Below are 44270 nucleotides of genomic sequence, written 5' to 3' on the forward strand. Positions count from 1 at the left end.
GATGCAACCCCAAGTCAAGGAAGGAGGACGAAGTCCGTTTGCACTTCTGGGGAGTTGCAAGCCCCCACTTCAAGCGTTAGCTAAGTGGGGGTAGTTGACTCTCTCTCTCCTCCGTTCCATTCGTGTTGCAGGCGGGCATACGCCCCGAGCGGATCGGCGGCGCGGGTGAGGCTGCGGCCGATGACGATGTAGTCGGCGCCGAGCTCACGCGCTTTCCTTGGCGTGACGACGCGCACTTGGTCGTGCGCCGCATCATCGGCAAAGCGGATACCCGGGGTGACGGCAAGGAACGAGGCGCCGCACCGTTCTTTGATGAGCGGCGCTTCGTTCGCTGAACAGACGACGCCGTCAAGGCCGCTTTCTTTCGCCAAGGCGGCGTAATGGGCGACTGTTTCCACAAGCGGGCGGGAAATCCACAGCTCCTCATGAAGCATTCGCTCGTCCGTGCTTGTCAGCTGGGTGACAGCGATGCAGCGCGGCCGCATTCTTCCGCTTGGCGTGCCGGCGTCAAGCCCTTCGATCGCCGCTTCCATCATGCGCCGGCCGCCGGCGGCGTGGACGTTCACCAAATCGGCGCCGACACGGGCGAGCCCTTTCATCGCCTGTTTCACCGTATTCGGAATGTCGTGCAGTTTTAAGTCTAAAAAGACGGCATGTCCTTGTTCTTTGAGAAACGCGACGATGGCTGGACCTTCCTGATAGTACAGCTCCATGCCGACTTTGACGAACAGCGGCGTTCCGGCAAACGGCCGCAAAAACCGCTCCACCTCTTGTTTTGATGGGAAATCAAGCGCGACAATGAACGGCGTGTGCACCGGTCTTCCAGCTCCTTCCTATGCATTCGGAAATGTGGCCGATCCCGAGGTCATCCAACAGCGCCGGCAGGTCGTTGATGATCGTCGGGCAGACGAACGGATCGACGAAGTTGGCTGTGCCGACCGCAACCGCGCTCGCGCCGGCGTAGAAAAACTCGAGCACGTCTTCCGCCGTTTGCACGCCGCCCATGCCGATGATCGGAATCGACACCGCCTGGCTCACTTCATAAATCATGCGGATGGCGATCGGTTTGACCGCCGGGCCGGATAAGCCCCCGGTGCCGTTGGCCAAAATCGGCCGGCCTGTTTTCACGTCGATGCGCATGCCAACGAGCGTGTTGATCATCGTCAAGCCATCGGCGCCCGCTTGTTCAATGGCCTTCGCCATCGCGACGATGTCGGTGACGTTCGGAGACAGCTTCACGTAAACCGGCACGGCGGACACTTCTTTGACAAGCCGCGTCAGCTCGGCGGCCACGTCCGGCACGGTGCCGAACGCAATCCCGCCTTTTTTCACGTTTGGGCAGGAAATGTTGAGCTCTAGCGCATGGACGTTCGGCGCCTTCGAAATCGCTTCGGCTACCTCGACGTATTCTTCCATCGTCGAACCGGCGATGTTGGCGATGATCGGTACGTCAAACTGTTCAAGCCACGGCAGTTCTTCTGCGAGCACTTTGTCAAGGCCGGGGTTTTGCAGGCCGATGGCGTTTAACATCCCAGCCGGCGTTTCTGCCACCCTTGGTGTCGGGTTGCCAAAGCGCGGCTCTTTTGTCGTCGCCTTGATCATCATGGCGCCTAACACGCTTAAATCGTAAAACCGGGCGTACTCGCGGCCAAATCCAAAACAGCCGGACGCCGGCATGATCGGGTTTTTGAGCGAAAGACCCGGCAGTTCGACCGCAAGCCGGTTCATAGCACCACCTCCCCGGCCCGAAACACCGGGCCGTCGCTGCATACTTTTTTATACGCCGTCTCGCTCCCTGGCACATGGCAGACGCAGGCGAAACACGCCCCGACGCCGCAGCCCATCCGCTCCTCGAGCGACAAGTACACCGGCCGGTTCGGAAACCGTTCCGCAAGCGCCCGAAGCATCGGCTTCGGACCGCAGGCGTACAAGACGTCAAACTCGAGCGAGCGCGCTTCGATCACATCGGTGACGCGCCCGGCCGTTCCGTGCGAGCCGTCATCGGTTGCGACATACGTCTCCCCAAACGCGGCAAATTCCTCTTCGTAAAAGACCGCCGCTTTCGTTTGAAACCCGAGCACGCTCACTACTTTGACACCGCGCTTTGTGAGCTGTTTCGCCAGTTCATAGAGCGGCGGGACGCCGATGCCGCCGCCGACTAGCAGCGCCCGGCTGCCCGCCGGCGCGGCCTCGAGCGGAAAGCCGTTGCCGAGCGGGCCGAGCACATCGACCGTGTCGCCCGGCTGTTTTTGCGCCAACAGCGCCGTGCCTTTCCCTTCCTGGCGGTAAATGATCGTGCATTGGCCCTGCTTGCGGTCGATGCGGCAAAGGCTGAGCGGGCGGCGCAGGAGCGGATCGGCGGATGCGGCCACTTTCACATGAACGAACTGGCCCGGCTGCTTCATCTCTTGCACAAGGCGGCCGGAAAGCGTCAATTCATACGTCCGCTCGGCGATCAACCGCTGGCTTGCGACCGTCATTCGTTCGCGGCCGATCATGACTGCACCAGTCCTTCCGTCATCGCTGTTGTCGAGAACGTCATCGATTCGAGCACTTGCAGCATCGCCCTTGCCGTATCAAGCGACGTCAAGCATGGGATGCCGTTTTCGACCGCTTCGCGGCGGATGCGAAAGCCGTCGCTTTCCGGCTGCTTCCCTTTCGTCAGCGTATTGATGACGACTTGCGCCTTCCCTTGGCGGATGACATCTAAAATGTTCGGCGACGCCGAGTGGATTTTATTGACGACCGTCACCGGAATGCCGGCCGCGTTCAACGTTTCCGCCGTGCCGTTCGTCGCCAGCAGCTGATAGCCGATGTCGGCAAAGCGGCGCGCCAGCTCGACCGCTTCTTCTTTGTCTTTGTCGGCCACCGTCAACAGCACCGCCCCGTGCGGCTGGATCTGGATGCCCGAGGCGACGAGCCCCTTATAGAGCGCTTTTTCAAACGTCATGTCTTTGCCGATCACTTCGCCGGTCGATTTCATTTCCGGGCCGAGCGAAATGTCGACGTTACGCAATTTCGCAAACGAGAACACCGGCACTTTCACGTACACACCGGGGCGCACCGGACAGACGCCCGTCTCATAGCCCATGTCGGCGAGCTTCGCCCCTAAAATGGCTTTCGTGGCGAGATTCGCCATCGGCACGCCGGTGATTTTGCTTAAAAACGGCACCGTGCGGCTTGAGCGCGGGTTCACTTCCAAGACGTAGACGTCGCTTCCCGAGACGACAAACTGAATGTTCAACAGCCCGACAATATGCAGCCCGCGCGCCAGTCGGATCGTGTAATCCGCGATCTTGTCGATCACTTCCGCGCTTAATGTCTGGGGCGGGTAGACGGCAATCGAATCGCCGGAATGGACGCCGGCCCGCTCGATATGTTCCATGATCCCGGGGATGACGACCGTCTCGCCGTCGGCGATGGCATCGACTTCGACTTCCTTGCCGGTGATGTACCGGTCAACGAGCACCGGGTGCTGCGGATTGACGCGCACGGCGTGTTCCATGTAATGAAGCAGCTCCTCGCGGTTATAGACAATTTCCATCGCCCGGCCGCCGAGCACGTACGAAGGACGGACGAGCACCGGGTAGCCGATTTCTTCGGCGATGGCGACCGCTTCTTCGACCGAAACGGCCGTTTTGCCGGCCGGTTTGGGAATGCCGAGTTCCGAGAGCGCCTGTTCAAATTTGTCGCGATCTTCGGCGCGGTCCAAATCCTCAAGCGTTGTCCCAAGCAAGCGGACGCCGCGCGCCTCGAGTTCCGCCGCCAAGTTGATGGCCGTCTGACCGCCGAATTGGACGATGACGCCGATCGGCTGCTCGAGGTCGATGACATGCATCACGTCTTCGGCCGTCAGCGGCTCGAAATACAGTTTGTCCGACGTGCTGAAGTCGGTCGAGACCGTTTCCGGGTTGTTATTGATGATGATCGCCTCATAGCCGGCCTGCTTAATGGCCCAGACGCAATGGACGGTCGCATAGTCAAATTCGATCCCTTGGCCGATGCGGATCGGGCCGGAGCCAAGCACGATGACGCTCGGTTTTTCCGTCACGATCGATTCGTTTTCTTCCTCGTACGTGCTGTAGTAGTACGGCGTTTCCGACGTGAATTCGGCTGCGCACGTATCGACCATTTTGTAAACTGGCACGATGCCTCGTTGGCGGCGCAGCGCGTAAATGTCGCGCTCCGTTTTGTTCCATAACGCCGCTATCGCCGCATCGGAGAAGCCGAGCCCCTTCGCTTTTTTTAACACGTCAAGGTCGCCCGGGTGGTTTTTCAAGACCGTTTCCATCTCAATAATGTTTTGAATCTTATGCAGGAAAAAGCGGTCGATTTGGCTCCATTCATGCAGCGTCTCCACCGTCACCCCGCGGCGGAGCGCCTCGGCGATGTAAAAGAGCCGTTCATCGCCCGCCTTGCGGATCCGTTTTTCGATCACGTCATCCGCCGCGTTTTTTACTTCGTTCAATTCGAGATGGTGCACGCCGATCTCGAGCGAACGAACCGCTTTTAACAGCGATTCTTCAAACGTCCGGCCGATCGCCATCACTTCGCCGGTCGCTTTCATTTGCGTGCCAAGGCGGCGGTTCGCCGATTCAAATTTGTCAAACGGAAAGCGCGGAATTTTCGTCACCACATAGTCGAGCGCCGGCTCGAAGCAGGCGTACGTTTTCCCGGTGACCGGGTTGATCATTTCGTCAAGCGTCAACCCGACGGCGATTTTCGCCGCCAGTTTCGCGATCGGATACCCCGTCGCTTTTGACGCCAGCGCCGACGAGCGGCTGACGCGCGGGTTCACTTCAATGACGTAATAGCGGAAGCTGTCCGGGTCGAGCGCGAGCTGGACGTTGCAGCCGCCTTCGATGCCAAGGGCGCGGATGATGTTCAAGGACGCGTTCCGCAAAAGCTGATATTCGCGGTCGCTTAACGTCTGGCTCGGGGCGACGACGATTGAGTCACCCGTATGAATGCCGACCGGGTCGATGTTTTCCATGTTGCAGACGACGATCGCGTTGTCGTTGGCGTCGCGCATCACTTCGTATTCAATCTCCTTGTAGCCGGCGATGCTCCGCTCGAGCAAGCATTGGTGCACCGGGCTCATCTTCAAGCCAGTTGACACAATCTCGACAAGCTCTTCTTCGTTCGTGCAAATGCCCCCGCCCGTGCCGCCGAGCGTGAACGCGGGGCGGACGATGACCGGATAGCCGATTTGTTCGACAAAGGCGTACGCTTCTTCCAAGCTGTGAATAATCGCGCTTTCCGGCACCGGCTCGCCAAGCTCGTTCATGAGGGCGCGGAACTGTTCGCGGTCTTCCGCCTTTTCGATCGCCTCGAGCTTCGTGCCGAGAATTTCGACGCCGCACTCTTCAAGCACGCCGGCCTTGGCGAGCTCAACCGCCAAGTTAAGGCCCGTTTGGCCGCCAAGCGTCGGCAAAATCGCGTCCGGCCGCTCCTTGCGGATGATGCGGGCGACAAACTCAAGCGTCAGCGGCTCCATGTACACTTTATCGGCGATTTCCGTATCGGTCATGATCGTCGCCGGATTCGAGTTGACGAGAATGACTTTGTATCCTTCTTCTTTCAACGCGAGGCACGCTTGCGTTCCCGCATAGTCGAACTCAGCCGCCTGGCCGATGACGATCGGCCCCGAGCCGATGACTAAAATCGTTTCAATGTCGCGGCGTTTAGGCATGGATGACTTCCCCTTTCTTGTTGAACTCACGGATGAGCGCCAAAAACTCGTCAAACAGCGGATTGGCATCTTCTGGCCCCGGCGACGCTTCCGGATGATACTGCACCGTAAACGCCGGGAAATCGAGATGGCGGAGCCCTTCGACCGTGCCGTCGTTTAAGGCGACATGCGTCACTTCAAGACGCGTGCCAGAAAGCGACTCGTGCGTGACCGTATACCCATGGTTTTGCGCCGTGATGGCGACTTTGCCGGTGCGCAAGTCTTTGACCGGATGGTTCGAGCCGCGATGGCCGAATTTCATCTTCTCCGTATTCGCCCCGCACGCCAACGCGAACAGCTGATGGCCGAGGCAGATGCCAAAGAGCGGCGCTTTGCCGAGAATCCCGCGGATCATCTCGATCGCTTCCGGCACGTCTTTCGGGTCGCCCGGTCCATTGGAAAGCATGACCCCATCCGGATGCCAGCTCAATACGTCTTCCGCCGTCGCATTGTACGGCAACACGATGACATCGCAGTTTCGCTTGTTCAGTTCGCGCAAAATGCCGTGCTTCATCCCAAAGTCGATCAAGACGACGCGCTCGCCGCGCCCCGGGCTTGGGTAGGCGCTTTTTGTTGAGACGCGCCGCACTTGGTCGCGCGGCCACTCCATCGCCCGCAGCTTGGCTGCTGCTTCCACCGGATCGACATCTAGCCCACAGATCATCCCTTTTAACGTTCCGTATTGGCGGATAAGGCGCGTCAGTTTGCGCGTGTCAATGCCCGCGAGTCCCGGAATGTCTTTTTCTTTTAAATACTCATCCAGCGTCAGTTCTCCGCGCCAGTTGGACGGCATGAGGCACGCTTCTTTGACGATGAATCCGTGCACGTACGGGCGGATCGCTTCAAAGTCATCGCGGTTGATGCCGTAGTTGCCGATCAATGGATACGTCATCGTCACAATTTGCCCGCAATACGACGGGTCGGTCAAAATTTCTTGATACCCGGTCATGCCGGTGTTAAAGACGACTTCGCCGGTCGTCTCTTTCAAGCTGCCAAACGCTTCGCCGACAAAAAACGAACCATCTTCTAAAATCAGCTGCCGTTTCATCTTTACGCCCTTCCTTTCTCCCATACGAGTGTACCGCCGACAAACGTCATCACCGGCCAGCCTTGGCACACCCAGCCGGCAAACGGCGTATTTTTCCCTTTTGAGGCAAACGTCTCGGGATCAATCGCTTCTTCCGTTTCCAAATCGATGACCGCAATGTCCGCCGGCGCCCCGACGGCAAGCCGCCCGGCCTTGAGGCCGAAACATTGCGCCGGCTTGATCGTCAGCCAATCGACAAGCTGCTTTAATGTAAACACGCCTGTTTTGACAAAATGCGTATATAGGAGCGGAAACGCCGTCTCGAGCCCGACGATGCCAAACGGCGCCGCCTCGATGCCTTTCGCTTTTTCCGCTGCTGTATGCGGCGCATGATCCGTAGCGATAAAATCGATCGTGCCATCGAGCAGGCCCTCAATGAGCGCCTCGCGGTCCGCGCGGCTGCGCAGCGGCGGGTTCATTTTGTAGTTTGCATCCAACCCTGGAATGTCTTCGTCGCACAAGAGCAAATGGTGCGGCGTCACTTCGGCCGTGACGCGGATGCCGGCCCGCTTCGCGTCGCGGACGGCGCGCACCGACTCTTTCGTGCTGATATGGCAGACGTGATAATGGCATCCCGCTGCTTCCGCGAGCAGGACGTCGCGGGCGATGTGCACCGCTTCGCAGACGGATGGAATGCCGGCGAGCCCATGCCGGCGGGCGAACTCGCCGTCATGCACCGCGCCGCCGTTTTTTAATGTATCGTCCTCGCAATGGGCGACGATCGGCATATCGAGCGCCGCCGCCTGTTTCATCGCTTCAAACATCATCCCGGCCGACTGGACGCCGACGCCGTCATCGGTGAACGCGAACGCTCCCGCTTCTTTGAGCGCCGCAAAGTCAGCCAGCTCTTCCCCTTTTTGCCCGATCGTGATCGCCGCGTACGGAAGCACGTTGACGTGCGCCGTTTCGCGGATGCGGGCTTGCAGCCGTTCCATCTGTTCTTTCCGGTCCGGCACCGGATTTGTGTTCGGCATGGCGGCAACCGTCGTAAAACCGCCTTTCGCCGCGGCGAGCGTGCCCGTTTCAATCGTTTCTTTCGCCTCGCCGCCTGGTTCGCGCAAATGAACGTGCAAGTCGATCAAGCCGGGGACAATAAGTTTGCCGCTGACATCGATCACTTCTTCCCCATCGGCTGCAAGCGGCTGTTCATGACGGATCGCCGCAATGTTCCCTTGTTCCATTTTGATATGTGTCCGTACCAATTGTCCGTGTTCATTGAACGACATGCCATTTTTCAACCATACGGCCATATTGCATTCTCCCTTCCATTGCCCGTTTTAAGACCGCCATCCGCACGTAGACGCCGTTTTCCATTTGTTTAAAAATGCGCGATGCCTTCGCTTCGACGAGTTCGCTGGCGATTTCGACCCCGCGGTTGACCGGCGCTGGATGCAAAATGACAGCCCCTGGTTTCATCCGCCGCGCCCGCTCAAGCGTCAGCCCGTACCGCGCATGGTACTCTTCTTTCGTCAGCCCCATCGTTTCCGCATGGCGTTCATGTTGGATGCGCAACAGCATCACGACATCGGCGCAGGCGATGGCCTCATCGAGTTCGACGTACGTCCCGTGCGGATTCGTTTCGTCTTTCCACTCTTCCGGTCCGGAAAACAGGACGTTCGCGCCCAATCGTGTCAACACTTCCGCATTGGAGCGAGCGACGCGGCTGTGGCGGATGTCGCCGATAATCGCCACCGTCAAGCCAGTGAAAGCGCCAAACTCTTGGCGAATCGTCAATAAGTCCAAGAGCGACTGGGTCGGATGATGCCCGCAGCCGTCGCCGGCGTTGATGACCGGGATGCCGACCGCATGACGGAGCGCTTCGAAATACGCATCTTCGTGGTGGCGGATGACAACCGCGTCAACGCCGATCGCTTCAAGCGTCTTGACCGTATCGTACAGCGTCTCCCCTTTTTGCACGCTCGAGTGTTCAGGGTCAAACGGAATGACGTGAAGCCCTAACTTTCGTTCCGACATCTCGAAGCTGCATTTCGTGCGCGTGCTCGGTTCGAAAAACAAGTTGGCCACATACATCGGCGCGGCCGGGCGCCAAGCGCGGCCGCGGCGGAACGCTTCCGCTTCATCAAGCAGCCGGGTGATGTCGGAAAGCGGCAGTTCGCTCAATGTAAAAAGATGGGTCATTGGCCTCTCTCCCTTTCTTTTTTTGCAAAAAAACACCTTGCCGGCTGGGCAAGGTGTGACGATCAGCGCATGGCAGAACCGGAGAAGGTGCACTCCGGCCCTGGATGCGCCTGTTTTCACACCTTTTTAAGCCTCACGGGACTTAATTAAAAGGTGTTTTGTATTCGATTTAGGCAACATGGCCGCTGTCGTTTTCAGCTTCAAATAAGTTTTCCGCTTCTTGCGGACGCCCCGGCAGCACTAAGTTGAGCAGGACGCCGACAATCGCCGAGAGCGCCATCCCGGTAATTTGGAAGCTGTCGCTGATTTTCAGCACCGCTCCGCCGATGCCGATCACCAAGATAACCGAGGCGATGACCAAGTTGCGCGTCGCGCCGAAGTCGATGCGGCTGTCAACGAGCATCCGCAATCCGGACGAGGCGATGATGCCAAACAGCAAGATCGACACACCGCCCATGACTGGCGTCGGAATCGAGCTGATCAGCGCCGTGATTTTGCCGACGAAGCCAAAGGCGATCGCGATGACCGCCGCGCCGGCGAGCACATAGACGCTGTAAACCCGGGTGATCGCGAGCACGCCGATGTTTTCCCCGTACGTCGTTTTCGGCGGGCCGCCGAGCAAGGCGGAAATCATCGTCGCTGTTCCGTCCCCTAAAATCGAGCGGTGCAGCCCCGGTTTTTGAATGAGGTCGCGGCCGACGACTTTGCTTAACACAAGCTGGTGGCCGATATGTTCGGACAAGGTGACGATCGCCACCGGCACCATGAGCATGACGATCTCGGCAGTGATGCGCACCGGATAATCGGCAAACGGAATCAAGAAATCCGGCCATTCGAACCATTTGGCCGCCGCCACTTTCGACAAGTCAACCAGTCCGACAGCGAGGGCGTAAACGTAGCCGACAACGATGCCGACAAGCACTGGAATCAAGCTCAACATGCCGCGCGCAAGCACCGAGCAGACGATCGTGGCCGCGAGCGTCACAAGCGCCACCGAGAAATGAAGCAGGCTGTATTTGCCGTCCGGGCCGTTCATCGCCATCCCGACCGCCGTGCCGGCTAAGCCGAGACCGATGACGATGATGACCGGACCGACGACAACCGGCGGCAGCAGCTTCATCACCCATCGGTAGCCGGCTTTTTTAATGATGAGGGCGACAACCCCGTACACCGATCCGGCGAGGAAGCTGCCAATCATCGCCGCTCCCGGGCCGCCAGCCGTTTTCGCTGCGATGATCGGCGCAATGTAGGCGAACGAGGAGCCAAGATACGCCGGCACCTGCCATTTCGTAATGAGCAAAAACGCCAATGTCCCGAGCCCGCTTGTGAGCAAGGCAATCGACGGATCCAACCCGACTAAGTACGGCACTAAAATCGTCGCCCCGAACATGGCGAATAAATGCTGCAAGCTTAACGTCACCCATTGCCCCACAGTCGGGCGGTCTTGAATGTCCAACACCGGTTTGTTCATCTTTCGCCTCTCCTTTCGCCAAATGAGCGAAGTTCGTTTTTTAGTGTGCACAAAAACACCCTCTTTGCCCATGAAGGCGCAAAGAGGGTGCAGAAACGCCCGAAACGATTCCGCCCCTTTTGCAGCCTCACGGGACTGCGCTTAAAAGGGAGCTATTTTATTTCTCATGAATCGACACTTGGTCAACGCCGTCCACTTCGGAAAGCTCGACGACAATCAGCTCCGAACGGGAGGTCGGCACGTTTTTGCCGACGAAATCAGCGCGGATCGGGAGTTCCCGATGGCCGCGGTCGACAAGCACGGCGAGCTGGATGCGCGACGGGCGGCCCAAATCCATGACCGCATCCATCGCCGCCCGCACCGTCCGGCCGGTAAACAGCACATCATCGACTAAAATGACATTCCGCTCGCTCACCGGAAACGGCACGTTCGTTCCTTTCACAAGCGGTTCATGGTCGTCCGTCTTCACGGTCAAATCGTCGCGGTACAAGGTGATGTCAAGCTCACCGACGGGAACGGACGCCCCTTCAATTTGCTCGATCCGCTCCGCCAAGCGGCGCGCCAAGTAAATGCCGCGCGTTTTAATTCCAACAAGCACGCAGCCGTCAATGCCTTTGTTTCGTTCGATGATTTCGTGGGCGATGCGCGTCAAGGCGCGGCGAATCGCCTGTTCATCCATCACGACCGCCTTTTGCATTCCGTCCACCTCCTAAAAGCGCATGCACGCCGCGGCCAGCGTGTTTCCGCAGGCGGCGCGCCAACCAGGCCGTTCCCGCCTGTTTTCATAAAAAAACCCCCCGCCTGTGAAGCGGGGGATGGCGCGCTTATCGCCAAACAAGATGGGCATACATCGCCCTTCTTTGTCATTCCGACCCCTTTTCAGCCTCACAGGACTGAACTTAAAGGTTCCTGTTCACCTGTTTTCATTGTAAAGGGGGCGTGTTCGTTTGTCAATCGTTTTTTCGCAGCCAGTCAAGCAGCTCGGCAAACTCCGGCGGCAACGGCGCTTCGAATTCCAAATGCTCGCCGCTTCTTGGATGACGGAAGCCGAGCACCCCGGCATGCAGCGCCTGGCCGTCGATGGCGAGCGTTTTTTTCGGCCCGTATTGCGGGTCGCCAGCGAGCGGATAGCCGATGTATTTCATATGGACGCGAATTTGGTGCGTCCGCCCCGTTTCCAGCTGGCACTCCACATACGTATAATGGCGAAACCGCTCGAGCACGCGGAAATGAGTGACCGCTTCCTTCCCGTTTTCTTCGGTGACGGCCATTTTCTTTCGATCGCGCTTGTCGCGGCCGATCGGGGCATCGATCGTGCCATAATCGTGCGGAATGACGCCGTGGACGATCGCCTTGTAGCGGCGCGTCACCGTTTTGTTCACCAGCTGCTCGACGAGCGAGCGGTGGGCGGCGTCGTTTTTCGCCACCATCAATAGTCCTGATGTGTCTTTGTCAATGCGATGGACGATGCCGGGGCGAAGCACGCCGTTGATCCCGGACAAGTCGCGGCAATGGGCGAGAAGCGCATTCACAAGCGTGCCGCGCATATGCCCGGGCGCCGGATGGACGACCATGCCACGCGGCTTGTTGACGACAAGGACATCCTCATCCTCATAATAAATGTCAAGCGGAATCGGCTCCGGCTCGACATGAAGCGGCTCCGGCTCAGGAGGCGAAACGGCGACCGAGTCGCCCGCCTCGCATTTGTAGTTCGCTTTCACCGTCTGGCCGTTCACGGTCACAAGCCCGTTTTTGATCCATTGCTGCACTTGCGAACGCGACCATTCCTCATTTAACGCCGCGATCACTTTATCAATTCGTTCGCCGTCATATTCGTCTTCGATGTGAAACGTGATCGTGTCCATCTACTCATTCCCTTTCTCTGGTGTCGCGAAAAAAAACATATGGACAAACAGCAAGATGACGCCGACCGTCAGCGCCGAGTCAGCCACGTTGAACACCGGAAAACTGTACGTGCCGATGTACGCGTGGATGAAATCGACCACTTCCTTGCGAAAGACGCGGTCGAGAAAATTGCCAATCGCCCCGCCGAGCATCAGCCCAAGCCCTACGCCCGCCAGGCGCTCGGAAGGCTTCAGGCGGCGGATGTAAATCACGATCGCCGCCACGACGATCACCGTAATTAAATAAAAGAGCCAAAACTGCCCTTCCAGCATGCCCCACGCCGCCCCGCGATTGCGGTGCGACGTAATGTAGAGCACGTTGTCGATGATCGGGATGCTTTCCCCAAGTCGCATATAGCGGACGACAAGCCATTTCGTCCATTGATCGAGGATGATGACCGCCGCCGCGAGCCAATAGTATGCCACCGTGCCAAGTCCCCCTGTCCTTCTCATTCATCCTTTTTGCATTGTAGCATAATTCGCCATGGCAAACAAATGAAGCGGCAAGGCCGCCCCTTGAGGCAGCCTGCCGCTTTTCGTTACGCGGAATAATGTTCATTCACGATATGTGCGCAGCGCGGACAAAGCGTTGGATGCGATGGATCGGCGCCGACTTCTTTCGTCACCGTCCAGCACCGCTCGCACGTCTCGCCTTCCGCCGGGCGGACGATCACCGCTACATGGTTAAGCCGTTCGGCTTCGGCTGGCGCGGCGTCATACGGCTCATCGGCAACAGAAAACGCGGAAACGATGAGAAGCTGGCGCAAGTCGGCATTAAGCGACGCCAACAGCTTCCGCGCCTCGTCTTTCGGGTAGACGGTGACGCTCGCGGTCAGCGATTTGCCGATCACTTTTTCATTGCGCGCGTTCTCGAGCGCTTTGAAAATATCATCGCGCACGTCCATAAACGCATCCCATTTCGCCAGCAGCGCTTCTTCGCTGTCGATCGCGATCGGCTCCGGCATATCGGTGAGCTGGACGCTTTCGACGTTTTCTCTTCGATTCGGGATATGCTCCCACACTTCATCGGCTGTGTGCGGCAAAATCGGCGCGATGAGCTTCGCCAATGCGACGACCGTTTCATACAATACCGTCTGCACGGCGCGGCGGGCGCGCGAGTCGGCCGCTTCGATGTACAAAATGTCTTTCGCCATATCCAAGTAAAACGCGCTCAGCTCGACGGTGCAGAAATGGTTCATCTCATGGTAAACCGCGGCGAAATCGTAGCTGTCATAGGCCTTTTTCACTTTAGCGATCAGCTTGTTCAACTTCGCCAGCATGTAGCGGTCGACTTCGCCCAGCTCCCCGACCGGCACGGCGTTTTCGCTCGGGTCAAAATCGAATAAGTTGCCGAGCATAAACCGGAACGTGTTGCGGATTTTTCGGTACACTTCCGACACTTGTTTTAAAATATGGTCGGAGATGCGCACGTCCGCTTGGTAGTCGACCGACGCGACCCAAAGGCGCAAAATGTCGGCGCCAAACTGTTCCATCACTTTCGCCGGCACGACGACGTTGCCGAGCGACTTGCTCATTTTCCGCCCTTCGCCGTCCAAGACAAAGCCGTGGCTCAACACGCCTTTATACGGCGCTTTGCCGGTGACGGCAACGGCGGTAGACAGCGATGAGTTGAACCAGCCGCGATATTGGTCGGACCCTTCCAAGTACAAATCAGCCGGACGCACGAGATCGTCGCGTTCGACCAACACGGCTTGGTGCGACGAACCGGAGTCAAACCAGACGTCCATAATGTCCGTTTCTTTCGTAAAGATGCCGTTCGGGCTTGACGGATGGGTGAATCCTTCCGGCAGCAAGTCTTTCGCCTCGCGCTCAAACCAGACGTTCGACCCGTATTGGCGGAACAAGTTCGACACATGCTCAATCGTCTCATCGGTGATGATCGGTTCACCGTTTTCGCCGTAAAAGACCGGAATCGGCACGCCCCAGGCGCGCTGGCGGGAAATGCACCAGTCGCCGCGGTCGCGCACCATGTTGTGGATGCGGATTTCCCCCCACTCCGGAATCCATTTCGTTTCCTTAATCGCTTGAAGCAGCTCGTTGCGGATTTTATCGATCGATGCAAACCATTGCGTTGTCGCCCGGAAAATCGTCGGCTGCTTTGTCCGCCAGTCGTGCGGATACGAGTGGGTGATAAACCCAAGCTTCAACAAAGCGCCGACTTCCTCAAGCTTCTGTGTAATCGCCTTGTTGGCGTCTTCGTAAAACATCCCGGCAAATCCCGGCGCTTCCTCGGTCATGTAGCCGCGTTCATCAACCGGGCAAAGGACCGGAAGCCCATATTTTTGCCCGACGAGAAAGTCGTCTTCCCCGTGGCCCGGCGCCGTATGGACGCAGCCCGTGCCGGCGTCGGTCGTGACGTGTTCGCCGCAGACGACAAGCGAGTCGCGCTCATAAAACGGATGTTTCGCGACGACGTATTCAAGCTCGTTTCCTTTGACCGTTTTGACGACCGACCATGCGTCCCAACCGACTTCGTTCGCCACCGACTCGACCAGGGCAGCAGCGACCACGTATTTTTGTCCGTTTGTTTCCACGACATGGTAGTCCAGCTCCGGATGGACGGCGATCGCCAAGTTCGCCGGAATCGTCCACGGCGTCGTCGTCCAAATGACGATTCGCTCATCGCCCTCAAGCACGCCTTTGCCGTCTTTCACCGGGAAGGCGACATAAATCGACGGCGAACGCTTGTCTTTATATTCGATTTCCGCTTCAGCGAGCGCCGATTCGCTTGACGGGGACCAATAGACCGGCTTCAACCCTTTGTAAATGAGCCCTTTTTTCGCCATTTCGCCGAACACTTTAATTTGCTGGGCTTCGTACTCCGGCTTGAGCGTAATGTACGGGTTGTCCCAGTCGCCGCGCACGCCGAGCCGCTTAAACTGCCGGCGCTGGTTGTCGATTTGCTCGTACGCGTATTGCTCGCACAACTTGCGAAACTCGGCGACGCTCATCGATTTGCGGTCGACACCTTGCTTCGCGAGCGCCGTTTCGATCGGCAAGCCGTGCGTATCCCAGCCCGGCACGTACGGCGCGCAATAGCCGCTCATCGATTTGTAGCGGACGATGATGTCTTTTAAAATTTTGTTCAGCGCATGGCCCATATGAATATCCCCGTTGGCATACGGCGGGCCGTCATGCAGCACGAACAACGGACGCCCTTTCGTCCGCTCTTGCACTTTCCGGTAAATGTCCATCTCTTCCCATTTTTTTTGCATTTCCGGCTCCCGCTTCGGCAAGTTACCGCGCATCGGGAACTCGGTTTGCGGCATAAGCAGCGTCTCTTTGTAGTCCATCTTCGCTCCTCCTTCAAGCATCAAATCAAAATAAAAAACCGTTCTCCCCCGGCAAGGGACGAGAACGGTCTCGCGGTACCACCCTTCTTGGCCATGCAAACGACGCACAGCCCACTTTTCATTCGTAACGGGAATGACGCGCCATGGCCTACTGGATGTTCGGCATGGAACTCCAGGGTGATGTTCACTCTTGCGCCGATGCCGGGCTTCCACCATCCCCGGCTCGCTGCGACCGGCCGTTCAAGAGCTACTGTCCCTTTCATCGTCGATGACTATTTCACTATTCATCCGGAAAAAAGCCAACCGCCTCCCACGGCGGCTGGTGCGGTGATTTTTGCCAATGATTATACCCGACATGGCCTCGGTTCGTCAAGGCTGAGACAACGGCTCTTTCGCCTCTTCTTCGAGATCAGGCGTCTCGTATTCCATCAACTCGTCCCAGTCACGGCTGTTGATCATATCGAGCTGCGCCTCAACGAGCATGCGGAAGCGAGCGCGGAACACTTTCGACTGCCGCTTGAGTTCTTCGATTTCCAGCGCGATTTTCCGCGATTTGGCCAGCGCGTCGCCGATGATGCGCTCCGCGTTTTTCTCCGCTTCTTTAATGATCAGCTTCGCCTCTTTTTGTGCGTTGCGCTTCACTTCTTCCGCTGCTTCCTGAGCCACAAGAATCGACTTATTTAACGTTTCTTCAATGTTGGAAAAGTAATTCAATTTTTCCGTCAGTTCGGCCACTTTTTCTTCCAGCTGCTTTTTTTCACGGATGAGCATTTCGTAATCTTTAATAATTTGATCCAAAAACTCATTCACTTCATCTTCGTCATACCCGCGAAATCCGCGGCTGAATTCCTTATTGTGAATATCCAATGGCGTTAACGGCACAATGGCCACCTCCGTCTCCATCATTCCTTTTCTTCCTTCATTCGACACGATCAGCCCATTTCCTGCTGCGATTCGATTATTTTTGACGGCCCAGCCGGATGCGCCAGCGTTCTTTTTTCGTCATCCCCTCGACGGAAAACAGCTTGCAGCGACCAAACCCGCGCGCCGACAGGACATCGCCCGGCCCGCATACAAAATCGGGCTTGTCCACCACCTTCCAGTTCACTTTGACGAGCCCGCTTTCAATGAGCGTCTTCGCTTTCTCGCGCGCGAGGCGGAACGCCTGGGCAAGCACCGCATCGAGCCTTAGAGAAGACACCGTGACCGTTCCTTCCTCCCACGTTTCGGCAAGCGGCATGGCAGCTGACAGCGGCAACAGCTCAAGCGAAACCGGCGCTTTGCCGATCGTCCCAACATGGAGGCGAATGTAATCGGCCACCTCGGCGGCGGCAAAAAATTGGATCTCTCCTCCTTGGACGAGAATGTCGCCGAACTTGCCCCGCCGCAAGCCGAGCGACATGAGCGCTCCTAAGACGTCGCGGTGTTCAAGGGAAACGAATTTGCCTGGATAGCGGACAGCGAACAAGGCGATGTCATAATCCTCCTCATTCGGTTCGAAATACGGCGGATACAAAAGCGCCCGCTTCCGCTCGACAAACAGAGCGCCGCCGAAAAAGGACACGCGCACGTCTCCGTCGCTGCCGACGATGCTTTGCACGATTTGCTGCTCGCGCGGATCAAGAAAATCGGTCAGCTTCGGAGCGTACTGATGTTCTACCATTTCCTTCCATTCCATTACATGATCGATGAATTGATGTTCCTCTTTGCGGAAGTGCTGATACAGCTCCATTCCCATTCACCTTGCCTCATAAAGAAAGGAACCCGGAACGGATTCCTCCCGCTATTCCGCCCGCCTGCGCCTGGGCCAAACGATGCGCGCTCCGTCCGGCTGCTAAAACTGCGCTTCGAGGATGTCAAACAACGCATACAGCCCTCTTGTCGCAAATTCAAGGACAATAAAGGCGATGATCGGAGAGATGTCAATGATGCCAAGCGGCGGAATGACGCGCCGAAACGGTTCCAAATACGGCTCGCAAATGGCGGCAAGCATTTGTCCGAACCGCGTTTCGCGCGCATTCGGAAACCAAGACATCAAAATGTAAATGATCAAAGCGTACGAGTATACTTGAATCAAGGTCGTTAAAAACGTAAGCACATAATCCAACGGCTACCACCTCTTTATCGGTCTGTCATCCTCGCCGTCAAGCGAAATCGCGCCGCTGACGTCGACGTTGTCCGGGGTGCACAAAAAAATTTTCGTGCCAACTTGCTGAATGTCGCCGCCAATGGCGTACACCGTGCCGCTTAAAAAGTCGACGATCCGCTTCGCCTGCTCATGCTGGATGCGCTGCAAATTGACGATGACCGCCCGCCGGCTTTTTAAATGATCGGCGATTTCCTGCGCCTCCGCATACACCCGCGGCTCAGCGAGCACGACTTTCGCCGATTTTTGCACGCTTTGCAAGCTGACGACGTTCGCCTTGTTTGCCGCCTTCAGCAGCGGCGCCTCCTCTTCCGGCTGCGGCGCTTCGTATTCTTCTTCATAGTCTTCGTAATCTTCTTCTAAAAAATAATCGCGAAATTTTTTCATCAACCCCATCAAGTTCACCTCCTACAATGATCCGACAAGCGCGCTGCCGATGCGCACAAACGTCGCCCCTTCCTCAATGGCGATCTCGTAATCGTTCGACATGCCCATCGACAGCTCCGTGCACGGCGCATGCGGCCAGCGGAGCGCCTGAACGCGCTCTTTCAAGACCCGCAATTGCCGGAAGCAGGCGCGCAATACCGCCTCGTCATCCGTATGCGGGGCCATCGTCATCAATCCGACGACCTCAAGGTGCGAAAACGAACGGAGCTGATCGATGAACGGGACGGTCTCGTCAGGAGAGAGGCCGTGCTTCGTCGCTTCTCCCGATACATTCACTTGCACAAAACATTTCACCGGCCGCACCGCCCGCTTTTCAATTTCTTTCGCCAGCGACAGGCGATCAAGCGAATGGATGTAATCGACTTTATCGATAATGTCCTTCACCTTGCGCGACTGAAGCGTCCCGATAAAATGCCACACCGCCTGGTCCCCGATCCGTTCATACTTTTCAAGCAGCTGGCCGGCGCGGTTTTCGCCGAGGTCGGCAATGCCGGCGTCAAGCACATGAAGCGCCCTTTCGGCATCAATATATTTCGTGACAGCAACGATGCGTACGTCGGCCGGATTGCGGCCGACGCGGGCGCAAGCCGCCTCGATGCGCTGGCGAACGGCTGCCAAGTTGTCGCGTACGGTCATGCTGTTTCCTCCCTTCGGCCGATAAACGCCAACATCCGCCCTGTCGTCCCACGGTCGCGGCGGTGGGAAAAAAACAACGTCTCCTCACAGCTTGTACAGCGTTCCGATACATAAATATGGCGGTCTGGAATCCCGGCGGCCGCAAGCTGCAGCCGGTTGGCCTCTTTTAAATCAAGCGCATACTGCCCTTGGCTTGTTTCGCGCCACGGCAACGGGCCGCCCGCAGGAAGAGTCGGACGCAGGCCATCGATCACCCGGTCATCAACCGTGTAACAGCATGGGCCAATGGCCGGTCCAATCGCGGCATAGATGTCGGACGGGGCAATGTGTTCGCGCTCCTGCCAAAGCCGCACCATGTTTTGGACAATGCCGCCCGCCGTCCCCCGCCAGCCGGCGTGGGCAAGGCCGACTAGGCCCGCCGATGGCGCGATAAAATAGACAGGCACACAATCAGCAAAACAAAGTGCGAGCAATACCCCCGCCTCATCCGTATACAGCCCGTCGGCCCCCCGGACCGCTGCAGCGAAGTCGTGCGCCCCGCTCCCCCGATCGCCTTTCGTCACTTTCCGAATCACGGCGCCGTGCACTTGCTCACAGCACACCCAATGATCGAGCGGAACAGAAAGCCATTCGGCCAGACGGCGGCGGTTGTTGACGACATGCATGCGATCGTCGCCGACATGCAGCCCCATATTCAGCGAGGCGAACGGCCCTTCGCTTTCTCCGCCTTGTTTCGTTGTCAACCCGGCGACTGCTCCGGCAAACGGGGGCGCCCCGCAGCGGAGCCATCCTTGAGCTTCTTGTTGAAAAATGTCCGGCATTCGCGTCAACCTCACGCTGTTTTTGTAGGTTTTTATCACTTTTTTTCCTATTTTATCATAGTTTGTTTGTTTGTGATAACCTTTATTTGCGATTTTGTCGAAACATTGGTGCAATCCCGCCACTCAATATGCCGCTCGTTGCGCGGGCCGCTCAGTCGGCATCATGCAGGCGGACTAAAATGACATCCGCTCCGATTTTGACGATGTTTTGCCACGGAATGACGACCGCTTCTTCACGCCCGAACAACCCGAGCATCTTTCCGGAGCCTAAAATAATGAGCGACCGGATTTTGCCTGTATCTAAATCGATGTCAATATCCCCGATGTTGCCAAGCTTCTTCCCGTTGGCCACATTGACGACATCTTTCGTTTGAAACTCGGAAATTCTCATCACGGTTCAGTCCCCCGCCTTTCCTCTCCTCTTTTTCATCTATATGACGCCGCCCAACCGGTTATGTGCCAAAGAAAAAAAGGCTGCCCCAGCAGCCGTTCACACTTGGATGTTTTTATTCATTTGCCGGATCGCTGCCTTTTCAAGCCTGGACACTTGCGCCTGGGAAATGCCGATTTCCTCGGCGACTTCCATTTGCGTCTTTCCTTGGAAAAACCGTTTGCGGATAATCATTTTCTCTCGCTCATTCAACCGCCTCAAGCCCTCTTTCAATGCGATTTCTTCAATCCATTGGCTGTCGCGGTTGCGCTCGTCGCTCAGCTGATCCATCACGTAAATCGGGTCGCCGCCGTCGTTGTATATCGGTTCAAATAAGGAAACCGGATCTTGAATGGCATCAAGGGCAAAAACGACTTCTTCATGGGCGACGCCAAGCTCTTTCGCGATCTCTTCCGTCGATGGTTCTTTCGCCGTCTCGCTCATGAGCCGCTCCCGCACTTGCAGCGCTTTGTAAGCGATGTCGCGCAGCGAGCGCGAGACGCGAATTGGATTGTTATCGCGCAAGTAACGGCGGATTTCGCCAATGATCATCGGCACCGCATAAGTGGAAAATTTCACATTTTGGTTGAGGTCAAAATTATCAATCGATTTCATGAGTCCGATGCAGCCAACTTGAAATAAATCATCAACAAACTCGCCGCGGTTGTTAAAGCGTTGAATGACGCTTAACACGAGGCGTAAGTTTCCGTTTACCAATCTTTCCCTTGCTTCCAAATCCCCTTCATGCATCCGGCGAAACAGCTCCCGCATTTCCTCGTTGTTGAGGACGGGAAGCTTTGAAGTGTCGACGCCGCAAATTTCGACTTTGTTCCTCGTCAAGTTGTTCCCTCCCATCAGGAGATGCTAAGTCGTCAGTTTTCAGTATCTCCCTGGGAGGGAAAAATATGCACAGCCTGTCCGAGCGAAAAAAAGCGGCGGAGCGTCCACTCCCGCCGCTTGCTACATCATTTTGTTGAACTCTTTGCGCAACCGTTTAATGATCCGCTTCTCGAGCCGCGATATGTACGATTGCGAAATGCCGAGCAAGTCAGCGACATCTTTTTGCGTTTTTTCCTCTCCTCCTGACAAACCAAAGCGCAATTCCATAATCTGCTTTTCACGGTCGCTCAGCTGGTGCAAGGCGTTTAGCAGCAGCCGCCGGTCGACGTCCGCCTCCAAATCCTTTGTAATGACGTCGTCTTCCGTTCCCAGCACATCGGACAGCAGCAGCTCATTGCCGTCCCAATCGATATTGAGCGGTTCGTCAAACGACACTTCCGCCCGCACTTTATTGTTGCGGCGCAAATACATTAAAATTTCGTTTTCAATGCAGCGTGATGCATAAGTCGCCAGCTTGATTTTTTTCTCCGGGTTAAACGTATTGACCGCTTTGATTAAGCCGATCGTTCCGATGCTGATCAAATCTTCGATGTGAATGCCGGTGTTTTCAAACTTGCGCGCAATGTAGACGACAAGCCGCAAATTGCGTTCAATGAGCAGCGACCGCGCCGTCTCATCACCGGTGGCCAGCCGTTCGATCAACTGCTCTTCCTCTTCTTTCGTCAACGGCGGCGGAAGCGCCTCGCTGCCGCCGATATAGTAAATTTCGTCGGCCTTCAACCCAAGTTTGGCCAGCAGCTTATACAGCCAATACATGAACCGAAGTTTCCATCTTTTCATCAAAATCCCCCTTCTAAACGGATAAAACGCGAGTATGATATAGTAACGACCTATGAAGCGGTCAGCTTTCTTCCCGCCTGCACCATTTTCGGATGGATGATGCAATCGTATTCTCCGTCGGCTGAAAGCGGGTCTGCACTTAAGGCCATAAGCCCATGTTTCACCTCAAGCCACTCGTTTTCGTATGACAGCGCGATGCGGTCTAGTTTTACCGCCATCATCATTTGCGGGCCGCTGCCCACTGCGCGGTATGGAATGAGACGAAGACGATGGGCCCACTGTTCGGGCGGGTCGTCAACCGTCATGGCTGCCATATAGGCCATCAGCTCTTCGGGCAGCACGTCCTTCGCTTTTTCCCGGTCCACGATCATCACCGGCGTTTTGGACACTGGGTCAAACAGCTGGTTGCCGCTGTCGATGAGCCCTCTTAGGGCAAGGGGCCGGCCTTCCCAAACAGCAATGACATCCACAATATGTTCGAAGCGCAATTTTTTCTCGCGAATCTGTTCCACACGGCGGCGGGAAAAAAGCCACAACACCGGAAACCCGACGAGGACAAACAGCCAGCTCACCGGGTCGCCCGCCCCGGGGGGATGCATCATCAATAATCCGTTCTGCACGGACAGTTGCTCGGCGAAAAAATAATGAACCGCCAGCATGCCGCCCCCGACAGCGAACGTGGCAAAGTAAAACGCCAGCATGTTCTCGATCATATAGCGCGGCCGCTTAAAGCCAAAAGCGGCGAGCACAATCAAGATCGAGGCGGCCATTTTGGCAAGCGGGTGCTGGGCGATGGCGGACAACGGGGTGAACAGCAGCACCACAAGCAGCGACCCGATCAACGCTCCGGCCAACAGCCGCCACCAGACGATCGGGCGCTTAAGCATGAGCGCTGTCAGCCAAAGAAGCATTGCATCAAAACAGACGTTCAAAAGCCAAATGACATCAAGATACACAACCAACCGGCAAGCCCCTCCCCCGCCCCATCGGCTTTTGTCTGAAACAAGTATATAGCACATCCCGTTGGAAAGTCTGTCAATCGGTGGTGGTGAAAAACAGAATGTTTTGTCAAAGCGAGGGGAAACGTGCGAACGAGGAAAACCGCCCTTTGAAGCGCGGGGAGAGGGCAAAAAAAGAAGGCATGAACACGGCTTGTTCATGCCCGATAGCTCCTCAACGGCGACGGTTGCGGTTACGCAAGAACGCCGGAATATCGAGCGGGTCTTCCGCCTGCCCGGACCGGAGCGCCGCATAATCTTGCGCCGGTTCTTCGCGCTTTTCCCGCTTCGGCGCCGGCGTCACTTTCGGCGCCGTCCCGATGCCGGCGCGCGGCGGCCGCGGCTGCGAAGCAACGTTTTCGTTAAACCCGGTCGCGATGACAGTGACGACAATTTCGTCTTTTAAGTCTTCGTTGATGACCGAGCCGAAAATCATGTTCACTTCTTGATCGGCCGCCGAAGCGACGATGTCGGCGGCCTCCTGCACTTCGTACAAACTTAAGTTCATGCCGCCGGTGATGTTCATGAGCACGCCTTGCGCCCCGTCGATCGACGTCTCCAACAGCGGGCTGGAAATGGCTTTTTTGGCTGCCTCAGCCGCTCGGTTTTCGCCGCTGGCAATCCCGATGCCCATCAGCGCCGAGCCTTTGTTGGACATGATCGTTTTCACATCGGCGAAGTCAAGGTTGATCAACCCCGGCACAGCGATCAAATCGGAAATGCCTTGCACCCCTTGGCGCAGCACATTGTCCGCTTCGCGGAACGCCTCAAGCATCGGCGTATTTTTGTCAACAATCTCAAGCAACCGGTCGTTCGGAATGACGATGAGCGTATCGACCGCCTCTTTCATGGCGGCGATGCCACTTGCGGCCTGCGTCGCCCGCTTCCGCCCTTCAAACGTAAACGGGCGCGTGACGACACCGACCGTGAGCGCTCCTAATTCACGGGCGATTTGGGCGATGACGGGCGCCGCCCCAGTTCCCGTGCCGCCGCCCATGCCAGCGGTGACAAACACCATATCGGCGCCGCGAAGCGCTTCTTCAATTTGCTCTTTGCTCTCCTCAGCTGCTTTTTTTCCAACTTCTGGGTTCGCTCCCGCACCCAAGCCGCGTGTCAGCTTCGCCCCGATTTGCAGTTTCGTCGGCGCCTTCGACAAATTGAGCGCCTGTGCATCGGTATTGACGGCAATAAATTCAACGCCTTGCACTCCGTGTTCAATCATCCGATTGACGGCGTTGTTGCCGCCGCCCCCGACCCCAATCACCTTGATCGTTGCCAACTGATCGACTGTTGTCTCAAACTCCAACATGGCCAAATCCTCCTAAAATTTCAATCTCTATTCAAAGAAAGAACCGAAAAATTTCTTGACCTTCTTCCCGAAATGGTCTTCTTTCTTTTTCGGTTTCGATTGTTGTTTTGGCGCCGGGCGCTCGGCCGGCTCCGCCGCGGCCGCCGCCGGGACGGTTTTCCCTTGCAGCTGCGCCTGCCGGTAGGCGAACTTGAGCAGGCCGACGCCGATCGTGTATTGCGGGTCGCGCACGCCGATGTAATCCGGCATGGCAACACGGACGCTCGTCCCTAGGACGACGTGAGCCAACTCCAACACTCCCGGCATATTCGCCACGCCGCCGGTCAGCACATAGCCGCCCGGAAGGTCGCGAAAGCCAAGCCGGCGCACTTCATGTTGAACCATTTGCAAAATTTCCTCCATCCTCGCCTCAATAATATCGGCGATCTCAAGCTGGCTGAACTGCTGGTGTTGATCGCTGCCCATGACCGGCACGCTGAACACTTCTTCGTCCGAAGCGTAGTCGTAAAACGCATACCCGTGCTTCAATTTGATTTTTTCCGCATCCTCCGTTGTTGTCCGCAGCCCGATGGCCAAATCTTTTGTAATATGCTCCCCGCCGACCGGCAGTGAAGAGACAGCTTGCAACGCCCCTTGCTCAAAGACAGCGACCGTTGTCGAACCGCCGCCCAGATCGACGAGCGCGGCGCCCAAGTGCCGCTCATCGTCGGATAATGCCAGCGAACCGGCCGCTAACGGCTGGAGGCAAATGTCGCTGATTTCCAAACCGGCGCGTTCCACACAGCGAAGGAGATTATGTAAAATCGTCTTCGCTCCGGTCACCATCGTCCCTTCCATCTCCAAGCGGACGCCGATCATGCCGCGTGGGTCGTGGATGCCGTCTAAGCCGTCGACGATAAACTGGCGCGGAACGACGCTGATAATTTCCCGGTCCGGCGGGATGGAAACGACTTGCGCTGCATCGATGACGCGGGCAACGTCTTCATCGCTGATTTCGCGGTTTTCGCTGGCAACCGCAACGATGCCATGGCAGTCATGCAGCTGAATATGGCTTCCCGCCACCCCGACAATCACGCGGCGGATCGAAAGGCCGACCATCCGTTCCGCTTGTTCGACCGCGCGCTTGATCGATTGCACCGTTTTATCTATATCAACAATCGCGCCTTTTTTGAGCCCTTCTGATTTCACATTGCCGATTCCGATAATGTTAATCGAGCTGCCCAACATTTCCCCGATGATGACTTTGACGCTCGATGTTCCGACATCCAGGCTAACGACGATCTCATTGCTGCTCATCTTTTGGCATCTGCCTACTAAAAACGCGCCGATGTCAGCCGGCGTTTCAGTAAGCAGCGACACCTCCTTTTTCGGCTGAAATTTCCCTGTCCATCTCTTCGTCTATATCCAGCTCGCGATTTTCGCAAGAACATCGCATTTTGTTTTACTCCATATAATTCAACACAGGAAGACACTTTCCTGTCTTCCGCTTAACTTTTTTCGCGATTTTCCCGCCGCTCCGCCCATTCGGCAAGCCAAAGGCGACGGATGATGGCAATGTTTTGAAACAGGCGGACGCCAAACGCGAAGACGGCCGCCAAATACAAGTCTACACCAAGATGCACCCCAAGAAAAGTCAAAGTTGTGGCAAGGATGATATTGAAAAAAAACCCGGTTATAAATACTGTTTCGTCGTACGTTCCTTGTAAATGGGCGCGCCATCCCCCTATTAATGTATCAAAGGCGGCCAAAATGGCAATCGACAAATAACTGGAATACTGATCGGGAACTTCCCAGCCGGCCAGGACGCCGACGGCAAACCCGAGCAACAATCCGAGAAGCGGAAGCCACATGCTATTTCTCCTCCTTGCCGGCGCTCGCCGTCTCCATGTATTTTACCTCCAGCCGCTCGGTTGACGGCGGAATGGCGATCATCGGTTTCGGCTTGGAAATCGAAAGCTCCAAGTTTTCGACGATGAAATCATCCCGAATCGGCGAAACCGTCAACCCGCTATACAGCTTGTCCGCATCGTCCGCGATCGCCTTCACCTCAACCGGCAGCTGAAGCGGCCGGCGACCGACTTTCGTCACCCCGTTGACATCGCGAATCGCCGTCCGGTTCGTCAGCCGCTCGCCGCTAATGGCGATTTCCTTTGCTCCATATTTGTTCAATTCATTTACCAACCGCTGCAGCAGCTCCGGCGACACCGTTTGGGCGACCGGACCGACGTAGCCGCCCGCCGCAAACGGCGCGATCGTCAGCACCACGCCGCGCCCTTTCACCTCGGTCAGTCCGGCTTCTTCCCTAAGCTCGGCGACCGTCTCCTCGAGCGCCGCCTCACCGTCTTCCTGCTCCTCGCGCCGGTAATGGCGCAATTTCGCCTCGTAGCGTTCCAGCTCCTCAAGCAGCTGCTGTTCAAGCTTCTGCTCCTTTGTCAAATCGGCGCGCAGCTCCCAAATGTCGCGCGTATCGCGCTCTTCCGAAGGCAGCGTCGTCCGCATCCCGACGGCCAGCATCAATCCGAACACGCCGGCAATCCCGGCAAAATACAGCTGTCTTTTTCGCTCCAATGCGCTTCACCGCTCCTTCCTGCCCGTTTTACGGTCTGGGCGCGAATACCGGATCGAGCGTAATCGCCTCTTGCTTTTCCACTTTTACATCGATATGGTCTTGAACAAGCTCGTCGACGACGCCGCCTGGCAGGACGAGCGCAGACGACAGCACATCCGGGTCGCCGATCGCCGAAATGACAAACGGAGCGGCATGTTGCGTCCCGTCAACCTCAATGACCGGACCGTTGCACACAATGTAGGAGCGATGGGAAATGCGCTGCCCGTTAATGGCGACCGCTTCGGCGCCGGAAATAAGCAGCTCGTGAACGACTTTCCATACGTGCTGTTCGTGAACGATATAATCAGTAGCACTTGCTTCAGAGGGGATGTAAGAGGAGTCGGAAAGCGTGACTGCTACACCCTTTCCTTTCACCCTCGCCTTTCCAACATACATGCGCAGCTGTTCTGCTTCTTTCGCCAGCCCGGCTTCGTTCGTCTGCCGGTCGGCCAGTTTTTTTTCCCAAGCGGCCAGTTCGTCTTGCTTTTCGACAAGCTGTTGCTTTAACGACCGGTTTTCCTTTTGCAAAGCGATCAGCGCCGAGCGAAACTCGTATTCCCTTTTCCACTCGCTGTCGCTCCATTCGCGGCGGGATGGATCGTTTTTGGCATGTTGGTAGGAAAACCCGAGCATGGCGCCGAATAAAAAGCAAATAAAAGTAAGGAGGATGCGGCTATGGGCTTGTTGTCTCATCGTCGTCCTCCTTTTTCGGCGGCTCGTACGGGACAAAGTAGCTGCCGACTTCGAGGTGAATGACCCCTTTGACATTTCGGTCAAGCTCGGCGACAATCGCCGGATAATGCGACAGCTTGTCCGCAAAACGATGAATCGTCGCACTTACCTCATACCCGTCGTTCATGTAGACGATGACGCGGTCTTCATACTCGCTGTTCGGCTTGTAGTGAATTTCCGACATGGCGCCAAGCACCGGCGCCGGCAGTTCCGCCAGCTGTCCAGTCATCTCGGCGATGGCGTCGCCGTTTTTCCAACCGACGAGCACAGGCGCATCGCTCGGGGCTGTTTTCACCGCTTCCTGCTTTAACAGCCGTCCGTTCTCAAGCAGCGGGAAAAATGTTTGCCGGTCGTAGACATAAGCGACCCGCCGCCATTCGTGGACGCGGATGACAATCGTGTTCGGCAGCCTCTTTTCCACGGTTGCCTCTTTAATTTCCGGATGGCGGGCGATCCTCGTTGCCACACTTTGTTCGTTCACTTTCCAAAAGCTTGTCCGCTTCGTAATGCCGCTCAAGCTGATGATGCGCTCCGCCGGCAAATGGCGGTTTCCGCTCACCTCCACATGCCTGACGGCGCTTAACGGCGATTGGAAGTAAAGAACGCACAAAATAAACAGAAAAAAGAAGGACAAATACAAAATCAGCCGACGGTTCGCTTTTTGGCGGCGACGCTCTTTCAGTTTTGGGACGCGGTCTTCAAGAACAACAACCTTTCCCTTTTCCATTGCCTTCCCCGCTTTCCTGCCCGCGGGCAGCTCCATGGCTGCGCTCGAATAAAAACAAACGGCATCCGCTGCCGTTTTCTTGTTCTTTGCACTTGTTTTCATTATATCACAAATAGATCGCGAGAGAGACCGTTTTTTATAACATTTGCCGGCACTGTTCGACGGCAAGCCGCCCGAACAAACAAAAACAGCGGACGCCGCCGCCTGCCTAATAGCGGGCGTGTCTGCTAATATTGAGCAGCACGCCGATCGCCATCAGCATCAATGTCAACGACGATCCGCCGTAGCTCAAAAACGGGAGAGTAATGCCGGTGACGGGCATCAGCCCGGTGACAACGCCGATGTTGATCATCACTTGGATGGCAATCATCGAAATGATGCCAAGCGCCAAAAAGCTGCCGTACAAATCGGGGGCGCCAAGGGCGATGCGCACGCCGCGCCAAAGAAGAAGGCTGAATAAAAGAAGGACGAGCGATCCGCCAATAAAACCGAGCTCCTCGGCCAAAATGGCGAAAATAAAATCGGTTTGCGGCTCCGGCAAATAAAAAAACTTTTGCCGGCTTTGCCCGAGCCCCAGGCCAAACAGCCCGCCCGGACCGATGGCGTACAGCGACTGGATGATTTGAAATCCGCTCCCCAACGGGTCTTCCCACGGATTCAAAAACGATGTAATCCGCTTGATTCGATACGGCGCCGATAAAACGAGGGCGGCAAACCCGGCAAGCCCCAACACCCCAAGGCCCACAAAATGGCTGAGGCGGGCGCCGGCGACAAAAATCATCGCCACACATGTGCCGACCATCACGGTGCCCGTCCCTAAGTCCGGCTGCAGCATAATCATGCCGAACGCCGCAAACACGAGCGCCAGCGCCGGCAGCAATCCTTGTTTAAACGATGTAATCTTCTTTTGGTTTTCGGATAAATATTTGGCCAAAAACGCGATCATCGCCAGCTTCATAAATTCGGACGGCTGGATGGAAAACGCCCCGACGCCGATCCAGCTGCGCGACCCATTGCGCACCATGCCGACGCCCGGGATCAACACGAGTACAAGCAGCCCGAAACAAACGATGAGCAACACTTTCGACCAGTCGCGCCATGTCCAATAATCGATGTTCATCACAAAAAACATGGCGATAATGCCGACGACGGCAAACAACAGCTGGCGCTTGGCAAAGAAAAACGAATCGTGAAACTTGTATTCCGCCCAAATGGCGCTCGCGCTGTACACCATAATAAGCCCGATGGCCAAGAGCGAAAACGTTAAAAGAATCAACAAAAAATCCGGCGCAGACCTTTTCCGCGGCAATGCCCAACACCTCTATTTTGTAAACTAGAAGGAAAGGGCTGTCCCTTTCCCTCTATTTCAACTTATGCACGGCGTCGATAAAAATGTCCCCTCTCTCCTCGAAAGTTTTGTATTGATCCCAGCTGGCGCAGGCCGGAGAGAGCAAAATAACATCGCCCGGCTCGGAAAGCCGGAAGGCAACCGGGACAGCTTTTTCCACATTATCGACATATTCGATCGTTTCTATTCCCGCCTCCCGGGCGATGCGCCCGATTTTCTCCGCCGTTTGCCCGAACAATACCGCCGCTTTCACCTGCCGCAAGTACGGAAGAAGCTCGTCAAACTCATTGCCGCGGTCAAGCCCGCCGGCCAACAAAATCACCGGTTCGCCGGCGAACGCCGAAAGCGCCTTTTGCGTCGCCAAAATGTTCGTCGCCTTCGAGTCGTTGTAAAACCGCCGGCCGTCGACTTCGGCTACATATTGAAGCCGATGTTTTACGCCGGCAAACGTCGTCAACACTTGAACGATCGCCTCGTTGCTGGCGCCGGCCAGCTTGGCAGCCGCCACCGCGGCCAAAATGTTTTCCACGTTGTGCTGGCCGGGGAGGACAATGTCTGCTGTCTTGATGATCGGCTCTCCGTTCCAGCAAACGGCGCCATTGTCGACGTACGCCCCTTCACCGAGCGGCTTCGTCGCCGAAAACAGCACCTTTTGCGATCGAATCGAGGCGGCGATGTCCATCACGGTCTGGTCATCCGCGTTGACGACCGCATAATCTTGTTCTGTTTGGTTGCGGAAAATATTCGCCTTCGCCGCCGCGTATGCTTCCCTTGTGCCATGGTAGTCCAAATGGGCATCAAAAATGTTAAGCAAGACGGCGATCGTAGGACGGAATTGATCAATGCCGGCAAGCTGGAACGAAGACAGTTCGGTGACGAGCCATTGGCCCGGCTTCGCTTCCTTGGCCACCTCGCAGGCGACTAAGCCGATATTGCCGGCAAGCAACGGGTCTTGGCCATCCGCCTTTAACATTTCATAAATCAATGTCGTTGTCGTCGTTTTCCCGTTCGATCCGGTAATGCCGATAAACAGCGCTTCGGAAATGTGATAAGCCAGCTCCACCTCGGTCACGACCGGAAGCCCTTTTTCAAGCGCTTTTTTCACTAACGGATTCGTATACGGGATGCCCGGATTTTTCACGACGAGGTCAAACGGCTCATCGAGCAGTTCGAGCGGATGGCCGCCGCAAACGACGCGGACGCCGAGCTCTTCAAGCTGCTTCGCCTCCGCGTTTTCCGCCAACGGTTTTTGATCGTTGGCGACGACTTCCGCCCCTAATTCAACGAGCAGGCGGGCCGCTGCCGCCCCGCTTTTCGCCAATCCAATCACAAGCACACGACGATGTTGATAGAAAAGAGTCGGTTTCAATTACATCCACACCTCGATATAAATTCCTAGCATGGCAAACAACAGGCCGACGGCCCAAAACGTCACGACAACGCGCCATTCCGACCAACCGACGAGCTCATAATGATGATGGAGCGGGCTCATGCGGAAAACGCGCCTGCCGGTCGTTTTGAACGAGGCGACTTGAATGATGACAGACAGCGTTTCAATGACAAAGACGCCGCCAATAATGATCAGCAGCAGCTCGAGTTTCGTTAAGACAGCGACCGCAGCGATCGCCCCGCCAAGCGCGAGCGATCCGGTATCCCCCATAAATACTTTTGCCGGATGGGCATTAAACACTAAAAAGCCGAGCACAGCGCCGACAACGGCGACGCAAAACACCGCCACATCGTACTGACCTTGATTCCAAGCCAACACGGCATACGCGCCAAAGGCGATCGCCGCCGTGCCGGCCAAAAGCCCATCGAGCCCGTCGGTCAAGTTGACAGCGTTGGAGCCGCCGACAAGCATGAGCAAAAGCAGCACCCCATAAGCCCAGCCAAGGTCAAACGACCAACCGGTCCCGGGGATATGTACTTCCGTCGAAAAGCCGCTTTGCCGGTAGACAAAAAAGAAAACAACGGCAATGATGAGCTGGCCGATAAATTTTTGCCGGCTCGTCAACCCCAGGTTCCGCTTCATCACCACTTTGATCATATCGTCCAAAAAGCCGAGCACCCCGTAGCCAACCGTAACAAGCAGCAATAAATATGTTTCCACCGACAGGACGGCCAATCTCGATGTCATCCATAACGTTGTCGCCACGATCGAAAGCAAAATCATAATGCCGCCCATTGTCGGGGTGCCCGATTTTTTTTGATGCGACTTCGGCCCTTCCTCGCGAATGCTTTGCCCAAATTTTAACCGCCGCAAAAACGGGATGAACAGCGGCGACAAAATGACGGTGACCAAAAAGGAAACAGCCATCGCAATGACAATTATTTGTTCTGGCATGAATCGTCACATCCTTTTGCCTGCCGCGCGTCCAGCCACCGTTTCTGCAACTCGGCGAGCCGGAGGCGGATTGCTTCATCAGCCGGGACATACTCCCCGCCTTCTTCCGGGAACGAAAACGAAAATTCCGTTCCCCGGCCGCCTTCCCGCAAATACCGCTCAAGCAGCGCGGCGGCCGCCGCAAGCGGCGACGGGACGAAAAAGAGCGGAAACTGATTAGGAATGTAGCGCGGCAACGGCTCTCCGATCGGCCAAAACGAAGCGATCGCCCCGTGCTCGATGGCCGTTTTCAGCGTTTCCGCCGCATCTTCAAGCGGCACGAACAGCCCTTTTTTCACCTGTTCGGCCGGATTGACAAACACCGCGTGAAAACGAATCGTTTCGTCCACAATGCCGCGCGCTTCGTTCGCAATTTTCTGCACCATTCCGTACGTAACCATCGTCATGTTCTCTCCCTCACCGCCGCTCGGGCGACAGCGCGATCGTCAAACTCAATCACATTGCCGCCGATGATTTGGTACGTTTCATGCCCCTTACCGGCAATCAACACAACATCTCCTTCTTGCGCCTGCCGGATGGCGTAGCGGATCGCCTCTTCCCGGTCAGGAATCGTCACGTACCTTCCATCTTGATCACTTACCCCCGCTTCCATATCCCGCAAAATTTGCTGTGGGTCTTCCGAGCGCGGATTGTCGGAGGTGAACACGGCGACATCCGCGTGGCGCACCGCCACCTGCGCCATAAGCGGCCGCTTCGTCCGGTCGCGGTCGCCGCCGCAGCCAATGACGACATAGACGTTCCGCTTCGCAAATTGGCGCACCGTTTTTAGCGCGTTTTCCAAACTGTCCGGCGTATGGGCATAATCTACAATGATAGTAAAATTTTGCCCTTCATCGACCGTTTCAAACCGCCCGGACACCGGCTCGACATCCCTTAAAGCCGCCGCAATCGTTTCAAGCGAAAACCCGGAGGCAAGGCAGGCAGCGGCCGCCGCAAGCATGTTATAGACGTTGAACAAGCCGACGAGCTTCGTTTCCACCACTGCCGATCCGTGCGGCGTGCACAGCCGAAAGGCCATGCCGGACGGGGTCATGGCAATCTCTTCCGCCATCACATCGCTCTTCGTGCGAATACCGTAAGTGATGATTGGTGCTGCTGTCATATGTTTATAATATTGCGAAACAGGATCATCATGATTCAAAACGGCAAATTTCGGCCGCCGCTCGTCGTAGCGGTTGCCGAGCTGGGCAAACAACAGCCCTTTGGCGTTCCGATACTCGTCCATCGTTCCGTGATAGTCAAGATGATCTTGCGTCAAGTTCGTAAACACGGCCACATCGTAATCGCAGCCATGCACCCGTCCTTGGTGAAGGGCATGCGACGACACTTCCATGGCCGCAAACTCCACGCCCTCGTCGATCATCTGTTTAAACGTGCGTTGCAAGACGAGCGACTCCGGCGTCGTATTCGCCGCCGGGTAAGAACGGGCGCCGATTTTGATCCCGACCGTGCCGATCAGCCCCGTTTTTTTGCCGGCCTTTCTCGCGATCTGGTCAATGATATGAGTCGTCGTCGTTTTTCCGTTTGTGCCCGTCACGCCAATTAAATGAAGTCGATGGGTCGGGTGCCCGTAAAACGCATCAGCCAAAATCGCCATCGCCCGCCGGCTGTCCGGCACAAGGACAAGCGGCGCGTCCACCGCGAGCGGACGCTCAGCCACGACCGCCGCTGCTCCGCGCGCCACCGCTTGTTCCGCAAAGTCATGCCCGTCCACCGTAAATCCTTTAAGGCAAAAAAACAGCGAACCGGGCGTGACATGGCGCGAATCCATTTCGAGCGCGACGATATCCGGATTGCCCCCGCGATGCACCCAAAAACCGGGCAAGCGCGACAGCAACGTTTGCAATTTCATCCTTAGTCATCCCTTTCGCTTATAAATAGCTCGCCCTATGAGCGGACAGCGGAAAAAGGGGCGCAACCAACCCGATGAGTCATCGCATCGGCCGCCCCTTGCAAGATCGTTTACCGCTCCTCTGCCGCTTCGCGTTTCGCCAAATAAATGCGAATCGTCGAGCCTTCTTTTACTTTCACCCCGGGCTCCGGCGATTGTTCGACGATGACATCGCCCTCGCCACTAACATCTAATTTTAAGTCAAAAAACTGTTCTTGCAAATCTTTTTTTGTCAGTCCGATCAAATTCGGCACCTCAATGACTCTCGGCTCATCCCAGCCCCGTTCCTTCTCAAGTTGGTCTTTGCGCGGCTTCACGCCCATCACCCGCAGGCTGTCTTCTATGACCTTGCCAACGATCGGCGCCGCAACCGTGCCGCCGAATTGGACCGTGCCTTTCGGATTGTCAACAGCGACGTACACGACGAGCTGCGGGTCGTCCGCCGGCGCAAAACCGATGAACGACACGATATGGTTGTTTTGCAAATAGCGGCCGCCTTGCGCTTTTTGCGCCGTTCCGGTTTTCCCGCCGACGCGGTAGCCTTCGACATACGCCTTTTTCCCTGTGCCTTGGGCGACAACGCTCTCAAGCGCATAGCGGACTTGTTTCGACGTTTCCTCGGAAATGACGCGCCGTTTCGCCTTTGGTGTATTGCGGCGTACGACTTCCCCTGTTTCCGGGTCGACCCATTCTTTGGCGATGTACGGGGTGTATAGAGTGCCGCCGTTGATCGCGGCCGATACGGCGGCGACTTGCTGGATCGGCGTCACCGACACCCCTTGGCCGAACGCGGTCGTCGCCAATTCGACCGGCCCGACCCGCTTTAAGTCAAACAAAATGCCAGTCCCTTCCCCTTGCAGGTCAATGCCGGTTTTCTCACCGAAGCCAAACTGCTTAATATAACGAAACAGCGTTTCCTTTCCGAGCCGCTCCCCCAAAGCGACAAATCCCGGGTTGCACGAGTTTTGTACGACTTCCAAAAACGTTTGCTCCCCATGGCCGCCCTTTTTCCAGCAGCGGAGCGTAGCGCCGGCCACTTTAGCGTAGCCCGGATCAAAGAAGTGGTCTTTAAGGAGGTTGACTTTATGCTCCTCAAGCGCTGCAGCCAACGTAATGATTTTAAACGTCGACCCCGGTTCATACGTGCTCCAAATCGGCAAATTGCGGTTGTAAATTTCCGGAGGGACGCTGCGGTAATCGGCCGGGTCAAACGTCGGCCGGCTCGCCATCGCCAAAATTTCCCCCGTATTCGGGTTCATGGCAATGGCGATGATGCCGTCTGGATTGTATTTCGCCTCAGCAATATCGAGCTCCCGCTCTATGATCGTCTGAATGCGTGAGTCAATCGTGAGCACCAAGTTCAAGCCGTCGGTCGGCGGCGTATAGTCATCCGCCATATCGGGCATGCGCCGCCCTTTTGCATCGGAGTAAAACTGCACCGAACCGCGTTCTCCGCTCAGTTCTTTGTCATAATACAGTTCAAGCCCTGTGAGCCCTTGGTTGTCAATGCCAGTAAAGCCAAGCACATGCGATAAGTAGCTGCCAAACGGATAGTAGCGCTTCGTGTCTTCAGCAATGTACACCCCGTCCAAATCGAGCGCGCGCACGTCCGCCGCTTTCTCGTCGGAAATTTTCCGCCCTTCTTTCAAGCGGACGATCGAGGTGTTTTTTGTCATTTGTTTATAAACGGATTCGACCGAAGCGCCCAAAACCGCCGCCAGCTTTTCTGCCGCTTCCGCCGGATTTTTCACTTGCCGCGGGATGACATACACCGTCGGCGCGCTCATATTCGTCGCCAGCGGGACGCCGTTGCGGTCCAAAATTTCGCCGCGCTTCGGCTCAAATGGGATGTTCCGACCCCACAGCCCTTTCGCCCGTTCCGCTAATAGATCGCCGAGCCAAAATTGGACATAGCCGAGACGGAGATCGATAATGGCAAAAACCAAAACGCCGATCAAAAAGACGATCGTCAACCGTTTGCGCACGGTCACGTACGATACGCGCATATGGCGGAACCTCCTTCATGATGGGCTCGTTCCACTATATGCTTGTACGCCCCGTTATAGAACGGCAAAAAATCACTCGTGAGGCCCGGCCTCTTTCCGTTCAGCCGCCTCTTGTTCTTTCTTTGCCGCCGTTTCTTCCCACTGGCGCGGCGGAGCCAGTTCGACGATCAAATAATCCCCTTGCCGCACTCGCGCTCCCGGGCGGATGTTTTGGCTGACGACATAGCCGGTTCCTTTCGTGCTTGGCCGCAGGCCGAGTATATGAGCCACTTTCATGGCGTCCCGCAGCGAAAACCCGCGCAAGTCCGGCATCGTCGCCGCTCCATCCGTTTTCAACACGACCCGCTCGCCGGGAAGAAGACGATCTCCGCCGCGCGGAAGCTGCCGCTCAACGTACCGGCCGGTGCCGATGACGACCGGCACATAGCCGTTTTTCTTCAACTGCTCCGCCGCCGTGACGGCCGCCTCGCCGACCAGCGAATCGAGCGCGCGTTGCGCCGCTAGTTTCGTTTCCACCGATTTTTCTTTGCTCGGTTCAATATGCAAATATTGCAGGCTGCTTTTCATCACCGTTGTAAAAATTTGCGAAACAGGCGCCGCTCCGGTTTCCGTCACATCCAACCGCGGCTGCTGAACAGCTACATACATGAGAAGGCGCGGATCATCCGCCGGCGCCATGCCTAAAAACGAGAAAATATAATTTTCCCGTCCGGTCAAATAGCCGCCGGAAGCGGATGGAATTTGCGCCGTCCCCGTTTTGCCGGCGACGCGGTAGCCGTCAATTTGGTACGGGCGGCCGGTGCCGTGCTCTGAGGTGACAACCGTTTCCAAAATTTCCCGAACCTTCCGCGCCGTTTCAGCCGTAATCGGTTCACCGACGACAGTCGGCTCGTGGTCGAGAACGACTTTGCCGCTGTCTGGATCGACCACCTTTTCAATGACGTACGGCTTCATCATTTTTCCGTCGTTGGCGATCGCTGTCGCCGCCTGGATTTGCTGAATCGGGGTCACTGACGTCCCTTGCCCGAACCCGGTCGTAATCCGTTCGATCGGATAACGGTAACGAATTTGCCCTATCGCCTCATTCGGCAAATCAATGCCCGTTTTCTGATCGAAATGGAAACGATGCAAATACTGCAAAAACCGGTCTTCCCCGAGCTTTTCTTTCACCAAAATGGAAAAAGCGACGTTCGAAGAGCGCTGCACCCCTTCATTGAACGTAATCGTCCCCCAACCGACATCGTTATGGTCGCGGATGGTGTTCGGCCCGACTTTGTATGAGCCGGAACGGTACGTTTCATTGCCGTTGTACACTCCTTCATTAATGGCGGCAGCAAGCGTAAACACCTTCATCGTCGACCCCGGCTCATACGGGTAGGAAATAGCGTCATTTAAAAAGTTCGCAATATCGCGTTTGTTCGGGTCAAAACTCGGGCGAGTCGCCATCGCTAAAATTTTTCCTGTTTTCGGATCAGCCACGATGGCGATGATCTTTTTCGGCTTGTACTGCTTTTCTACGCCGTTCATGGCGTCTTCCAAAAACGTCTGGATTTTCGCGTCAATCGTTAAATACACGTTCGCGCCGTTGTCCGGCTTTGCAATCGTGCGCTCTCTCGCCTCCGGCAGACGGAACCCCTTCGCATCGCTGGCAAACGACACATAGCCGTCTTTTTCGCGCAAATAACGGTCAAGCGATTTTTCTACTCCCATTTTGCCGACCGTTTCGTTTTTCGCATTTTTTTGCGCGTAGCCGATGACGTGCGAGGCGAACACGCCATTCGGGTAAAACCGGGCAGTGTCGCGGGTAAAGATGATGCCCGGCAAATGGAGCGCTTCAATTTTCCGCTTCAGCTCGAAGCTGATATTGCGGCCATAGGAGCCGAACTCGACTTGTTTCGCCTTTTTGGTCAAAATGCGCTCCATTTGCTCGACGTCCATGCCAAGCAGCGGAGCGAGCTTTTCCGCTGTTTCCTCTGGATCGGCGACACGGCGCGGATCATCCGGGTCCACAATGGCGGCGACTGTATACGACGGCACGTCTTGGGCTAAAATGGCGCCGTTGCGGTCAAAAATCGTCCCGCGTTTCGCTTCAATCGTGCGCGTCTGCTTATGCTGCTGCTGCGCGATCTCCGCCAGCGCTTCGCCTTCCGCTTTTCCCGTCCACTGCACTTGCACAAAGCGGGCAAACAAAAGAAAAAAGGCAAAGCTGAACACGCAAAACAAAATAAACGCCCCGCGATGGGTGTTGCGATGCTTTTTTGCCTCCATCGCCCATCAGTCCTGTACGACTTTGACGTGGTTTTCGTTGAGCGACAAACCGAGCTCTTTCGCCTTTTGCAAAATGCGCTCGTACGCGCTCAGCCGCTGCACTTCGACGTACAAGTCATTATTTTCTTTCTTTTGTTCATCAATGGCCGATTCCAACTTTTGGACATCTTTATTAAGCTCATAAATTTGCACTTGGGTTGAGACGGTATGGACCGCCGCGTAAAAGACAAACAGCAAAAACGAAACGATCAACAGCTTCTCAGCCAGCGTCAGCCGAAGGCGCCGTTTTCGCTGCGGCTTCTGGCTCGGCGGCGCGGCCGGATGCTTTTGTTCGCGTGCTACTTTGACTGCCAAATGGTTCACAGCGTTTCCCTCCTGTTTCTCCTCACCTATTTTCTCAGCCGCGCGGCAGTTTTTCAGCAATGCGGAGTTTGGCTGAACGGGCGCGGCGGTTCCGTTCCACCTCTTCAGCAGAAGGAACGACCGGTTTTTTTGTAATAATTTTCAACACAGGGCGGTAGTCATTGGGGGGAACTGGAAGCCCTGGAGGCAATGGCGGGTTCTCGCTTGCTTTTTTAAACGTCTCCTTGCAAATGCGGTCTTCGAGCGAATGAAACGTAATGACGCTCACCCGTCCTCCCGGCGCCAACAAGTCAATCGCCTGCTCAAGCGCTTCGCGAAACGCCTCGAGCTCATCGTTGACTGCGATGCGGAGCGCCTGGAAAATGCGTTTGGCCGGATGTCCGCCGCTGCGGCGCGCCGGCGCTGGAATCGCCTCCTTAATGACCTCAACGAGCTCCCCGGTCGTTTCAATCGGCTTCTCGCGCCGCACCTCCTCGATTTTGCGCGCCACTTGCTTTGAAAATTTTTCTTCGCCGTACCGGAAAAAAATGCGCACAAGCTCCTCATATGGCCAACGGTTGACGATCTCCGCCGCCGTCAGCTGCTGCTTGCGGTCCATCCTCATGTCAAGCGGCGCGTCGTGCTGGTAGCTGAAGCCGCGCTCCGGCTCATCGAGCTGCGGCGATGAAACGCCCAAATCAAACAGCACGCCGTCGACGGCAGCGACGCCGCGGGCGGAAAGCTCCTCTTGCAAAAACCGGAAGTTGCGGTGCACAAACTGCACTTGCTGGCCATAACGGGCGAGCCGTTCACGCGCATACGAAATGGCGGTTTCGTCTTGATCAAAGGCAAACAGCTTTCCGCGCTTTGAGAGGCGGGAAAGCAAATAGTCGCTATGACCGCCGCCGCCCAACGTACAATCGACATAGACGCCGTCCGGGCGGATGTTCAGTCCGTCAACCGCTTCTTTTAACAGCACCGTTGTATGTTCAAACACATGTCCACCACCTTTGCTGCTTCCAAACGCTGCTTCCTTATTATATCGCAAAGACGGACAAAATTTTAGCTTTTTTTGTAAAAAAACGTCCCTTTTTGTTTATTTTTGTCGGACATCCCCAGATGGAGCCATTAGTTCCAACCTCCTTTTACTTTTATTTCCAAACCTGTGGCGATTGTTTTGTTACTATTTCATTCCACAAAAAAAAAATCCTGCTCGAAACAGGATTTTTCTTTTCGACTTTTTCTTTGAAAAAGCTTTATATATATACAATTTTATGCATTCCGTTTCCAGGGGCGTCGATCAGCGAAAGTTTTTTTACAAAATCAAATCCGTAACGATTCACGTAGTAAAACACGTTCCAAACCCGTTCCTGAGGCGCTCCGTTCGGCCGCAGCGCCGTTTCGACGCGCCAAAACTTGCGCCATGTCGTCTCATGTTTGCGCAAAAGCGCCCGCTCCAACGTTTGCTGAAGAAACTCGATTTGTGACTGAATGATGGCAGCATTTTTCGCCACCAATCCTTCCAATCCGCGGTCAATCTCCATGCCAAGCGCGCGCAGCGGCTGATGCGCCGCCTCGATGTCGGCTTTCGCTTTCTCAAACGCCTTGGCAAGCGGAACTTCAGCCGTCTCCTTCCGCCATCGCTCCTTGGCCGCTTCGAGCCGCCCGGCCAATACGTCGGCGGCTTCGAGACCGAGATCAGCGAGATCGGTTTGCAGCGAACGGCCGACGATCGTCGCCTGCAGGCGCGGCGCCACCGGCGGCATTTCGAATCCGAACAGCGAAAACGCCTCCTTCAACTCCGCCCAATAGGCGATTTCTCCCGGGCCGGCGACAAAAGCGAGCGTCGGCAGCAAATACTCTTGCATAAGCGGACGAGTGACAACATTGTTGCTTAAACAGTGCGGCTTCGTCTCGGCAAGCTCAAGCAGCTGCTGTTTCGCAAAGACGATATGCCCGGCCTTGTCGCGGAACGCGCCGCGCTCTTCGTCATAGTGCAAAAGCAGGCGCTCATGGCCGTTGTAATAAAACAAGTTGGCCGCGTTGGGCGCTATCTCAATGAGCGGCGCATACCCGAGCGCGCGCAGCGCCTCTTGCTGCGCCAACACGGCCGATGTCACGCTGCGATGGCGGTCAATGAGCGCGGCGAAAAAACGGCGCTCAAGAAGGCGCACCGCCGCATCGCCGGCATTCAAGACAACCAATCCGTCAGCAGCAAACAGGCGCAAGACAATCGCCGCAAAAAAGTCGACAAACGTGCGCGCCTCATCCAAACATGTCTTGAGAAAGGAAAGCAGTTCGTTCGTCGCGTCCGTCTCCCCGTACGTTTTCACGACACGTTCGATCCACGCGCCGGCAAGCTCATGATCAAGCGGGACGTCGGCTGCCATCCGCCTTTCCTTCCGCTTGTGCGGATATAGCGCTTTCCTCACTTCGCCGCCCTCTACCACATACACATGGTCGATTTCCGCGATGTCATGATCCTCGCCGGCGATCCAAAACAGCGGCACGACCGGCACGCCAAGCTTCCGTTCCTGTTCTTTGGCGAGCTGGATGATGGTGATGATTTTATAGATCGTATAAAGCGGACCGGTCAACAGCCCGGCTTGCTGTCCGCCGACAACAACGACGCTGTTCTCCTGCCGCAGCTTGTCGATATTGTGCATCGTCGCCCTGCTTGCCGAGAACCGACGGTGATAGGCGTCTAAATAATCGGCAAGCCCGCTCCGGTCGTATGTCCGTTTTTGCAAATGAGACAACCGGCGGCGAAACGCCTGATCATCAGCCCAAACGTAGTCAAACCCTTTCTCAGCCGGAAACGCGCCGGTTATGTAATCGGCCGCCAGCTTTGTCGCCGCCGGCAGCGGAATTTCGTGAACCTCCATGGCGAAAACTCCCTTTCTTATGTATTCTTTCATGAGTATAGCACGTTCGGCGCCAAGAGGAAAAAATGATTGCTCAAAGGACGGCAGCGATGCGCGCCATCATGCCATAGACGAGCAGGCCGGCGTAAAGGGACGCAAAAATGAGAAAACTGGCCCGCCAAAATAGACGAAACACCGCCGCCAGGTGAAAATCCGCCTTTTTCCGCCAGTAGCCGAGTGCGATGGCGGCGTGCAATCCGAGCAAAAAGAGAAGAAGATGGACAAAATATGACTTTCCGAACAGCACGGCAAGCAAAAAATAGACGGCGGCGATGAAAAATGCGGTCGCCGCGTTGACCGCCGCGTAAAACGCCGCCCGTTTCCGCCCGCCAAACAGGCGCATGGCCGCATAGACGAGCCAAAACAGCAGCAGCGGCAGTGTGACGAATGTCGCCAACACCGGCGCGAGCCAGTCACCCATCGCGGCTCCCCCCTTCCTTCCCTTTCAGCGCGCAATACACAAAGCGGACGAGCGGCAACGCAACGCCGCGCGCTTCCCCTTGCTTCAGCACATAGCCTAAAATGGCGTCAATTTCCGTCCGACGCCCGTTTGCCACATCCATATACATCGACGAATAATTGTCCGCCGTGTTCCGGCATATATGAACGATCCGCTCCCACGCCCGTCCGACGTCACGAAGCGGCAACACCCGCCGCACTTCATCAAACAGCTGCGCCATCATGTCCCGATACGGCGCCACCTCAAGAAGCTCGCCGTTTTTCACTTGCAACAGCGCCGTCAACGGGTTGATGACCGCATTGACGACAAGTTTGTCGACAAGAATGCGCTCCCAATCGTCCGCCCATTCAATGGGAAACTCTCGATCTCTAGCCAGCCCGGCGGCCGCAGCAGGCGACCCATAGAAGGGGGCAAGCGTCAGTTTGCCGGCGCCTGTGTGCGCAACCGTCCGATCGTCAAGCTTGAACGCGCCGTGCTCCACAACGCCGACGACGATGTTTTTGTCAGCAAAAACAGACAGCTGTTCGAGATGGCTCATCCCGTTTTGCAAAAAAACAATCGTGCCGACGCGGCGGAACGAATCACGCTGGGAGCAGACATCCGCCACATCATATTGTTTAACCGTCACAAACACAAGCGGCTCAATGAGTTCCGTCCCGGCAAACGGCCTTGCTTGAACGGCAGTCTCCGTTGTTTTTCCTTCTTTTTTCAGGGCGACGCCGCATTCAGCAAGCTGCCTCGCCTGAGACAAGCGCCTTGTATACACCGTGACCTTATGGCGCCGCCCGAGATAAGCGGCAAGAAGCAGGCCGACCGCCCCGCCGCCGACAATGCCAATGTTCACATGTCTCCCCCGCCTTCCCGCCAAATTGCGTTAGCCTTATTTTAGCAAATGTCCCCGTCATCCGTTAAGAAAAAAAAGCCGGCCCAAAGGCCAGCTTTTATCCTTCCCCGACGCGCTCAGCCGCCGGCTCCGTTTGTTTTTCGGCGCCCGCCACTATTTTCCGCGCCCGCTCCATAATGGCGAGCAACGTTTTATACTCCTCTTGGACGGCCGCCAGCTGCTTTTGCAACGCTTCCTTTTCCATTTGCAGCTTTGTCACCATTTGTTGCAGCTGCTCCATATCGTTTTTTAACGCCCGATTTTCATCCGCTGTCCGCCGGGCGTCGCGCGCTTTTTGCCCTTCCGCTTGCAAAAAAGCGAGCACTTCCGTCCATGACAGTTTGCTCTCTGCTGCCGCTTCCATCTCCGTTTGTCCCCCGCCTTCTTTTACCGATGCCGCCTCTTTTTTTCGCGTTTTCCGTTCTTGCTTTGCCTGTTCAATTTCCTCTTTATACTGCTTGCGAACGTACGAATTCCAGCGGAACCCGCACGCTGCCGCTGTCCGCGACAAGCGCCGCCCCACCTCAGCAAACGCTTCTAGCTGGGTGCCGCCCTCGCGAATATATTGAAGCACAACGTTGGCCAACAGTTCATCTTCCTCTTTCGTCCAAGCGTCCTGGCGTACTCCGGTCATCTCCCTTCCCTCCTCATCGCCGCTTTGTCATTATATGTATGCGGCTAATAGAAACAGTAGAAGGAAAAAATTACTGTTTGCGAAAAAAAGGACGCAACGCCTGTTCATGTTCAACCGACCCCCATAGTGCGGCGCAGCGGTCGATTTCAGCGAAAAATTGCTCACGAAACCAAGCTGTTCGCCATTTTTCGCCCGCTGCCGCCTTATAGGCTTCTAAAACAGCGAGCGACCGCGCGGCATAAAGGGCGAGCCGCGCCTGCCATTGCTCGCGCCAGTGGTCAGCCGCCAAGACCGCATCAGCCCACCCGCACGCTTCCATATCTTCCGCTGTCATCGGTTCAGCGCGCAGCAATAGATCGAGGGCCCGCGCGTACGGCAGTTTGCCGAACAGCATCGAGGCGCCGCCCCAGCCGGTTGTGATGCCGAGCCGCCCTTGAATGAACCCGATTCGGCTTCCTTCTTTGACAAAACGGAAATCGCAGGCCGTCGCCAGCTCGCAGCCCCCTCCCATCGCGGCGCCATTGACGAGCGCGGCCGTCGGTTTCGGAAACGTCAGCAGCCGGTAGAGCACCTCCCCCATGCGCGTCAGCATCTGTTTCGCCTCAGCGCCGCGCAAAGGCCCGAACTCGTGTAAATCGCCGCCCGAGCAAAAAGCCTCATCGCCAGCGCCCGTGATGGCAAATATTTTGACCCGCTCATCCGCTTCCGCCTCGCTCAGCGCTCCCTCAAGCGCCTCCATCACTGCAAAATTGACTGCATTCCGTTTTTCGGGACGGCAAATCGTAAACAAGGCGACGCCGTCACGCTGCTCCATCATCGCTTCCATCAGCACTCCTCCCTCTAGAAATGTTGATTTATCAAGGCTTTTCGGCCCCTCAGGGGTGTCCAAAAAATATTTTTCGACAAAATCTCTTACATCCTTTTTCAGTT

42 protein-coding genes and 1 other annotated feature are annotated in these 44270 nt (G+C 56.2%); all 42 genes read right to left on the reverse strand.

Annotated elements, in window-relative coordinates; genetic code table 11:
- Positions 1–80 precede the first annotated feature (80 nt).
- Positions 81–815 (reverse strand): orotidine-5'-phosphate decarboxylase, encoded by a 735-nt coding sequence (gene pyrF / locus CV945_RS07810; protein WP_063330454.1) that lies wholly within the window; start codon positions 813–815, stop codon positions 81–83.
- Positions 787–1728: a dihydroorotate dehydrogenase gene (locus CV945_RS07815; RefSeq protein ID WP_100659518.1), complete on the reverse strand. Its 942-nt coding sequence runs from the start codon at positions 1726–1728 to the stop codon at positions 787–789. The genes pyrF and CV945_RS07815 overlap by 29 nt, the downstream gene beginning before the upstream one ends.
- Positions 1725–2498: a dihydroorotate dehydrogenase electron transfer subunit gene (locus CV945_RS07820; protein WP_100659519.1), complete on the reverse strand. Its 774-nt coding sequence runs from the start codon at positions 2496–2498 to the stop codon at positions 1725–1727. Before CV945_RS07820 ends, CV945_RS07815 begins: the two co-directional genes overlap by 4 nt.
- Entirely contained in the window at positions 2495–5692 is a 3198-nt protein-coding gene (gene carB, locus CV945_RS07825; RefSeq protein WP_100659520.1) for a carbamoyl-phosphate synthase large subunit, read from the reverse strand. The genes CV945_RS07820 and carB overlap by 4 nt, the downstream gene beginning before the upstream one ends.
- Complete coding sequence (locus CV945_RS07830) at positions 5685–6779, reverse strand: carbamoyl phosphate synthase small subunit (RefSeq protein WP_100659521.1); 1095 nt, start codon at positions 6777–6779, stop codon at positions 5685–5687. The genes carB and CV945_RS07830 overlap by 8 nt, the downstream gene beginning before the upstream one ends.
- A gap of 2 nt (positions 6780–6781) precedes the next feature.
- Complete coding sequence (locus tag CV945_RS07835; protein WP_100659522.1) at positions 6782–8068, reverse strand: dihydroorotase; 1287 nt, start codon at positions 8066–8068, stop codon at positions 6782–6784.
- Positions 8031–8957: an aspartate carbamoyltransferase catalytic subunit gene (locus CV945_RS07840; RefSeq protein ID WP_100659523.1), complete on the reverse strand. Its 927-nt coding sequence runs from the start codon at positions 8955–8957 to the stop codon at positions 8031–8033. Before CV945_RS07840 ends, CV945_RS07835 begins: the two co-directional genes overlap by 38 nt.
- A 169-nt stretch (positions 8958–9126) precedes the next feature.
- The gene (locus CV945_RS07845) at positions 9127–10428 is read right to left on the reverse strand and encodes a solute carrier family 23 protein (RefSeq protein WP_100659524.1); all 1302 of its coding nucleotides are present in this window, start codon (positions 10426–10428) and stop codon (positions 9127–9129) included.
- Positions 10429–10585: 157 nt separating this feature from the next.
- Positions 10586–11125, reverse strand: a complete 540-nt coding sequence (pyrR, locus tag CV945_RS07850; RefSeq protein ID WP_033016128.1) for a bifunctional pyr operon transcriptional regulator/uracil phosphoribosyltransferase PyrR — start codon at positions 11123–11125, stop codon at positions 10586–10588.
- A 253-nt stretch (positions 11126–11378) separates the two neighbouring features.
- Positions 11379–12293 (reverse strand): RluA family pseudouridine synthase, encoded by a 915-nt coding sequence (locus CV945_RS07855; RefSeq protein ID WP_100659525.1) that lies wholly within the window; start codon positions 12291–12293, stop codon positions 11379–11381.
- Entirely contained in the window at positions 12294–12785 is a 492-nt protein-coding gene (lspA, locus tag CV945_RS07860) for a signal peptidase II (protein ID WP_100659526.1), read from the reverse strand. It lies immediately after the preceding gene.
- An 86-nt stretch (positions 12786–12871) separates the two neighbouring features.
- A complete protein-coding gene (gene ileS / locus CV945_RS07865) occupies positions 12872–15646 on the reverse strand; it encodes an isoleucine--tRNA ligase (RefSeq protein WP_100659527.1) in 2775 nt (924 codons plus the stop codon).
- Between the two features lie 51 nt (positions 15647–15697).
- Positions 15698–15918 (reverse strand) — a binding site (T-box leader).
- Positions 15919–16015: 97 nt separating this feature from the next.
- The gene (locus tag CV945_RS07870; RefSeq protein WP_025039064.1) at positions 16016–16528 is read right to left on the reverse strand and encodes a DivIVA domain-containing protein; all 513 of its coding nucleotides are present in this window, start codon (positions 16526–16528) and stop codon (positions 16016–16018) included.
- A gap of 76 nt (positions 16529–16604) precedes the next feature.
- Positions 16605–17378 carry a YlmH family RNA-binding protein gene (locus CV945_RS07875; RefSeq protein WP_033011294.1) on the reverse strand — a complete coding sequence of 258 codons (774 nt, stop codon included), beginning with the start codon at positions 17376–17378 and terminating at the stop codon, positions 16605–16607.
- A gap of 102 nt (positions 17379–17480) precedes the next feature.
- Positions 17481–17753 carry a YggT family protein gene (locus tag CV945_RS07880; RefSeq protein ID WP_033011295.1) on the reverse strand — a complete coding sequence of 91 codons (273 nt, stop codon included), beginning with the start codon at positions 17751–17753 and terminating at the stop codon, positions 17481–17483.
- A 3-nt stretch (positions 17754–17756) separates the two neighbouring features.
- Positions 17757–18188 (reverse strand): cell division protein SepF, encoded by a 432-nt coding sequence (locus CV945_RS07885; protein WP_033011296.1) that lies wholly within the window; start codon positions 18186–18188, stop codon positions 17757–17759.
- 12 nt (positions 18189–18200) lie between these two features.
- A complete protein-coding gene (locus CV945_RS07890; RefSeq protein ID WP_063330437.1) occupies positions 18201–18875 on the reverse strand; it encodes a YggS family pyridoxal phosphate-dependent enzyme in 675 nt (224 codons plus the stop codon).
- Positions 18872–19696, reverse strand: a complete 825-nt coding sequence (gene pgeF, locus CV945_RS07895) for a peptidoglycan editing factor PgeF (RefSeq protein WP_063330462.1) — start codon at positions 19694–19696, stop codon at positions 18872–18874. The genes CV945_RS07890 and pgeF overlap by 4 nt, the downstream gene beginning before the upstream one ends.
- 151 nt (positions 19697–19847) lie before the next feature.
- Positions 19848–20090 (reverse strand): YlmC/YmxH family sporulation protein, encoded by a 243-nt coding sequence (locus tag CV945_RS07900; protein WP_033011301.1) that lies wholly within the window; start codon positions 20088–20090, stop codon positions 19848–19850.
- Positions 20091–20186: 96 nt separating this feature from the next.
- On the reverse strand, positions 20187–20966 hold the full coding sequence (gene sigG / locus CV945_RS07905) for an RNA polymerase sporulation sigma factor SigG (protein WP_100659531.1): 780 nt from the start codon (positions 20964–20966) through the stop codon (positions 20187–20189).
- Between the two features lie 120 nt (positions 20967–21086).
- Positions 21087–21806 carry an RNA polymerase sporulation sigma factor SigE gene (gene sigE, locus CV945_RS07910; protein ID WP_033011303.1) on the reverse strand — a complete coding sequence of 240 codons (720 nt, stop codon included), beginning with the start codon at positions 21804–21806 and terminating at the stop codon, positions 21087–21089.
- A 50-nt stretch (positions 21807–21856) separates the two neighbouring features.
- Positions 21857–22768: a sigma-E processing peptidase SpoIIGA gene (spoIIGA, locus tag CV945_RS07915; RefSeq protein ID WP_033011306.1), complete on the reverse strand. Its 912-nt coding sequence runs from the start codon at positions 22766–22768 to the stop codon at positions 21857–21859.
- 211 nt (positions 22769–22979) lie between these two features.
- Complete coding sequence (gene ftsZ / locus CV945_RS07920) at positions 22980–24113, reverse strand: cell division protein FtsZ (RefSeq protein WP_033011308.1); 1134 nt, start codon at positions 24111–24113, stop codon at positions 22980–22982.
- A 27-nt stretch (positions 24114–24140) separates the two neighbouring features.
- Entirely contained in the window at positions 24141–25409 is a 1269-nt protein-coding gene (ftsA, locus tag CV945_RS07925) for a cell division protein FtsA (RefSeq protein WP_033011337.1), read from the reverse strand.
- A 191-nt stretch (positions 25410–25600) separates the two neighbouring features.
- A complete protein-coding gene (locus CV945_RS07930; protein ID WP_033011310.1) occupies positions 25601–25963 on the reverse strand; it encodes a small basic family protein in 363 nt (120 codons plus the stop codon).
- A gap of 1 nt (position 25964) precedes the next feature.
- A complete protein-coding gene (locus CV945_RS07935) occupies positions 25965–26681 on the reverse strand; it encodes a DUF881 domain-containing protein (protein ID WP_033011312.1) in 717 nt (238 codons plus the stop codon).
- A 28-nt stretch (positions 26682–26709) separates the two neighbouring features.
- Entirely contained in the window at positions 26710–27414 is a 705-nt protein-coding gene (locus CV945_RS07940) for a DUF881 domain-containing protein (protein WP_033011314.1), read from the reverse strand.
- On the reverse strand, positions 27395–28180 hold the full coding sequence (divIB, locus tag CV945_RS07945; RefSeq protein ID WP_033011316.1) for a cell division protein DivIB: 786 nt from the start codon (positions 28178–28180) through the stop codon (positions 27395–27397). The genes CV945_RS07940 and divIB overlap by 20 nt, the downstream gene beginning before the upstream one ends.
- Before the next feature lie 208 nt (positions 28181–28388).
- Positions 28389–29489 carry a stage V sporulation protein E gene (spoVE, locus tag CV945_RS07950; protein WP_044742637.1) on the reverse strand — a complete coding sequence of 367 codons (1101 nt, stop codon included), beginning with the start codon at positions 29487–29489 and terminating at the stop codon, positions 28389–28391.
- Between the two features lie 52 nt (positions 29490–29541).
- Positions 29542–30897, reverse strand: coding sequence for a UDP-N-acetylmuramoyl-L-alanine--D-glutamate ligase (gene murD, locus CV945_RS07955; protein ID WP_033011323.1), 1356 nt, complete (start codon positions 30895–30897; stop codon positions 29542–29544).
- On the reverse strand, positions 30898–31872 hold the full coding sequence (gene mraY / locus CV945_RS07960) for a phospho-N-acetylmuramoyl-pentapeptide-transferase (RefSeq protein WP_033011325.1): 975 nt from the start codon (positions 31870–31872) through the stop codon (positions 30898–30900). It abuts the gene before it with no gap.
- A complete protein-coding gene (locus CV945_RS07965) occupies positions 31857–32318 on the reverse strand; it encodes a hypothetical protein (RefSeq protein WP_047818095.1) in 462 nt (153 codons plus the stop codon). The genes mraY and CV945_RS07965 overlap by 16 nt, the downstream gene beginning before the upstream one ends.
- Positions 32315–33784, reverse strand: coding sequence for a UDP-N-acetylmuramoyl-L-alanyl-D-glutamate--2,6-diaminopimelate ligase (locus CV945_RS07970; RefSeq protein ID WP_033011329.1), 1470 nt, complete (start codon positions 33782–33784; stop codon positions 32315–32317). Before CV945_RS07970 ends, CV945_RS07965 begins: the two co-directional genes overlap by 4 nt.
- A 110-nt stretch (positions 33785–33894) precedes the next feature.
- Positions 33895–35829, reverse strand: coding sequence for a stage V sporulation protein D (locus CV945_RS07975; RefSeq protein ID WP_044742633.1), 1935 nt, complete (start codon positions 35827–35829; stop codon positions 33895–33897).
- Between the two features lie 72 nt (positions 35830–35901).
- Entirely contained in the window at positions 35902–38097 is a 2196-nt protein-coding gene (locus CV945_RS07980; protein WP_100659528.1) for a penicillin-binding protein, read from the reverse strand.
- 6 nt (positions 38098–38103) lie between these two features.
- Entirely contained in the window at positions 38104–38460 is a 357-nt protein-coding gene (gene ftsL, locus CV945_RS07985; RefSeq protein WP_033011332.1) for a cell division protein FtsL, read from the reverse strand.
- A gap of 34 nt (positions 38461–38494) precedes the next feature.
- Positions 38495–39436, reverse strand: a complete 942-nt coding sequence (gene rsmH / locus CV945_RS07990; protein WP_033011333.1) for a 16S rRNA (cytosine(1402)-N(4))-methyltransferase RsmH — start codon at positions 39434–39436, stop codon at positions 38495–38497.
- A gap of 259 nt (positions 39437–39695) precedes the next feature.
- Positions 39696–41324 carry a bacillithiol biosynthesis cysteine-adding enzyme BshC gene (gene bshC / locus CV945_RS07995; protein WP_100659529.1) on the reverse strand — a complete coding sequence of 543 codons (1629 nt, stop codon included), beginning with the start codon at positions 41322–41324 and terminating at the stop codon, positions 39696–39698.
- A 73-nt stretch (positions 41325–41397) separates the two neighbouring features.
- Positions 41398–41784 carry a DUF3397 domain-containing protein gene (locus CV945_RS08000; RefSeq protein ID WP_033010250.1) on the reverse strand — a complete coding sequence of 129 codons (387 nt, stop codon included), beginning with the start codon at positions 41782–41784 and terminating at the stop codon, positions 41398–41400.
- Complete coding sequence (locus CV945_RS08005; RefSeq protein ID WP_100659530.1) at positions 41777–42667, reverse strand: 2-dehydropantoate 2-reductase; 891 nt, start codon at positions 42665–42667, stop codon at positions 41777–41779. Before CV945_RS08005 ends, CV945_RS08000 begins: the two co-directional genes overlap by 8 nt.
- A gap of 97 nt (positions 42668–42764) precedes the next feature.
- On the reverse strand, positions 42765–43340 hold the full coding sequence (locus CV945_RS08010; RefSeq protein WP_055358184.1) for an RsfA family transcriptional regulator: 576 nt from the start codon (positions 43338–43340) through the stop codon (positions 42765–42767).
- Positions 43341–43410: 70 nt separating this feature from the next.
- Positions 43411–44166, reverse strand: a complete 756-nt coding sequence (locus CV945_RS08015) for an enoyl-CoA hydratase/isomerase family protein (protein WP_033010253.1) — start codon at positions 44164–44166, stop codon at positions 43411–43413.
- Positions 44167–44270 lie beyond the last annotated feature (104 nt).

Origin of the sequence: Geobacillus sp. Manikaran-105 (genome assembly GCF_002809955.1) — a bacterium.
Classification (GTDB): domain Bacteria; phylum Bacillota; class Bacilli; order Bacillales; family Anoxybacillaceae; genus Geobacillus; species Geobacillus thermophilus.

Bases quoted from the DNA above. Each gene is read 5' to 3' on its own strand.
- CV945_RS07815 (WP_100659518.1), bottom strand. From the start codon at position 1,728: ATGAACCGGCTTGCGGTCGAACTGCCGGGTCTTTCGCTCAAAAACCCG.
- CV945_RS07820 (WP_100659519.1), bottom strand. From the start codon at position 2,498: ATGATCGGCCGCGAACGAATGACGGTCGCAAGCCAGCGGTTGATCGCC.
- carB (WP_100659520.1), bottom strand. From the start codon at position 5,692: ATGCCTAAACGCCGCGACATTGAAACGATTTTAGTCATCGGCTCGGGG.
- CV945_RS07830 (WP_100659521.1), bottom strand. From the start codon at position 6,779: ATGAAACGGCAGCTGATTTTAGAAGATGGTTCGTTTTTTGTCGGCGAA.
- CV945_RS07835 (WP_100659522.1), bottom strand. From the start codon at position 8,068: ATGGCCGTATGGTTGAAAAATGGCATGTCGTTCAATGAACACGGACAA.
- CV945_RS07840 (WP_100659523.1), bottom strand. From the start codon at position 8,957: ATGACCCATCTTTTTACATTGAGCGAACTGCCGCTTTCCGACATCACC.
- CV945_RS07845 (WP_100659524.1), bottom strand. From the start codon at position 10,428: ATGAACAAACCGGTGTTGGACATTCAAGACCGCCCGACTGTGGGGCAA.
- pyrR (WP_033016128.1), bottom strand. From the start codon at position 11,125: ATGCAAAAGGCGGTCGTGATGGATGAACAGGCGATTCGCCGCGCCTTG.
- CV945_RS07855 (WP_100659525.1), bottom strand. From the start codon at position 12,293: ATGGACACGATCACGTTTCACATCGAAGACGAATATGACGGCGAACGA.
- lspA (WP_100659526.1), bottom strand. From the start codon at position 12,785: ATGAGAAGGACAGGGGGACTTGGCACGGTGGCATACTATTGGCTCGCG.
- ileS (WP_100659527.1), bottom strand. From the start codon at position 15,646: ATGGACTACAAAGAGACGCTGCTTATGCCGCAAACCGAGTTCCCGATG.
- CV945_RS07875 (WP_033011294.1), bottom strand. From the start codon at position 17,378: ATGGAGCTGTATCAGCACTTCCGCAAAGAGGAACATCAATTCATCGAT.
- CV945_RS07885 (WP_033011296.1), bottom strand. From the start codon at position 18,188: ATGGGGTTGATGAAAAAATTTCGCGATTATTTTTTAGAAGAAGATTAC.
- CV945_RS07890 (WP_063330437.1), bottom strand. From the start codon at position 18,875: ATGACCGTACGCGACAACTTGGCAGCCGTTCGCCAGCGCATCGAGGCG.
- pgeF (WP_063330462.1), bottom strand. From the start codon at position 19,696: ATGCCGGACATTTTTCAACAAGAAGCTCAAGGATGGCTCCGCTGCGGG.
- sigE (WP_033011303.1), bottom strand. From the start codon at position 21,806: ATGAAAAGATGGAAACTTCGGTTCATGTATTGGCTGTATAAGCTGCTG.
- ftsZ (WP_033011308.1), bottom strand. From the start codon at position 24,113: ATGTTGGAGTTTGAGACAACAGTCGATCAGTTGGCAACGATCAAGGTG.
- ftsA (WP_033011337.1), bottom strand. From the start codon at position 25,409: ATGAGCAGCAATGAGATCGTCGTTAGCCTGGATGTCGGAACATCGAGC.
- CV945_RS07930 (WP_033011310.1), bottom strand. From the start codon at position 25,963: ATGTGGCTTCCGCTTCTCGGATTGTTGCTCGGGTTTGCCGTCGGCGTC.
- CV945_RS07940 (WP_033011314.1), bottom strand. From the start codon at position 27,414: ATGAGACAACAAGCCCATAGCCGCATCCTCCTTACTTTTATTTGCTTT.
- divIB (WP_033011316.1), bottom strand. From the start codon at position 28,180: ATGGAAAAGGGAAAGGTTGTTGTTCTTGAAGACCGCGTCCCAAAACTG.
- mraY (WP_033011325.1), bottom strand. From the start codon at position 31,872: ATGCCAGAACAAATAATTGTCATTGCGATGGCTGTTTCCTTTTTGGTC.
- CV945_RS07965 (WP_047818095.1), bottom strand. From the start codon at position 32,318: ATGACGATGGTTACGTACGGAATGGTGCAGAAAATTGCGAACGAAGCG.
- CV945_RS07970 (WP_033011329.1), bottom strand. From the start codon at position 33,784: ATGAAATTGCAAACGTTGCTGTCGCGCTTGCCCGGTTTTTGGGTGCAT.
- CV945_RS07975 (WP_044742633.1), bottom strand. From the start codon at position 35,829: ATGCGCGTATCGTACGTGACCGTGCGCAAACGGTTGACGATCGTCTTT.
- CV945_RS07980 (WP_100659528.1), bottom strand. From the start codon at position 38,097: ATGGAGGCAAAAAAGCATCGCAACACCCATCGCGGGGCGTTTATTTTG.
- bshC (WP_100659529.1), bottom strand. From the start codon at position 41,324: ATGGAGGTTCACGAAATTCCGCTGCCGGCGGCGACAAAGCTGGCGGCC.
- CV945_RS08000 (WP_033010250.1), bottom strand. From the start codon at position 41,784: ATGGGTGACTGGCTCGCGCCGGTGTTGGCGACATTCGTCACACTGCCG.
- CV945_RS08010 (WP_055358184.1), bottom strand. From the start codon at position 43,340: ATGACCGGAGTACGCCAGGACGCTTGGACGAAAGAGGAAGATGAACTG.
- CV945_RS08015 (WP_033010253.1), bottom strand. From the start codon at position 44,166: ATGGAAGCGATGATGGAGCAGCGTGACGGCGTCGCCTTGTTTACGATT.